This is a genomic window from Arsenophonus nasoniae DSM 15247 (assembly GCF_000429565.1).
Classification (GTDB): domain Bacteria; phylum Pseudomonadota; class Gammaproteobacteria; order Enterobacterales; family Enterobacteriaceae; genus Arsenophonus; species Arsenophonus nasoniae.
The window spans coordinates 1-42,974 of record NZ_AUCC01000021.1 but is presented as its reverse complement, the minus strand read 5'-3'; the positions used below and the strand labels follow the sequence as shown (position 1 = coordinate 42,974).

Genomic DNA, 42,974 nt, shown 5'->3' with positions numbered 1-42,974 from the left:
CGGACGCAGTGGCGTATGGCTTCTTTTAGGGTGTCATAAAAAAATTCAGGCGGTCTGTCATCATCATTTTCGGGTGGGAGAGAGATCATAAAACGTTTCGGATAAACAGGCGCTGTGGCACGTGAAGTGACGGGCAGCCTGCCTGATTTAACCGGTTTACGCTTTCTGGGAGATTTATTGCGAGCCATCGAGATGAATCCCTGAAAAAAATTAACCTACTGCAGAGTATAAAACAGTACTCAACTCATTAACATCCCCGAAGCAGCACCGCTGCGCCGCTCACGCGTAGCGTGCTACGTTCAACGTTTGGCTGAAGTTCTAAATGGTAATAAAATACAGAGGCGTTATATTGCTCACCTGGAAGAAGAGATCGATATGCTACATAGTAGTATTAAACTCTATTTGGCTCAAATTCAGCAAAATGAATTAGGGGACGCCGATTCTCGGCGCTGGGCAGAAATTATTGATACCGCTTTGAATTTACAGCAATCAGCCACCATCATTAATCGTATGGCAACTGAAGTGGTCAAAAAAATATTTGGCAAGCAATATTTTTTCTCACCTGAAGGTACTAAAGAGCTAAATACGCTAATGGAACGATTACAGAATAATTTGAGTTTAGCGATGTCGGTATTTGTATCTGGGGACATAGATAATGCGCGTCGATTGCGAAGAGCTAAACATCGATTTCGGTTATTAAATCAACGTTATGCTTATGCACATGTTGAGCGCCTACATAAACGAAATATGCAAAGTCTAGATACTAGTAACTTACATGTTAGTTTACTTGGTGATATGAAAAGATTGAATTCGCTTTTTTGTGCGATTGCTTATCATGTATTAGACGGCATAAGTGAAAGCCGAGCCGAACAAATTAATCAGGAAAGTGACAAAAATATATAATTAATAATTGGAAGCCAATGAGCTAGGGATAATTTAAACCGTTATCTTTATTGTATTTTGTCATCTTAACTGAATTATTTACTTATGCTATATAATGTTGTCGTTAAATATTGCTACCTACTTCCATTCCCATCTCTCATTCACTTAAAACGAAACTGATAGCAATATTATTCCGATAGTTAATTATTTTGCTAAAAATTCATTGTATTAGATTTAACGAAATTTACTGGCTTGATAAATTTTAAATTTACCTGTTTGGGCAAGTATTTCATGGCGACCAAAAGCTTTATCTAACCAATCTGGGTAAGGTAAGAAGGCATTGGCAACCATTCTAAATTTTCCCCCTGGTTTTAGATAATTTGGTGCCTGTTTGATAATGGTTTCAGCAGCAGTATAATCTGTTTTTAATCCATCATGGAACGGTGGGTTACAAATTATCCAGTCGTAACTATCTTCAATCGTCGAGTAGATATCACTTGGTAAGATATGCCCAGTTAAGCCATTTATTTTTAATGTTTCAATAGATGATCTTATCGCTGCGGCATGAGTATCACAGAGCGTTAATTTTATGTTAGGGTTTTTTTTGCCAATAACCGTGCTTAACACACCACAACCTGATGCCATATCCAATAACTTACCTTTTATTGGTGTTTGGAATGTAGAGAGAAGTAGTTGACTACCTGCATCCAGCGCTTGTTGACTAAATACACCAGGCAGGGTTTTGATAGTAATATCAGCGACCTTATAACTATTCCACCAATCGGCTAAATGAAATTGGGGTTGCTTTTCTAGCTGGCAATAATAGAGGCTACAGCGCCGCGCTGCATCAATTTTGCGTACACAACCTATTTCTTTTAGAATTTTATCGACGCTATTTACACCACTGCGATTTTCACCAACAATAAAAATTTCACTACCTATCGGTAGAACTGAACATATATTATGGAGTTGAAAATTGGCTTCTTGTTTGTTTTTGGGCCAAAAGTAGATCAGAATATTACATTGTGCTGCCACTGTTTTTTCTAATGTTAAGTCATAATGGGCATTTTCGCCTAGTGCTTTGTTAAATGATAACCAGTAGTGATATTGATTGGTTAAAATATGTAAAATTTCAGCGTTAATTTCTGAGCTAATATTATCTTGTAAGTTACCAGCGATTAAAATACGACGGCCAATAAAATATTCATCATGGCGTAAAATCACTTCACTAGCGGGCGTCAGTGAAGACATAAATGTTGGCTCCTATAGTAGATTAAGTTTCCTTTTATCAACTATAAAAGGAAAAAATTTGCCGCGTGGCGCAAAAAAAGATCGCTCATAAAATCGGTAATTTTGATAAATTTGTGCGATATGAACTTGTTATTACGATTGTATCACTATTATTGAATTTCAATCCAATGGTTACTTGTTGTCTAATATTTGGTGATCATGTTGTTCCTTAATAATTTAATAAGTTGTACATTCTCCCTATTTAATTACGGTCTAAATTTAGCAAATAAATTACCACTAGCGAGGAACAGTAATTGTGCTTATATTACTGTGTCTTGCAATGTTATTATTTTGATTTATCTAGCTCTGTTTGATAAGGTGCAAGCTATATTGTGTCGGGGAGTAGTTCGATGACGGTTAGAGATCAATTACTGAAACATATGGGAATTGTGCAATGGACATTACGCAATCCTACGGTATTGCGTGGTGAACATGCCGTGTCTATTCCTGATTCTACCCAATTAGTTATCATCGCTAATGAGCGCATTGATTTAGACAACCTTTTGGTCAAAGATATTTTACGAGCGATGCAGATAGACAGTTGTCAGGTATGTTGTCTATTAACGAAAGAGGTATCACTGTTACCGAAAGAAGTTTATTGGCCTTGTTGGATCCTAGGCAAGCAATTAGCTGTTAGTTCAAAAAAATGGGTCATCCATACTTTACCTTTGGAAGAGATTTATTTTAATCCTCAGTCAAAACGCGCTTTATGGGCGCAAATATGCCAGTATGAAAATAATTTCGAATTTAGAACAAATTGATTTAACCTCTGCTTTTGCGATTGAAAAAATGAGTCATGCTTTTCCCTGGAGTGAAAAAGTTTTTTACAGTAATCAAGGAAAGCAATATATTAATTTAAAAATCAGTGCGGAAAATCGACTAATTGGTTTCGCCATCACACAATATCTACTTGATGAAGCAACACTATTTAATATTGCTATTCATCCTGATTATCAAGGTCAAGGTTGTGGTAAGTATTTATTAAGCTATTTGATCGATCGTTTGGCAACTAAAAATATTCAAACTTTGTGGTTGGAAGTCAGGCAATCAAATTATGTGGCAATTCACCTATATGAAAAATTGGGTTTTCATATTGTCACAATAAGAAAAAATTATTATCCAGCGGCAAAAAAACGGGAAGATGCAGTGGTTATGGCGTTAACTATTTTGCCTGCTATATAAATTAGAAATACCTCAATTAAGTTAAAAAAATGGTTTATATTCGATAATAGTACCATTGATAGGCGCTATTAAGTGGTAATTTGCGTGTCAATATTAGCTTAATAGAGTCTATTTGTAATGAAACAACATAGAGAAATTATCCCACTTTTTTATAAAAAATTTAAATGCATTGGTGATCAGTGTCTATCTCATTGTTGCCGTGGCTGGACGATTAATGTTGATAAAAAGACGCATAAAAAATATAAAACCGTGCACCAAATTGAAATCAAAGAGATCACAGATAAACATCTAATTAAATATCCTAATAGTAGTGGTACTAACAATTATTCTTATATCTCAATGAATGAAGAAGGAAATTGTCCCTTTTTTGGGCATGATAAATTGTGTGGGATTTATAAAACATTAGGCCCTAGCGCATTAAGTCATACTTGCCAGACTTATCCACGATCAAAAACCCAACTGGATGGCTATACGCAACATTCCTTAAGTTTTTCTTGCCCTGAAGTGGTTCGTTTAGTGTTATTTCAACCAGATTCGATGAAATATGAAGAAAACACAGTGATTGAAAATGTTAAAATTACTGAAAAACGCGTGATTGATCAGAGTATAGCCGTCACGCAAGAACATCAGGTTATACAACTATTTTGTCGTCATTTGATTATGGCAGATAGCCCATTTATTGAGGATAATCTCTATGCACTTGCTCAATTTATGGTTTTTTTACAATCAATTGATTATCAAGTAGAGGCCAATTATAGCCAAGTAGAAAATATATTTATGTCGTTAGTGGAAAAATTAACTAACGGTGAAATATATCAACAAAGAAAACAAGTAACATCTACAGCCAGGCATCAATTAAAGTTTTCTTTATTACTCATTATGCTACGTTTTTTTACTACTACAGATCGCTCTAAACATTATTTATTACCGGCTTTTACCAATACCATGCACTTTTTTGGTTTAGAGTCAGAATCACTCAATGAGGATATGCTAGCTAATTGGAAAAAATTGGATGATGAATGGCAAAAGGTCTTATCAACCAGTTGTCTAGCTGAACCGCAGGTACTGAAAAACTATTTTCTTTATCGAATATATGACGAAAAATTTGGCTTATATAATTTGAAGCAGAGTTTACGATCACTTTATTATTGTTTTACTGATTATTTTTATATCAAAACATTACTGTCGGTTCAATCAGCTTATGATATTGAGGTATCGATGGAAAGTATTCAATTAATGTTTTGTCATTATTCGACCGTTACTCAACACTCCAATAATTTACGCCAGCAGCTGGATGAATTAATTGATAAACTTAATTTTGGTGATGATTTATCTTGTTTATTATTATTAAATTAGCGGATTTTTATTAGCAAAATTTTCCCATGCCATCTTTATTGATGGCATTTTTATATTATTCACTTTACTAAAGATAAATGATATTAATTTATTTATCAGAAAATTAATCAATTGAAATTGTTATATCAGTGAATTTAAGTTACTTGTTATATAATATTTTTTTGTTTACCTTTTATCAGTTTCAATTATCCCATTGTGAAAATCTCAACTTTATAATTAATGACTACTTATTAAAGTAGTCGGATTTGTTTTTAATATTTAATAAACTTACTAGGGAGAAATTATGCCGACAAAATATCCTATTATTTTAGTTCACGGATTATTTGGTTTTGATAAGATAGCTGGCTATCCATGTTTTTTTGCTATTGAAAATCGATTGAAAAAACAGGGCTATAATGTCTTTTCACCGATATTGTCTGGCGTTAATTCAAATGAAGTAAATGGAGAGCAATTATGGCTCTACATCGAGGAACTCAAGCGAAACATCGGTTGTGAGAAAGTGAACTTGATTGCTCATAGTCAAGGTGCTTTATTCGCACGCTATGTTGCTGCCAACTATTCAGCCAGTATTGCTTCAGTAACCTCGATGAATGGTGTTAATCATGGTTCTGAAATAGCGGATCTTGTTAGAAAAGTATTGATACCAGGTAAATTAACCGAAACAGTGGTTGTTACCGCTGCTGAAATATTTTTCACATTTATTTCTTTAATATCCTCAGGCACATTAAAACCGCAAGATGGTGTTGAAGCATTAAATTCATTGACAACAGAGGTCGTCAATGAATTTAATAAAAAATATCCACAAGGTTTGCCAAAAGAATGGCGAGGTGAAGGTGATGAAGTTGTTAATGGCGTGCATTATTATTCATTCGGTAGTTTTATTAAAAAATCATTAATTAATTCGGGAATAAATGCATTTGATGTTAGTCATACTTCATTGTTGCAATTAAGTAGTTTTTTTTCTAGAGAAAAAGAAAATGATGGGCTTGTTGGGCGTTATAGTATGCGATTAGGCAAATTAATCTGTGATGATTATGATATGGATCATCTGGATATCGTTAACCAAATTGCTGGCGTCGTTTCAAATCAATATGATATACCCAGTATTTATGTCAATCATGCACAGATGTTAGCAAAAAAAGGTTTATAATATTTTATGCAGTGAAAATAAAAAATAGTCAATTGTAATAAAATTATTAGTCGCTTATTTTATAAGTTATATTTTAAATATAAATCGTCTATCTTATAAGAATAATATGTTGATATTTAACCTATTTTGTAAAGCCAGTTTTTATTTATAGCTCTATTTATTCTAGTATGTATGGATATATACCTATATCGATCAAAATTTATAAGATAAGATGTATTTTAATTAAATAAATTATTTCTGGCTAAAAATAATTTTTTTGATCTTTTTTATATTTAATTTCGCTGACTAACTAAAAAATATTTTTTAGTTAGTCGGTAATTGTTTTCAAAATGGTTTTGTCAGTGTAGAATTTTTGCCAATTTTTATACATCACGATGTGTGTGCTGGGTAGTTATAATGAAAGAGAATAGTTTTTGTCAGAAAATAGCACAACGGAGAACCTTTGCTATTATTTCTCACCCTGATGCAGGGAAAACCACGATCACAGAAAAAGTGCTGTTGTTTGGTCAAGCTATTCAAAAAGCAGGCACAGTGAAAGGTCGTGGTTCGAATCAACATGCAAAATCTGACTGGATGGAAATGGAAAAGCAGCGGGGAATTTCGATTACCACTTCGGTAATGCAATTTCCTTATCAGGATTGTTTGATTAATTTGCTTGATACGCCAGGACATGAGGATTTTTCAGAAGATACCTATCGTACTTTAACGGCGGTCGATTGTTGTTTGATGGTCATTGATGCGGCTAAAGGTGTTGAAGATCGTACGCGTAAATTGATGGAAGTGACCCGGCTGCGTGATACGCCTATTTTAACCTTTATGAATAAATTAGATCGTGATATTCGCGATCCAATGGAATTAATGGATGAGGTTGAAAGTGAATTAAGTATTGCTTGTAGCCCGATTACATGGCCAGTTGGTTGTGGTAAGTTATTTAAAGGCGTTTATCATCTTTACCGTGATGAGACCATTTTATACCAAAGTGGACAAGGGCATACTATTCAAGAAGTCGTTATTATTAAAGGATTAAATAATACCGAATTGGACAAAATCATTGGTGATGACTTTGCTGCTCAGCTACGTGAAGAGCTTGAGTTAGTAAAAGGGGCTTCTCATGAATTTAATTTAGACGCTTTTTTGCAAGGCAAGTTAACACCGGTCTTTTTGGGTACCGCTTTGGGCAATTTTGGTGTTGATCATATGTTAGATGGTTTGGTCAATTGGGCTCCAACACCGATGCCGCGCCAGGCTGATAGTCGTATTGTTAATGCGCAAGAAGAGAAATTTTCGGGTTTTGTATTTAAAATACAAGCTAACATGGATCCAAAACATCGTGATCGGGTGGCTTTTTTACGCATTGTGTCTGGTAGCTATCAAAAAGGTATGAAACTTTATCAGGTACGAAACAAAAAAGAGGTAGTCATTTCAGACGCACTCACTTTTATGGCGGGAGATCGCTCCCATGTTGAAGAAGCGTTTCCAGGTGATATTATCGGCCTGCACAATCATGGCACTATTCAGATCGGTGATACCTTTACCCAGGGAGAAGCGTTAAAATTTACCGGTATTCCCAATTTTGCGCCCGAACTCTTCAAACGGATTCGTTTACGTGATCCGTTAAAACAAAAACAGTTACTTAAAGGGTTAGTTCAGTTATCCGAAGAGGGTGCTGTCCAGGTATTTCGTCCTTTAGCCAATAATGATCTTATTGTTGGTGCTGTAGGAGTGCTTCAGTTTGATGTGGTGGTGGCACGTTTGAAGAGTGAATACAACGTTGAAGCTATTTATGAGCCGGTAAATGTGTCAACCGCACGCTGGATCGAATGTGATGATGTGAAAAAATTAGAAGAATTCAAACGGAAAAATGAACAGAATCTAGCTTTAGATGGTGGTGACAACCTCAGTTATATTGCGCCAACGATGGTAAATCTTAATCTAACCAGCGAGCGATATCCTGAAATTCGGTTCTGTAAAACCCGTGAGCATTAATGAATTGCATATTGATTTTTTATTATATTACCCTCACTTGTTATTAGTGGGGGGTATGACTTTTTTAGTTGTTGTATTTATTTCTCCCAAACTTTTAAGGCGATAAAAATATCAGGATTAAACACAATAGTAGATATTGAATAGCAGATTGCATTTTAAGGGTCTACTATCAGTTTTAGGGGGAAAGCAATATGGGAAGATATATACCAATCACATTGGGGAATATTGAACCTTTAACCTTAGACGATAATGCATCTGCTCTTGGCAAAATAGCATTAGTCTGTGAGGGGGGTGGGCAGCGCGGTATTTTTACCGCAGGTGTATTGGATGAATTTCTCCGTGTTGGCTTCAATCCATTTGATATTATGGTAGGGACATCGGCCGGCGCGCAAAATTTATCGGCCTATCTTTGTCAACAACGCGGTTATGCCCGTAAAGTGATTACTGATTATACCACTAAATCTCAGTTTTTTAGTCCATTACGTTTTATTCGTGGTGGCCATATGATTGATTTAGATTGGCTAATTGATATCACTTCCCGTGAATTACCTCTTGATTTCTCTAAAGGATTGTCTTGCTTAAATAGCGGACGTCAATTTTTAATTAGTGCATGTTGCTATGAAGATTTTAGTCCGGTATATTTTCAACCCACGCAAGATAGCTGGTTAGATATTATTCGGGCGTCAAGTGCTATTCCCGGATTTTATCGCCAGGGGGCGGTATTTAATGGCCAGCTTTATCATGATGGTGGTATAACGGCTTCAATTCCTGTTGAGGAAGCTTATCGCCGTGGCGCAAAAACAATTGTAGTGATTAGAACAGTTCCTTCGGGAATTTATTATACCTCCGAATGGTTAAAAAGGATGACCCGCTGGTTGGAACACCGCAATATACGGCGGATGGCTAAGATGATCAAAGTACATATTAAAAGCTATCAACAGACCCAGAAATTTATTGCTGCGCCCCCGCCAGGTATCCAAATTTTTGAAATTTATCCACCGAAACCTTTAATGAGTTGTGCATTAGGTAGCCGTGCTGCAAATTTAAATAGTGATTATCATATTAGACGTCAATGTGGCCGCTATTTTTTAACTAGCTTAAGTGACTATTTTGCTGCTAATGATTTAGTATCTTACCCGTATTCTATTGAAAATAATCAAGTGGTTAATTCAGCATCTTTGTCAGCTGATGTGATTTCGAATCAACAAGATGAAGACCCTAAATCAGGTGATGAAGGATTAGTCATTGATGTTCGTTGACACTCATTGTCATTTTGATTTTCCTCCTTTTATCCATGATATTGAAGATAGCTTTTTGCATGCTGCAAAAGTTCGCGTGACCGATATCATTATCCCGTCAGTGGGTATTGAGAATTTAGAGCGAGTATATTTACTGGCACCGCAACATCCGCATTTATATGCTGCATTAGGCTTTCATCCTTTGTATATTGCCAATTATTTACCCGAGCATTTTACTGAATTAGTGGCATTACTGCAGGAAAACAGCAATAAATGTGTTGCTATTGGTGAAATAGGCTTAGATTATTTTGTTACTAATGCTGTGGTTAAGCAACAACAAACATTGCTGATCCAGCAATTAAAGTTGGCTAAACAATATGAGTTACCGGTTATTCTACATTCGCGTAAAAGCCATGATCAGCTAGCTGCTTTATTAAGACGATTTGATGTGCCAAAAAAGGGAGTTATTCATGGATTTTCGGGCAGTTTATCGCAAGCAAATGCTTTTATCCAGTTAGGTTATTTTATCGGTATTGGTGGTGTAATCACCTATGAGCTAGCTAAGAAAACGCGGGCCGTAGTTGCGCAATTGCCGCTAAGGTCATTAGTACTTGAAACTGATGCGCCTGATATGCCATTAGCCGGATTTCAGGGGCAGATTAATCGTCCGGAAAGAATACGTTTGGTTTTTGAAGCACTATGTAACCTTCGGCAAGAGTCAACAGAAGAAATTGCAGGGCAGCTTTATAATAATAGTTTGCAACTATTTAATATCAAAAAAGGCAGACATAATATGAGTTAATTAATCATACTAATAAATTATTTAATTATAATTATGTGTCTATTTAGATAATTTTTGCTGGCAATATCGCTTTTCGTAAGTGATATGTGTCGCAAAATTTATTTTTTCGTGATTTTTCGTTATGATTATTTGTGATACGGACTGCGAGTTATTAATGTGAAATCGTTATAATGTCTGCGCATTAAACTGACAGTTTATTCTTTAAACAATAGAAATTTTTCATTTGAAATAAAATACACAGGGATATTATTCATGCAACTCATTATGAGCCTGCTAGGGATGGTAGTATTGATTTTTATCGCTATCATTTTTTCCAGTAACCGTCGAGCAATTAAATTCCGTACCGTATTTGGTGCTTTTATTATTCAAATGACTATGGGAGCATTTGTTCTCTATGTTCCAGCTGGCCGCCGTACTTTGGAAACTGTATCTGATGCAGTCTCTAATGTGATTGGTTATGGACAAGTTGGCATGGATTTTATCTTTGGTGGTTTGGTCTCCAATAAAATGTTTGAACTGTTTGGCGGTAGTGGTTTTATTTTTGCCTTACGTGTTTTACCGGTCATTGTTTTCTTCTCCTCATTAATCGCCGTCCTTTATTATCTTGGTATTATGCAGTTTTTTATCAAAATATTAGGTGGACTTTTGCAATGGATATTAGGTACCTCACGCACCGAGTCGTTATCGGCAACCGCTAATATTTTTGTCGGCCATACAGAGGCGCCTTTAGTTGTCAGACCCTATATTGCCACAATGACTAACTCTGAACTATTTGCTGTTATGTGTGGTGGATTAGCTTCCGTTGCTGGCTCAGTATTGGCCGGCTATGCGCAAATGGGGGTGCCAATGGAATATCTGATCGCAGCATCTTTTATGGCGGCACCAGGGGGATTGTTATTTGCCAAATTGATGGTACCGGAAACAGAGAAAACCCATGATGCTGTTAATATGGTCAGTGTGGCGAGTGGCGAAGAGCGGCCAGTTAACATTATTGATGCCGCCGCCGCCGGTGCCTCTTCCGGTATGCAACTTGCTTTAAATGTCGGTGCGATGTTGCTGGCATTTGTTGCATTAATCGCTTTGCTTAATGGCATTTTGGCGGTGGTTGGAGGCTGGATCTATATACCAGGCTTATCATTAGAATTGATCTTAGGTTGGATCTTTGCGCCAATTGCCTATTTGATTGGTATACCCTGGCATGAAGCGACGATTGCCGGTTCGTTTATTGGACAAAAGTTAGTGGTCAATGAATTTGTTGCTTATATGCACTTTGGCGAATACTTAAAACCTGATAGCGAGGTGATTGCCGCAGGTAAGCAAGTACTTTCTGAGCACACTAAAGCCATAATCTCTTTTGCATTATGTGGGTTTGCTAATTTGGCTTCCGTAGCTATATTACTGGGTGGTTTAGGCGGGATTGCTCCAAATCGACGTAAAGATGTTGCTCGATTGGGTTTGAAAGCGGTATTAGCCGGTTCATTATCTAATTTGATGAGTGCCACTATTGCTGGCTTCTTTTTATCGTTAGCGGCAATGTAACCCAATAAGCTTGATATAATTAAACGGTTGTTTAAACACTGAAGCAATAATGTCATTAGTTTTAGAGAATTATATAATGGAATTAAAACTTGCTGCGCAACGCGCATTAAATTTGATGGATTTAACCCTATTAAATGATGACGATACTGATGAAAAAGTGAAGATATTATGCCATCAAGCAAAAACCGCCCGAGGAAATACCGCTGCGATATGTATTTATCCACGCTTTATTCCATTGGCACGTAAGATTTTAACTGAACAAAATACCCCGAATATTCGAATTGCAACCGTAACTAATTTTCCATTTGGCGGGCAGGATGTCGCGATGGCATTGACTGAAACACAAGCAGCTATTGCTTATGGAGCAGACGAAGTTGATGTTGTTTTTCCTTATCGAGCCTTAATAGCCGGTAATAAGCAAATTGGTTTTGAACAGGTTAAAGCGTGTAAAGAAATTTGCCGAACGAGTAGTGTTTTACTGAAAGTTATTATTGAAGCCGGTGAATTAAAGCAGGCTGATCTTATTCGTCAAGCGACAGAAATTGCCATTACTGCCGGCGCTGATTTTGTTAAAACTTCAACGGGTAAGGTAGCGATAAATGCCACCTTAGAGAATGTTGAAATTATGCTTAAGGTTATTCGAGATATAGGGGTTGCTAACCAGGTGGGTTGTAAGGTGGCAGGTGGCGTTCGCATAGTAGAGGATGCGGCGCAATATTTGGCATTAGCCGATCGCATCATGGGAAAGACGTGGGCGGATATTCGTCATTTTCGTTTTGGTGCATCAAGCTTATTGTCTAGTTTATTAAATACATTAGGATGCCAAATAGATAATTTTGCTGGCGACTATTAATTTTATTGATCTTTTTATTTCGTGTTTCAGTAATTATTGGTTGGCAAAAAAATGGAAATGTCTATTTTAATAATCTGTGTAAATCAACATTAATAAAGCAGTTTTTAAATAGTAGCATCGATGAATATTTTGTATTTATTGGCGCCAGTGAATAGTTATTGTGAACTCGGATTATTCTTTGTTTAATAATAAATTAATTGAATTTGAACTAACCAAGGGTAGTTATGAAACGTGTATTTATTATGGTTCTTGATTCTTTTGGTATCGGTGCTACACCTGACGCTGATAGATTTGGCGATGCTGGTGCGAATACGTTAGGGCATATTGCGGCCGCTTGTGCACAAGGGAAGGCGGATAAAGGTCGTAAAGGGAAACTCTATTTGCCTAATTTAACACGTTTAGGGTTAGGAAAAGCTGCTGAAGGATCATCAGGGACATTTCCAATCGGCCTGGATGAAGATGCTGAGATTATCGCTGCCTATGGTTATGCCAGTGAGTTATCTTCCGGCAAAGATACTCCATCAGGTCATTGGGAGATTGCCGGGGTACCAGTTTTATTTGAATGGGGATATTTTGCGCAGGAAAAAAATAGTTTTCCGCAACAATTATTGGATAAGCTAGTTGAAGCAGCCAATTTGCCCGGTTATCTGGGAAATTGCCACTCTTCTGGTACCGTGATCTTGGATCAATTAGGTGAAGAGCATATGAAAACAGGTAAGCCTATTTTCTATACTTCAGCCGATTCAGTGTTTCAGATAGCCTGCCATGAAGAGACTTTTGGGGTTAAAAATCTTTATCAGCTTTGTGAGATAGCGAGAAAGACGCTAGATGATGGCGCTTATAATATCGGGCGGGTTATTGCTCGACCTTTTATCGGCAATAAAGCGGGCTGTTTTCAGCGTACAGGTAATCGGCGGGATTATTCTGTTGAACCTCCGGCACCAACTGTCTTGAAAAAACTGGTTGAAGAAAAAGCTGGCGAGGTAGTTTCAATTGGCAAAATTGCTGATATTTATGCCAATGTAGGCATTACTAAGCAAGTAAAAGCGACCGGCATTGAAGCACTATTTGCAGCGAGCCTTGAAGAGATCAAAAAAGCCGCCGACAACACTATCGTATTTACTAATTTTGTTGATTTTGATTCTTCCTATGGACATCGGCGTGATGTTGCTGGTTATGCGGCTGGACTTGAGTTACTTGATCGCCGTTTACCTGAAATGTTGGAATTAATAAAAAATGATGATGTTTTAATTATTACCGCTGATCATGGTTGTGACCCGACCTGCCCAGGAACTGATCATACGCGAGAAAATATTCCTATTTTAATTTATGGTCCGAAAGTAAAACCGGGGGCATTAGGTCATCGACAAACCTTTGCTGATATTGGTCAAACCGTTGCGCAATATTTTGGTTTGTCGCCAATGGCATATGGCAAAACGCTATTTTAAGTATGATGGGGAATATTCATTTATATTCCCGATATTATTGATAAGAAATAAAAGGAAATTTATTTATGGCCACTGCACATATTAATGCTGAGATGGGCGATTTTGCTGATATTGTTTTGATGCCAGGTGATCCGCTACGTGCAAAACATATTGCAGAAAATTTTTTGACTGACAGCCATCAAGTAAATGATGTTCGTGGTATGTTAGGTTTTACTGGTAATTACCGAGGCCGAAGTATTTCTGTGATGGGACATGGAATGGGCATCCCCTCTTGTTCAATTTACATGACAGAGTTAATTACTGATTTTGGTGTTAAAACCATAATACGAGTTGGATCCTGTGGGGCGATTAGTCCTCAAGTAAAATTACGCGATATTATTATTGGCCTCGGCGCATGTACCGATTCTAAAGTTAATCGACTAAAGTTTGATGATAATGATTTTGCTGCTATTGCGGATTATAACTTGGTACATAATGCGGTTAGCGTGGCTAAAGCAAAGAACATTAATGTTCGGGTAGGTAATATTTTTTCTACTGATCTTTTTTATTCACCTCAAATGCAAGTTTTTGATACAATGGAAAAATATGGCATTTTGGGTGTAGAAATGGAAGCCGCTGGTATGTATAGCATAGCGGTTGAGTATGGTGTGAAAGCACTAACTATTTGTACCGTTTCTGATCATATTCGTCTTGGTGAAAAGACAACTTCAGCAGAACGGCAGACGACGTTTAATGAGATGGTTGAAATTGCGTTAGAATCAGTATTATTACTGGATTAAAAAATAGATCATTAAATTTAAATCAAGTAAAAAAGCAGATTTTAATCTGCTTTTTCTTTTTAGTAATTTTTATTTTTTTGCTGATTGCGACTATTGCTTGTTGATAAAAATGATAATTTTAGCCAACCTATTGGCATCGATCTTGATAAGATATTAGCCAGAATAAAACCGATAGCGAGTGCTAGCAATAACAAAATCTTTAATAAATTAGCCATATTATCTATTTGTTTAGATCCTATACTGAATTGATGAGTATCGATGGTTAAACGTAAAAAACCTTTTGGTTTTTCTGTATCAAAGATTGGAACAACCAATTGATAGTTTACATAGTTGTGGCATGAGGGTTGATTAAGAGATAACCGCTCTCGTAAAGCAACCTTTTCACCCGCATGCTGAATTTGGGTACCATCATTAAGATAAACGCTTGCATCAAGAATATGTTCATTAATTGTTAATTGATTAAGAATGGCAAGGATCTGTTCATTATTAAAACTCTTACCATTACTTTGAATATAATTGGATAAGCTAAAAGCGACTTGTTCAGCAAGGGTAACCACTAGTTCTTTAAACTGCTCAATTCTGATTTGCTGATGTGAACGACTAAAATAGGTAACTCCTTGGATTAGAATAACCAGTAAGGAGAAGCAAATTAAAATGATAACGGTTTTATGTAATCGAAACTTTAATTTCGTTTTAATCATAATCGGCTCTTTTAAACTTAGTTCATTATCATATTGCCAGAGGTTGAGATGATAGGGTAGTTTAAAAAGTTATTTTTTTGTTGGCTAATTGTCGCAATTGGATTACAGGAGTATGAATTAATGTCGACCAGTTTAACCTATTGTTATTTGCCTAATGAGATCCAAAAGTGGCCTGGATTACCACTTTCATTGAGTGGTGAAGAAATTATGCCATTGGATTATCGGGCTGGTGATAGTGGTTGGTTGCTTTATGGGCGAGGGCTTAATAAACAACGTATTAGTCACTTTCAACAGCGCTCTGGTAATGCTATTGTCATTGTTTCTTCTTGGCGAATTGATGATTATCAAGTCGTTCGTATTGCAGGTAGCTTAACTGCAAAAATAAAGAAAATAGCTGAAGAATGTAGTTTAGATGTTGTACCGCTGGGTAATATTCCTCGTTTACGTGCGCCAGGATTGTTGGTGATGGATATGGATTCAACAGCGATTCAAATTGAATGTATTGATGAAATTGCTCGTTTGGCCGGAGTTGGCAAGCAGGTTGCTGAAATTACTGAACGCGCCATGCTAGGGGAAATTGATTTTAGTGAAAGTCTAAAAGCCCGAGTAAAATTACTTGCTGGCACCGACATCCAAATTTTGCAAAATGTATTAGCGCATATGCCCCTGACACCAGGTTTAACGAGTCTTGTCCGTAAATTGCAGGCGTTTGATTGGCATGTTGTTATTGTTTCAGGTGGATTTAATTTTTTTACTCATTATTTAAAGGAAAAATTAAAATTAACCGCCGCGGTAGCCAACAAACTAGAAATTAAAGATAACAAATTGACCGGTAAAGTGAATGGCAATATCGTGGATGCAAAAGTTAAAGCACAAACCTTGATAAAATTAGCCAGACAATTCTCTATTCCAATCGAGCAAACCGTTGCTATTGGTGATGGCGCCAACGATGTAAAAATGATCCGTAAGGCGGGGCTGGGTATTGCTTATCATGCGAAACCTAAAGTACAGGCCAGAGCAAAAGTAGCGATTCAACATGCTGATTTGATGGGGGTACTTTGTGTGTTAAGTGGTGGTTTAAAGCATGAAGAACGTTAATTATTAGAACCATAAATAAGAGAGGCAATGGCGGTGGCAAAAGCAGTAAAAAGAGCATTTGTCTGTAATGAATGTGGTGCAGATTATCCACGTTGGCAAGGCCAGTGCATCGCTTGTCATACTTGGAATACAATCACAGAGGTAAGGTTAGCTGCCAGTTCTTCCTCACGAGCAGAACGCTTTAATGGTTATGCCGGCGGGGCTGGCGGTAATCAAGTACAGAAATTGTCTGCTATTAGTTTAGAAGCATTGCCACGTTTTTCTACCGATTTTAAAGAATTTGATCGCGTGCTGGGTGGTGGAGTAGTACCGGGTAGTGCAATCTTGATTGGTGGTAATCCAGGTGCAGGTAAAAGTACATTGCTGCTGCAAACTATGTGTCGGCTTTCATCACAAATGAAAACTTTATACGTTACCGGTGAGGAGTCTTTACAGCAGGTGGCGATGCGAGCTCACCGATTAGGGTTGCCGTCCGATAATCTCAATATGCTATCTGAGACCAGTATTGAGCAAATTTGTTTGCTAGCAGAGCAGGAACAGCCAAAATTGATGGTGATTGATTCTATTCAAGTCATGCATATGACGGATATACAATCATCACCGGGTAGTGTGGCACAAGTGCGAGAAACTGCCGCATATCTTACCCGATTTGCTAAAACACGAGGGATCGCCATTATCATGGTAGGGCATGTGACTAAAGATGGTTCTTTGGCCGGCCCAAAAGTGCTTGAACACTGTATTGACTGTTCAATAATGCTTGACGGTGAAGCAGACTCACGATTTCGTACTTTAAGAAGTCATAAAAACCGATTTGGTGCGGTTAATGAACTGGGTGTATTTGCCATGACGGAAAAAGGGTTAAAAGAAGTCAATAATCCTTCTGCTATTTTTCTTAGTCGGGCAGAAGAGATCACTTCGGGCAGTTCGGTGATGGTGGTTTGGGAAGGAACACGCCCATTGCTGGTGGAAATTCAGGCATTAGTGGATTATTCAATGTTAGCTAATCCACGGCGGGTTGCTGTCGGTTTAGAACAAAATAGATTAGCAATTTTGCTGGCTATTTTGCATCGGCATGGTGGATTACAGATGTCGGATCAAGATGTTTTTGTTAATGTTGTTGGTGGCGTTAAAGTAACGGAAACGAGTGCCGATCTTGCTTTGCTGTTTTCTTTAGTGTCAAGTTTCCGTAATCGTCCACTGCCGCGTGATGTTGTAGTTTTTGGTGAAGTCGGTTTGGCTGGTGAAATCCGTCCAGTACCGAGTGGCCAAGAGCGGATCATTGAGGCAGCAAAACATGGTTTTAAACGCGCGATTGTCCCTTATGCGAATGTACCCAAAAAACCATTACCTAATATGCAGTTATTTGGTGTGAAAAAACTGTCAGAGGCATTAACGGTTATGGAAGACTTTGATTAACCGGAGAGGCGATGAAACAGTTTGATTATTTGAAACAGGCAATTAAGCAAACGGGTTGTACTCTACAACAAATTGCTACAGCTTGCAGCATGACTAAAGGTTATTTAAGCCAATTAATTAATGGTAAAATTAACAATCCTAGCGCGCGAAAAATTGCCGCCTTACATCGTTTTTTAAATATTGAATATCCATTAAAGCCTAAACGGATTGGCGTAGTATTCGGTAAGTTTTACCCCTTACATACTGGCCATATTTATTTGATACAACGCGCATGCAGTCAAGTCGATGAATTATATGTCATTCTTTGTCATGATGAACCACGTGATCGAGCGCTTTTTATTGACAGTTCTATGTCACAGCAACCGACAGTAAGCGATCGGCTACGGTGGTTATTACAAACTTTCAAATACCAAAAAAATATTTATATCCATTCCTTTGATGAACAAGACATCGAGCCATACCCACATGGCTGGCAAGTATGGAGCGAAGGAATGAAGAAATTTTTAATGGCAAAAAATATTCAACCACAATTTATTTATTCAGGTGAAGTGGATGATATTGCGCATTATAAAAAATATCTTGGTGCAGAAGTGGTGCTGATTGATCCTGAGCGCACATTTATGAATATTAGTGGTCATCAAATTAGGCAAGCGCCATTTCGGTATTGGGAATATATTCCAACAGAAGTAAAACCTTTTTTTGTCCGTAAGGTAGCCATATTAGGAGGTGAGTCGAGTGGTAAATCGACTTTAGTTAACAAGCTGGCAAATATTTTTAATACCACCAGTGCCTGGGAATATGGTCGTGATTATGTTTTCTCTCATTTAGGGGGCGATGAGATGGCGTTACAATATTCTGACTATGACAAGATCGCATTGGGTCATGCAAAGTATATTGATTTTGCCGTTAAATATGCCAATAAAGTTGCGTTTATCGATACTGATTTCATTACCACCCAAGCTTTTTGTAAACGATATGAGGGGAAACCACATCCTTTTGTGCAAGCATTGATAGATGAATACCGTTTTGATCTGGTTATTTTACTAGAAAATAATATCCCATGGGTGGCTGATGGATTACGTAGTTTAGGGAGTGATGAGGAACGCAAAACATTTCAAAATTTATTGACTGAACTACTGGTTGAAAATCAAGTGCAGTTTGTGGTGGTTGATTCGCCTAATTATGATGAGCGTTTTTTACGTTGTATTGAGCTGGTTCAGCAATTACTTATGCTGGATGAAAAATCTCCGAGACTTTAAATGATAAGGCTCGCTTTAGCAAGCCTTATGCTATTAGGATTATTTATTTGCTCATCTTTTTATATTTGATGCGATGAGGTTCTAGCGCATCAGCGCCCAATGTCCGTTTTTTATAATCTTCATATTCGCTAAAATTACCTTCAAAGAAAGTGACTTTTCCTTCATCCTGATAATCAATAATATGAGTAGCAATCCGGTCAAGAAACCAGCGATCGTGGGAAATAACTAATGCACTGCCAGGAAATTCCAGTAATGCATTTTCTAACGCGCGTAATGTTTCGACATCCAAATCGTTGGTTGGCTCATCCAGTAGCAGCATATTTCCACCAACCTGGAGTAGTTTTGCCAAGTGTAAACGGCCACGTTCACCACCAGAAAGTTCGCCAACGCGCTTACCCTGGTCAACGCCTTTGAAATTAAAACGCCCGACGTAAGCTCTACTTGGAATTTCAAAATTACCGATGCGCATAATATCTTGCCCGCCGGATACCTCTTCCCATACTGTTTTATTATTGTCCATCGTGTCCCGGAATTGCTCAACCGAGGCTACTTTAACGGTTTCACCCAAAGTGATGGTGCCAGAGTCAGGCTGTTCTTGACCTGAAATCATCCGAAAAAGGGTTGATTTTCCTGCGCCATTTGGACCGATAATACCTACGATAGCCCCTTTAGGGATTGAGAAACTGAGGTTATCAATTAAAATTCGATCACCATAAGATTTACTGAGATTTTCAACCGTTAAAACTTTGTCACCAAGACGCGGTCCTGGCGGAATGAAGAGCTCACTAGTTTCATTACGCTTTTGATAGTCAACACTGTTTAACTCTTCAAAACGGGCTAAGCGGGCTTTTCCTTTTGCCTGACGACCTTTAGGATTTTGTCGGATCCACTCAAGTTCTTTTTCGATCGATTTGCGGCGAGCTGCTTCGCTGGAAGCCTCTTGTGCCAGGCGAGTCTCTTTTTGTTCCAACCAAGAAGAATAATTACCTTCCCATGGAATACCCTCTCCTCGATCAAGTTCCAGGATCCAACCGGCAACGTTATCTAGGAAGTAACGATCGTGAGTGATAGCAACAACGGTACCTTCGTAATCATGTAAAAACCGTTCTAACCAGGCAACGGATTCTGCATCCAAATGGTTAGTTGGCTCATCAAGTAATAGCATATCGGGTTTTTCCAGCAGTAGCCGACAAATCGCTACTCGACGTCGCTCTCCACCTGAAAGTTGTTCTATTTTTGTCTCCCAGGCTGGTAAGCGCAATGCATCGGCTGCACGCTCCAACTGGTTATCCAAATTATGACCGTCATGTGATTGCAAAATAGCTTCTAACTGACCCTGTTCTTTGGCCAATTTATCAAAGTCAGCATCAGGTTCAGCGTAGGCAGCATAAATTTCATCAAGGCGAGTAAGGGCATTTTTTATTTCACTAACTGCCTCTTCGACTGCTTCACGTACAGTATGATTAGGGTTAAGTTTTGGTTCCTGAGAAAGATAGCCAATTTTGATCCCTGGGTTAGGGCGTGCTTCACCTTCAATTTCAGTATCGATGCCAGCCATAATGCGAAGTAAGGTTGATTTACCCGCTCCATTAAGGCCTAGAACGCCAATTTTGGCACCTGGGAAGAAACTTAGAGAGATATTTTTTAAAATATGCCTTTTCGGTGGGACAATTTTTCCCACTCGATGCATGGAATAGACGAACTGTGCCAATTTATTCTACCTTTTTGCTTATTGAATAATTTTAGATATCAACGTGTTGCTTATCTCATTTGAAGAAATATATTCAGGCACTTAGTTAAATTCTGCCTAAATTGCGATTAATAATATTAATAAGATCTTAATCAAGATTTATTGCTGATTTTTAGCATAAAGTTTTGTTAAAATAAATGATTACCTTATCCATATTGTATTAAGCCATTTAATTGAGCGGGTAGATTGCTGAGTGCATATTATACACGATTCTATTTACTATCATTAGTAGTTTAGTTTTTAGCTAGGATATTAATTGTCAAGGGTACTGACAATCATTTTGCCATTCTATGGAATTGTATTTTTATGATCTATTTTTAATTATCTCAGTGATTATATCTGTTTTTGATAATAATATTTCTATATAGATATTGTTATCTTGAACAGGAGTCAACAGCGATGTCGAAAAAATGGTGGCAAGAGATAATATTGCTGATGATACTCTGGTTATCTTTCCATGCTCTGGGGGACTCATTAACTGCTCAACGTGAGCGTTATCAGGCAATTAAACAAGCCTGGGATGCTAATGATAACCAGCGAGTCTCAAGTTTGATGCCAACATTAACAGAATATCCGCTTTATCCCTATTTAGAATATCGGCGATTGACACAAGATCTTAATACAATCTCGATAGCGCAAGTTAAGAATTTTATTAATCGATATCCTTATTTTCCTCTCAATCAAAAATTATCTACCCTTTTTATCAATCAGCTTGCCGAGCGCAGCGAATGGCATAGCCTGCTAACTTTTAGCCCTACACCACCGAGCCCAGTTATGGCTCGTTGTAATTATTACTATGCCAAATGGCAAACGGGTAATAAGCAAGCGGCGTGGCAGGGAGCAAAACAGATTTGGTTACACGGTTATTCACTACCTAAAGCGTGCGATCAACTTTTTACCCTTTGGCAACAAGCGGGTCAATTAACGACTGAATTGATTTTGCAACGTATTTTTTTAGCTATAAAAAACAATGATGCTGCTCTGATCACCCGCTTAGTCAATCGTTTACCCGCTAAGGATCAAATTATCGGTCAACGCTTGGCTAAATTACAGCAAGATCCCACTTTAGTCCTGGAATTTGCTAGCAAGGTCAAGCCATCAGAGTTTAATCGACAAGTGATATTAGTGATCTTTAGCCGTTTTGCGCGTCAATCGGTAGAAAAAGCCAAGCTAGCGATCCCAATGATAACGCAAGCCCAGAAAATGAGCCATTTACAACAACAGCAATTAAAGGAGGATATCGCCTGGCAATTATTCGGTGATGTGACGCTAACACAAGCAAAGTGGCGCGATAGTGTTATTCAACATTCATCTTCCATTTCTTTGCGTGAACGGAGGGTACGTTTAGCGTTAGCAAGCAATGACATGCATTCGCTTGCGCAATGGTTAAAACGATTACCGAAAGAGAGCAGAAATAAGGAAGAGTGGCAATATTGGCAGGCGATCACCTTAATCGCTCAAGGCAAACATAGCCAAGGTAAAAAGATATTATTCAATTTGGTCAAGCGACGCGGATTTTATCCCATGGTTGCGGCACAAAAATTAAACATTCCGTATCCTATTAATATTGCGCTTGCCACTAAACCTGAAGAAGATATCGATTCATTGCCTGAAGTGCAGCGAATTGGCGAATTATTGTTTTGGCAAAAGGAAAATTTAGCTCGGACTGAATGGATCAATCTGCTTATCAGGCAGAAAAAAAACCACCAACAGCAACTAGCACGCTATGCATTTGAACATCGGTGGGCTGATTTGAGTGTACAGGCGACAATTATTGCCAAACTATGGGATCATTTAACAGAACGTTTTCCTATTGCCTGGTAACAGGAATTTGAGCGCTACACAAAAGATAAAAAAATTGATAAAAGTTTTGCTATGGCGATTGCCAGGCAAGAAAGTGGTTGGAATCCACAAGTGCGTTCCGCGGCGGGTGCGATTGGTTTGATGCAATTAATGCCACAGACAGCACAACAAGTGGCAAAATCTAATGGCATTTTAGATTATACCGATAGTCGTAAATTGATTGATCCAGCAAAAAATATTGAGCTTGGAACCGCATATTTAGAGAGCGTTTTTCAGCAATTTGGTTTTAATCGCGTATTAGCTTGTGCAGCTTATAATGCAGGTCCTGCCAGAGTGACACGTTGGTTGGCCGTAAGCGACGGAAAACTAAATGCTATCGCTTTTATTGAAAGTATTCCATTTTCTGAAACCCGACGTTATGTTAAAAATGTACTAGTCTACAATCTTTTTTATCAACATTTACTCGGCAAATCAATTAAACTATTGACAGAAAGTGAATGGCTGATGAACTATTAATGCTCTTTGTATCCATCACCGAGCCATTTATGTTATGCTATTGTACTAGTTAAATAGTATGGCGGTATATATTATGGAAAACTATCTTATTGATCCAGCCCTTCAACCTGAAGAAAATAGTGATTGGCAACGTTTTGTCGAATTATTACATAGTGCTTTTCAACATGAGTTACAACAACCCATTTTACAATTATTTTTAACCCCAGATGAACGTTTGGCGCTCGGGACAAGAGTGCGGATTATCCAGGCATTAATGGAAGGAGAAATGAGTCAGCGGGAGCTTAAAAGTGAGTTAGGAGTCGGGATTGCAACCATCACACGAGGTTCTAATAGTTTGAAGAGTGCGACTAAAGAAGTGAAAGTTTGGTTGGAACAGCAGTTACTCAAGCCATAAAAATGTTTTATTAATTGTCTAAATATACATCTTTAGCCAATCTTTATACGATTTGGTATAGATGACATGACTTAGTCGTCATGCATCATATTAAGTTCTTTATAAATTTCATGTTGGATAGGTGCTAATGCTAAAATAAGCGCTTGCTGGTAGACACTGGCACGGCTGAGTAAACCATTGGTAAAAAAACCAATTGCCCCTTCGTTATGTTTAATATTAGCCATACCAGTGATATTCGCCATTACATCGCCTAACTCGCTGCCTTGCTGGATGCTAAGCAGAATTTGCTCGGGCAACATAATACTGGCAGAACGCGATTCACCTCGAATTTGTTTATGCTCAATGCTAATCCAGGCAAAAGTCATTTCATCTTCGATGCCAGCTTCTATACCGACCCAAAAATCTGCTTCAGGTCGAACTTGGCGTAAGGCCATAACGCGCTGGCGTGCACCTGTGCGAGTTTCTATATTACCAATTGGTTGCTTGGCTACGTTACTACTCACATTGATGCTCTCGATTTTATAATTGTTTGTACCAAAAACCGCTTCGAATGCTAAGTGAATAGCGTTTATTTTGGCCGGATTTGCGGTTGCTGCGATTACTTTATACATTAATTAGTATCCTCTAGAATATTATTATGTGCAGTATAATGGAAAATTATTATGTTACAGGTCTATCTTGTTCGCCACGGAGAAACTGAATGGAACGTGGCTCGGCGTATTCAAGGACAATCTGACAGCCCACTCACTGAAGTTGGTATTAGACAAGCTAATTTGGTTGCTGAAAAAGTTAAATCAATAGGCATCACTCATATTGTATCCAGCGACTTAGGGCGCACACAGAAAACGGCAGAAATTATCGCGCAAGCTTGCCATTGTAACATTATTCTTGAGCCACGGTTAAGGGAATTGAACATGGGAATACTAGAAGGGAGGGCAATTAGTTCGTTAAGTGATGAAGAAGAGCGTTGGCGTCGTAGTTTGGTTAATGGATCTCCCGGGGCACGTATTCCCGATGGAGAATCTATGGGAGAGATAACTAAACGCATGTTTACTGCTCTAGAGGAGTGTCGTTCTTTGCCAGCGGGGAGTTTACCTTTATTGGTTAGTCATGGGATAGGGTTAGGTGCGCTTCTTAATCGCATACTGGGTGTACCGACTTACGCTGAAAGACGTTTACGTTTACGTTTACGTTTACGTAACTGCTCTATTTCAAAGGTAGATTTTCAGGAAACGCCTTGGTTGGCGAATGGTTGGGTAGTAGAAACCGCGGGGGATATATCTCATTTAATTGAACCTGCATTAGATGAACAGCAAATTTAACGTTAATAATTAAATAATGTAAGAATAATTTTGCCAAGGGAAAAATTCCCTTGGATTTGATCAACTAGCAACTATTATAATCAATTAGTTTTCAGTGGAGGGAGAAGTGTTCTTTTAATCGGCACAAAATAATCAAATGCGACCATATGGTTTTCCGGATTATCGTAGTTACATTCAGGGTTATTAGGATCTTTGAGGTGATAATGTTCTATATCATGTCCCGCGCGGCGGGTTAGATTGAGATTAGGCATATAAACACCATAAATCATATACAAAAACTGTTGTAGATCGCTTTTTGTTGGTTTTCCTTCAAAAGTAAACCGGGCATAATCACCGCCTTCGATGATAATTGAATGATATAAATTATTTTTATTATCAGCATATTGTGGTTCGACTGCAGTGATATATAAAACAGTTTGTTCCTCGTCCTTTTCTGAACTATGTACGACCCGATGTAATCCATAAACTTCATTAGGTATATTTTTTGCTTTATCTTGATAATATTGCCAGAAATGTTTGCGCATTTCGGCACATGCAGTAGACCACTCTTCTAATATATATGAACAAGTTTGTTCTATTCCCATTAAATGTTTGGGTGTCAGTGTGACAAAGGATACATTAGGTAATTTTTGTTCTTCTAAAGTAATGGGTGGTTGCATACCTGTAGCACACCAATCTTCACTACGACGATAGAGAGCCGGTGTAATGCCAAATTGTTTTTTAAACGCACGGGTAAAAGTTTGCTGTGAATCAAAACGGTATTGCAGTGCAATATCAAGAATTGGTCGACTAGTCAGCCTAAGAGCAACAGCTGCACGGGAAAGTCGGCGAGCACGGATATAAGAGCCAATTGCTTGCTGAGTAATGTTTTTAAACATCCGCTGTAAATGCCATTTTGAATAACCCGCTTTAGCCGCGACGTTATCAAGAAATAGTGGTTGATCTAGATGCGTGTCGATCCAATATAGTAAATCGCGGATAATATTGTTTTGATCCATAGAAGTACCTAGTTTAAATAATCATCTATAAATAGTATAAAGACTTTATAATAAACATCCATTTAATACTAAGTTGATTTATATTGCTATTTTATTATTTTTATAGATATTAATAATGTAAAAATAATTTTATTATTAAATGTGTATTAAGGAAAATTAATATCATGCGAGATTTATCAAAATTACTATCTATTTTAATAATATTTTTTCTACCAATTACCATATATGCAGAAGAAATCGGTTCTGTTGATACTGTATTTAAGCTCTTTGGTCCTGATAATAAAATTGTTATTGAAGCATTTGACGATCCGGATATTAACAATATAACTTGTTATCTAAGTCGAGCAAAAACAGGCGGTATTAAAGGGGGTCTTGGCCTGGCAGAAGATACTGCTGATTCGGCAATTTCTTGTCAGCAAGTTGGGCCAATAATTATAGATGACAAAATTAAATTAAATAATAAAAAGGGACAAGTTGTTTTCCAAAAACGTACTTCATTGATTTTCAAAAAACTACAGGTAGTACGTTTTTACGATAAGCAACGGAATGCACTTATTTATTTAACTTATTCAGACAAAATAATTGATGGCTCGCCTAAAAATGCGATTAGTGCCGTGCCAATTATGCCATGGCATTAAAATATATTAAAACCCCAATCTAAATAAAAGGGGTTTAATATTCTATATTTATTCTTCAATATCACCACAGAAACGATAACCTTCACCATGGATGGTGGCAATAATTTCGGGTGTGTCAGCTATCGATTCAAAGTGTTTACGAATACGGCGGATAGTCACATCAACCGTTCTATCATGTGGCTTTAATTCACGTCCGGTCATTTTTTTCAATAGTTCTGCACGTGTTTGAATTTTACTTGGATTTTCACAAAAATGTAACATAGCTCTGAATTCACTACGTGGTAATTTATATTGATCACCGATCGGGCTGATTAAAGAGCGACTATTAATATCCAGTTCCCAGCCGTTAAATTTATAACTTTCAACCTGACGGCGTTCGCCACTGATTTGGCAAAGATTCATGGTGCGCGAAAGCAAATTTCGGGCACGAATTGTTAATTCACGAGGATTGAAAGGCTTAGTTATATAATCATCAGCCCCAATTTCTAATCCTAATATCTTATCAACTTCATTATCACGCCCAGTAAGAAACATCAGCGCGACATGAGCTTGTTCACGTAATTCGCGTGCAAGTAGCAGACCATTTTTGCCTGGCAAATTAATATCCATAATGACCAGGTTAATATCATTATCAGATAAAATATTGTGCATTTCGGCACCATCAGTAGCTTCATGTACAATATAGCCTTCTGCTTCGAAAATGCTTTTTAAGGTATTGCGTGTGACAATCTCGTCTTCAACAATCAAAATATGTGGGGTTTGCATATGTGCTACCTAACTCTCTACAATATAAATTACCAGATTTACACACTAATGTTTCAAGAGCATGCTTTCTCTAATTTCGTTTTATAATACTAATGAAAGCTTAGCGAATATCATTAAAGTTCATATAAATTTTTTGTAACAAAAAAACAATTATGCCGAACCTAAAAGAAATTTACTAAACAATTCTTTTCTCATTTTATGTTAACAGCAATATAACAGCTAAAAGGTTATTTACCACCTAAAAAAATGACTTTTGTTGATACACGTCAAAATCGAAATAAAGCTATTATAAAGATTATTTCTTAAATTATATGATTTTTTGTGTCATAAAATATTGTATTTATATTAAATTAGGCGCTAATGTAATTTATTTGAAAAATATAAACGCAAAGCCTCGTATTATTATTTATCTGTTTACATACTAGCATTCGTGACGGCAAATAGATAAAAATTCTTATTTATTCGGTTATGGATGTTTTTTTATCTACTTAAAGTGAAATGTATTCTGTACGTGAAGTTACTTAACAAAGATATAAATATGTTTAATAGGTTTTAGTAATTAAAGAACAGATTATTTGACTTTGCATTAAAATTGCTTTAACCAGTATATAGCTAAACATTTTTTATAAAAAGTTAGGACTGTGATGCGTAAGACCAGCTTCAATACTACCACCATTACCACTACCGTAACCATTGGTTATGGGGCGGGCTGACGCATAACTAAAATCGAAATCGAACAGAAAGCCCGCATCCAAGCAAATGATGCGGGTTTTTTTTTAACCCAATTCCAGGAGGAAAAATCAATGCGTGTGCTCAAATTTGGTGGAACGTCGGTTGCCAATGATAATAAAATGCTTAACGTTGCTAATATTGTTGCGGATAAATTTACAGCAGGGCCGGTGGCGTTAGTTTTGTCAGCACCTGCTAAGATCACGGATTATCTTATTGCTATGATCGATGCAGCGACGTCGGGCGCTGATATTACTCCACATATCAAAGGGGCTAATGAAATTTTTTCTGCGTTGATCTCCGGTTTGCAAGAAAAGCAATCTGATTTTGCCTATGAAAAAGTCAGGCAAATGATTGAAAATGAGTTTATTCAAATTCAGCAAATATTGCAGGGTATTGAGCTATTAGGTTTGGGGCAATGTCCAGCAAGTCTCTATGCTGGATTAATATGCCGTGGTGAAAAAATGTCAATTACGATTATGGCATCGATACTGCGTGCACGTGGTTACCTAGTAACGATTATTGATCCAGTAAAAAATTTATTCGCTGAAGGTCCTTATCTTGGTGCGACAGTCGATATACGTGAATCTAGCCAGCGCATTAGTGCTTTGAATATACCTAAAGATCATCTTATTTTATTGGCGGGATTTACTGCCGGTAATGGGCAAAATGAACCGGTAATATTGGGGCGTAATGGCTCTGATTACTCAGCGGATGTTCTAGCCGCTTGCTTACGGGCAGATTATTGTGAAATTTGGACCGATGTCGCTGGGGTTTATACTTGTGATCCTCGTATCGTGCCAGAAGCTCAGTTGCTAACAGAAATATCTTATCAAGAAGCGATGGAACTCTCCTATTTTGGAGCTAAAGTCCTGCATCCTCGAACAATTGCTCCGATTGCCCAATTTCAGATCCCTTGTTTAATTAAAAATTCCTCCGCGCCTGAGGGTAAGGGTACTTTAATTGGTAATATTGAAAATAGTGAATGTATGCCAATTAAAGGGATCACTAGCCTAAATAATATGGCGATGATTAATGTCTCAGGACCTGGCATGAAGGGTATGGTAGGTATGGCTGCTCGCGTCTTTTCCGCGCTGTCCCAAAAAGGGATTTCAATTATATTAATCACGCAATCTTCTTCTGAGTACAGCATTAGTTTTTGTGTATATCAGGAACAGTTATCACAGTCATATCAGGCACTGAATGAAGAGTTTTATTTGGAATTAAAAGAAGGTTTACTTGGTTCATTAGATATCATCGAGCAGTTAGCGATTATCTCAGTAGTTGGTGATGGTATGCGGACTTGCAAGGGAATATCGGCCCGTTTTTTTGCTGCCTTAACGCGTGGTAATATTAACATTGTCGCTATTGCACAAGGCTCTTCAGAGCGCTCAATCTCTGCCGTGATTGATAATAATATGAGCACCATTGCGGTGCAGTTATGTCACCAAATGTTGTTTAATACCGATCAAATTATCAATGTTTTTGTTGTTGGTGTTGTTGGCAATGCTTTACTTGAACAAATTTATCGGCAACAAAATTGGTTGAAAAAGCAACAGATTGATCTGCGAGTTTGTGCAATTGCTAATTCGCGGGTGATGTTAACGGATATTACAGGATTAACGTTGGATAATTGGCAAATAGCGTTATCACAATCTAAACGATCTTTTAGTTTACGTGATGTGTGCCAATTACAAGATAAACATTGTTTTCTAAATCCCGTTATCGTTGATTGTACCGCTGATCAGCAAATAGCGAAGCACTATGTTTTTTTGCTCAAGGCAGGATTTAATATTGTTACGCCAAATAAAAAAGCTAATACCGATAGTATGCATTATTATCGCCAGATCCGATTAGTTGCTGAGCAATCAAAGCGTAAATTTCTGTATGAAGCGAATGTCGGTGCTGGTTTGCCTGTCATTGAAAATTTACAGAATTTACTCAATGCAGGTGATGAACTGCTAGCGTTTAGCGGGATTTTATCTGGCTCACTTTCCTATATTTTTGGTTTACTTGATGAAGGAATGTCTTTATCGCAAGCAACACAGTTAGCGAAAGAAAAAGGTTTTACTGAACCGGATCCTCGTGATGATCTTTCTGGTATGGATGTTGCACGTAAGTTGCTGATTCTGGCGCGTGAAGTAGGTTACTGTCTTGAGCTTAGTGATATTGAAATTGAACCGATCTTGCCTATCTCTTTTGATACCAGTGGTAACGTTAACCATTTTCTTCAACGATTAACCCAATTAGATCAAGATTTTAAGATAAGAGTTGCCCAAGCAGCGGCACAGGGAAAAGTCCTTCGATATGTCGGGTTAATTAAAGACGGTCGTTGTCAGGTAAAAGTGGTAGCCGTCGATGAACATAATCCTCTTTATAAAGTTAAGGATGGTGAAAATGCTTTAGCATTTTATACCCGCTATTATCAACCAATTCCATTAGTATTAAGAGGTTACGGTGCAGGTAATGAAGTTACTGCCGCAGGGGTATTTGCCGATATATTACGGGCACTAACAAGGAAAATAGGAGCATAAAATGGTTAAAGTTTATGCACCCGCATCGATAGGCAATGTCAGTGTTGGGTTTGATGTATTAGGTGCGGCTATCTCTCCAATAGATAATCAGCAATTAGGCGATTGTGTCTCGGTCGTAAAGGCGGATAAATTTAATTTGAAAAATAGTGGCTTTTTTGTTGCTAAATTGCCCCAGCTGCCACAGCAAAATATCGTTTACCAGGCCTGGCAACTGTTTTGTCAAAAATTGGGCGAATCTCTCAATGTTGAAATGACATTGGAAAAGAATATGCCAATAGGTTCTGGATTAGGCTCGAGTGCCTGCTCAGTGGTAGCCGCACTGATGGCATTAAATGAGTATGCCGGTTGTCCTTTTGATAAAAACAGCTTGTTATTAATGATGGGGCAATTAGAAGGCCGTGTGGCTGGTAGTATTCATTATGATAATGTTGCGCCTTGCTATTTGGGCGGTATGCAGCTTATCGTCGAACAAAATAATATGATTAGTCAAGCAATCCCTACTTTCGCTGATTGGATTTGGGTGATGGCTTACCCTGGTATCAAGGTTGCGACAGCAGAAGCGAGGGCTATTCTGCCAACGCATTATCAACGGCAGGATACGATTAATCATGGTCGATTATTAGCTAGTTTTATTCATGCTTGTCACACACAACAAACTGATTTAGCGATCGATATGTTGCAGGATGTGATTGCTGAGCCCTATCGTGCTCAAATATTGCCCGGTTTTATATCCGCCCGCGAAAAAGTAAAAAATCTCGGTGCAGTCGCTTGTGGCATCTCTGGCTCAGGACCGACATTATTTGCAATTTGTTATGAAAGAGAGACGGCAGAAAAAGTAATGCAATGGCTGACACAACATTACCTACAAAATAGTGAAGGTTTTGTACATATGTGTCGTTTAGATCAAGTTGGAGCAAGAGTGATAGGCTAAAAATGAGATTATATAATTTAAAAAATCAAAACCAGCAGGTCAGTTTTGTGCAGGCAGTAAAACAGGGGCTTGGTCTGCAGCAGGGTCTTTTTTTCCCGCTTAATTTACCAAAACTAAATGATGAGCAGCTAACTAAATGGTTACAGTACGATTTTATCACCCGTAGTAGCCATATCTTATCCACCTATATTGGCGATGAAATGCCGTTTGAACAAGTGACAGAAAGCGTCAAAAAGGCATTTAATTTTCCGTTAGTTGTTAGGCCAATAGAAGAAAATATCGCCAGCCTGGAGTTGTATCATGGTCCAACCTTAGCATTCAAAGATTTTGGTGGGCGGTTTATGGCACAAATATTGGCACAAATTGCCAGCAATGAACCTATTACTATTTTAACTGCGACTTCAGGTGATACTGGCGCAGCCGTTGCCCATGCTTTTTATGGTCTCAATAATGTTCAGGTAATTATTCTCTATCCGGAAAATAAGATCACCTCTTTGCAGGAGAAGTTATTTTGTACACTCGGGGAAAATATCCATACTATTGCTATCAACGGTGACTTTGATGATTGCCAAACACTGGTAAAACAGGCATTTGATGATGAAGAATTAAAACGGATATTATGCTTGACCTCCGCTAATTCGATTAATATTAGCCGCTTATTGGCACAGATTTGTTATTATTTTGAGGCTGTTGCCCAGCTACCGGTTGAAAAACGTCAGCAGTTAGTTATTTCGGTACCCAGTGGTAATTTTGGTAATTTAACTGCCGGCTTATTTGCCAAAGCTATGGGGCTACCGGTGAAACGTTTTATTGCCGCCACTAATGTTAATGATACCGTTCCACGTTATCTGTCCGAGGGGCAATGGTTACCACATCAGACAATAGCGACCCTGTCAAATGCGATGGATGTTAGTCAGCCAAATAATTGGCCACGGATAGAGGCGCTATTCCTGTACCAAAAATGGGCGCTTGATGAGCTTGGTTATGGCGTTGTTGATGATAAAATGACCGCAAAAACCATGCAAGAACTGGCGAGTAAAGGTTATATTTCTGAGCCACATGGCGCAGTTGCTTATCGTATTTTACGTGATCAGCTGCAAGATGATGAATACGGACTGTTTTTAAGTACCGCACATCCAGCTAAATTTAAACAAAGTGTAGATTCTATTCTCGCTAAATCATTACCATTACCAACTGCTTTAGCAAAACGGGCTAAATTGCCGCTATTTTCCCATCAGCTACCCGCTGATTTTGTTTTATTACGTAAATTTTTGCTCAAGCATGTGACTAGATAACAAAGTACTGCAATGGAAGCATTAGCTTCCATTGTTAACCCTGTTGAGATCGTTTAAAAACTAGCTCATTATCTTTGGAAGCAGCGTCATCAAATTGATAACCGGCTAAATTAAATTCAGTCAGTTGCTGAATATTTTTTAGTTGATTTTGAATAATAAAGCGACTCATTAGCCCACGGGCTTTTTTAGCATAGAAACTAATAACTTTATATTTGCCCTGTTTTTCATCTAGAAAAATAGGTTTAACAATATAAGCATCCAGTTTTTTGCTATTAATGGCTTTAAAATATTCATCTGATGCTAAGTTAATTAGAATATTATCACCTTGACTATTTAGGGCTTGATTAAGATTTTCAGTAATAATATCACCCCAAAAAGCATAAAGATCTTTTCCTTGTTTATTATTTAGTTTAGTTCCCATTTCTAATCGGTAAGGTTGCATCAGATCAAGTGGACGTAATACACCATATAAACCGGATAGAATCCGAAGATGTTTTTGGGCAAAAGTAAAATCTTTTGGCGTAAAACTGTCCGCTTGCAGGCCGGTATAGACATCACCTTTAAAGGCTAAGATCGCCGCTCGGGCATTCTCTAGCGTAAAAGTAGCATGCCACTGTCCAAAACGAGCGGCATTTAAACCAGCCAATTTGTCACTAATATGCATTAGACTAGCAATTTCCGCTGGTGTAAGTTTACGGCAGATCTGAATCAATTGCTCTGCCTGTGTTAATAGGGTTGGCTGGCTATATTCAGTTGTAGCCAACGGACTTTCATAATCAAGTGTTTTGGCTGGTGAAATCGTGATAAGCATAATTACTACCCAGTAAAATTCAAAAATAAGCGACTTCATTAAAATGATGTATTGCTATCATTGAGGTTATTTGTAGCATTTATCGTTAATTATTGCTATTCAAACGACAGTAGGTTATGAAAAAAGGCAGGCTAAATATGTTATCGATAACAATGGTTGCTGCACTTATTTGTTGTAATATCAATGCATGATATTATCACAGCAAGATAGGATTGTGAGCCTCGGCTTCATCTCAATAACGACAGGATTAAAAAATGAGCGATAAATTAACCTCTTTACGTAAAATAACGACGGTTGTGGCAGATACAGGGGATATTAGCGCAATAAAGCTTTATAAACCTGAAGATGCAACCACTAACCCCTCTTTGATCCTTAATGCGGCTCAGATCCAAGAATATCAGCCACTCATTGATGAAGCGATCAAATGGGCACGTGAGCAAAGTAATTCACGCGCGCAACAAATTATTGATGCATGCGATAAGTTGGCAGTTAATATTGGGTTAGAAATCTTACAATTAATTCCAGGAAGAATTTCAACAGAAGTTGATGCGCGTCTTTCCTATGATAGCGATGCATGCATTAAAAAAGCGCGCCGTATTATTAAACTTTATAATAGTGCCGGCGTTAAAAATGATCGTATTTTGATAAAATTAGCTTCAACTTGGCAAGGTATTCGCGCAGCAGAACAGTTGGAAAAAGAGGGTATTAACTGTAACTTAACCCTATTATTTTCTTTTGCTCAGGCACGTGCTTGTGCTGAAGCCGGTGTTTATCTGATCTCACCCTTTGTCGGTCGTATTCTTGATTGGTATAAAGCGAATACCGATACAAAAGAGTATGCTCCACAAGAAGATCCTGGTGTTATTTCTGTTACACAAATTTACAATTATTATAAACAACATGACTACCAAACGGTGGTAATGGGAGCCAGTTTCCGCAATAGTGGTGAAATTTTGCAACTGGCAGGTTGTGATCGTTTAACGATTGCGCCGGCATTACTTAAAGAACTTTCTGAGTCTCAAGGTGAAGTTGTTCGCCAATTGGCATTTGATGGTCAAATACAGTCACCACCTAAACCGATGACGGAAGCCGAATTCTATTGGCAACATCATGCTGATGCTATGGCGACCGACAAACTGGCTGAGGGTATTCGTAAATTTGCTATCGATCAGGAAAAGTTAGAAAAAATGGTTGCACAACAACTGTAATTAATATTTCTCTGTTATAAATAAAAGCCTAGTGGACTATCTTACTAGGCTTTTGAGTTTTATTTGTTGGGCTAAGGGTGCTTAAGGGAATAATATTATTTATCTTTGGGTTGCTACAGCAAAAGTTGAATAGATTTAGTATTAAACATCTTGTTTTCAATATCAAATTTGAGGATCTCATGGATAAATTGCGGATAGGTTTGGTTTCTGTTTCTGATCGGGCAGCGAAGGGAATTTATCAAGATCTGGGCATCCCTACACTTAAAAATTGGCTTTCCACAGCACTTAAAACCGCTTTTACCATTGAGTCACGTTTAATCCCTGATGAGCAAAAAATTATTGAACTCACACTTTGTGAGCTAGTTGATGATCTAGCTTGTCATTTAATTTTAACTACCGGTGGTACTGGGCCAGCGCTGCGTGACGTAACACCGGATGCGACACTAGCGATTGCCGATCGGGAAATGCCGGGTTTTGGTGAACAAATGCGGCAAATCAGTTTGCATTTTGTCCCAACGGCGATCCTATCACGTCAAGTTGGCGTCATCCGCAAGCAAACATTGATTTTGAATTTACCCGGACAACCAAAATCAATTACAGAAACATTAGCCGGTTTAAAAGATCAGCAGGGAAGCGAAATTGTTGCTGGAATTTTTGCTAGCGTACCTTACTGTATCCAGTTATTAGAAGGCCCCTATGTTGAAACCGATCCCAGCGTTATTAAAGCATTTAGACCTAAATCAGCGATGCGTTAGCATTGATCAACCGGAGGACTTTTGCATTACAGAATAATGTTAGTCATGATTACAACAACAGTTAATTGCGTTGCCATCAAATAGTGGCAATTGTTAAATACAAAATTTCTTCATTACTGTGATAGTGATGGCTGCTGTTGCCCAGGCGTTATTTTCGGCTTTATTCACACTATCGAAAGGCAAAAGATCCTGCCATATCAACATCAATTCAGGCTAGCTAAATTTTTCCGATATTTATAGCTTCACTGCCAGTTTGGCAGTCATAAGAACTAATATAAGCCATGGTGCGCAGTTTTTGTGCCACACTGGCGAGTGCTATTGCAACTGCTTTATTATTCAGCCCCGCTATGCCTAAAATATAGGTTTAACAAGCCACACTATTTTGTGCGGCTGGCAAGGATTGAATACCCGTTTTACGACCATGCTGGATAATAATATCAGCAGTCGTTTCGTCTTCGGTTTCGCCTTGTTTAACTCTTACTACAACTGTTATCAGGTTTTGCTTGATCGGCAATTACTTGCAATGCGGGTGCCAGTATGCCCGTTTTCCAGGCTTGACTTATCGCACCTTGCACATCAGTAATCAGCACCGGTTTATTCAGTGGAAAGGCTTTTTCATCGGTTTCTCTCGTGGTACAAACCATACCAATAATCGCGGCGCGAATGTTACCGATTGGGCGGTTGCCATCATTGAGTTCAATCATGCGCACGCTGTGGCGATAATCCTGCGCTATACAATAACTTCTTTTTGATCTCTTTTTATGCTGTTATTTGACGCGATAAGTTGCATGAGATTGTATTTGTTTGAAGGTTGATACAAAAAATGAAAGTGAAAAAGCATCATTAATTAAGAATAACATCGATAGGGTTACATTATTTGTCAATAATATGTTTATAGTGAAGTTGTTTATCATTGTGAGGTGTTGTTGAAATTTAATTAATAATAATTGACACCAGAGTTATAGATTTTTTTTATTATAAACTGTATAAAATCTATTTTCAGATATCATTAAATAATGAAAAATAATTGAGAGCTTTTATCTATAAATGATTTCAAGCTTGAGTAATTAATGTTTACTTTTTTACTGAAAACAACAAAATAATATTGCATTAAAAAGATTAGTTATAATTAATTACATTATTTTCACTTTCCGCAAGTTAACTTTAAATATAATTAAAGTTAAGCCATTTAAATAATTAAATCATTAAACAATCAAACAATCAAACAATCAAACAATCAAACAATAACTATTTTTAATGTAACTTAAGTCAATTAATTTAGTTAGCCATATTTTATTAATTCAAATTTCTTTCCAATATTAACTTCAAAAATTAAAAATAATGAAATATAAATACCAGAAGTTATTTATCTTAATTTATTAATTTCTAAAACTATTACTTATTAATACATATTTAGCATGATTAATTTTCTTAAATTAAATTAAATTAAATTAAATTAAAATATATTAATTTTTTTTGTGGTATTTTTGATTGAGTAATAATTTATTTAATAGCTTTTAGTGTTAAATGTCATTAATAAATAATTACATAATAATGTTATTTTATTTAACCAAATGTTACACCTAATAAAACAAATATAAATAATAATTTGTTTTTCATTAAACCTAAAAATGACTAGTTAGAATGCAACAAATATTTTTTGCCATCTATTTAGATATATATGAATAATTTATTCGTAATTAAATTAACACAAATAAAGGGGTATAGAATGATAATCTGAGATAATTTTAAGCATTTGTAAAAATTCAAGCTTTTGTTATCACACGTTCTGAAGATAGCATTTTTTGGTAAATAAATGCTTAAGAGGAAATGTTTATGAAAAAAATAATTTATACAGCAACTATCATTTCGATTCTAATTAATGCTGAATTTGCTTTAGCAAATGATAATATTGTTAAAGCTTTTAATGGAGCAGAATTCCATTTGACAGGTAATTATTATCATGCAAACACAACAGATATTATGCAAAAAAACACACCAGTTATCTCATTTGAAGGTCTAACTAAAGAAGGCGGAAAACAAATAGTTAACGGTTACAAGCAATTTTTTAAAAGTGATGTAATGGGCGATTACATCAAGCTGCAACTCGGTTTAGTAAAAAAACAAATATTAGAAAGTGACCAACGTACTATTCTTAAAAATATTGATGTTATAAAAAAACAATTTCCTGAATTAATTAGTTTTTGGCAAGGACTGGCTGCAGCAACCAATCATACTTTAGACGAAATTTATTTGGTTGCCTGGGCTGAAGAGGGATTATTTGCTAAGGAAATTCAAAAAGAGACGGATAATGCGCTAAAAAAAATGGCTGAGCTGAAGAAAAATGGTTCCGCATGTACCGCGATAGGATGGTCAAATGGTATTTTAGGTCAAACCCAAGATATGAATGTAGCATATTCTGGTTGGGGCGCTATTTGGCAAAGCCCAGACTTAATTGTGCATGCACCAACACCCTTCTTTACCTCAATTGTAATGGGGAAAAAATTAGCTACCACAACAAATATTATTGAAGGCTTACGTCAAGGTAGTGGTAAAAATGGTGTGCCTATAAGTGCGGTGCTGATGGCAATCGTTGCCAAAAATGATAATGTCTATAAAATCCCTGCTATTTTCACTGATTTGAAAACCAATGGCGCATATTCACCAAGCTTTGTCGATTTAAATAACCAAATTATTACCATAGAAATAACAGATAAAGGTAATAAAGTGATTGATGGTACACAGAAAGGCTATATTGTTCATACCAATCATCCCATTGGTGAAGAAAAATGGATGGTGCAAAAATATGCTCAAGGTAATTGGCGGTTGTTTGATAATTTATTTGCCAATACATTATGGCGGCTCAATACGGCTAAATTACGTGCTATATATAGCCCAGAAAAAAGTATTGATGCATTAAAAGATTTATTTCGTTCTAAACCTGTCTTAATGCAGGGCTATAAGGGAAACGCTTTTGTTACTACAAATGCCATAATACATGATCTAAGAGCGGGATGTACCTATGGCACTACTTGGTCGCCAAAACTGCAAGAGTTTACTAAAGTTTGCTTTGAAGTAAATAGTAAATAAAAATTTAATTTAACTATCTTAGTATATTAATTTTACCATTCATTATTCCTGAATATCTTAAAAATACTCAGGAATCTTTTTAATTTAATAAAATATACTAGTGTCCGCTCATATTTTTAATTGCCGATGCTGTCCTCGCCAGAGAAAACGTAACGCGCGCAATACGGTTACAAAAAAATCGACTTATAAAGCCTGTCGCAGTGAAGAAGCCAGCCACTCTGATCTGGCCTGGGCCACCATGCATGCGCTGTATAACGAACCGATCACCGGCGACAGTGCCACGCACCGTAATATTATTGAGGTTTTTTAAATGGCAACTAATGCTAAACAAGGTAAGCAGATTGAAGCGTTTATTTTTGGTGAGCCGATCTCCGCCCTTGAGCGACGGGAAATATTTGATTATCTGGAATGTGTGTTAATCGATAACTACTATAAGCCGCCGATTAGCTTTGAGGGCTTGTCCCGCCTTTTCGCGCCGCGCCGCATCACAGCAATGCGATTTATGTCAAACGTAATATTCTCACCAGTACCTTTATCCCACATCCGTTATTAAGCCGGCAGGACTTCGACAGTTTTGTACTGGATTTTTTACTGTTTGGTAATGGTTATTTAGAGCGCCGCACCAATGGCTTGAAACGGCCATTACGGCTTAAACATATTCCGGCCAAATTTACCCGACGCGGGGAGGATTTAGTCACTTACTGGTTGGTGAAATATGGCTATGACTGTGAGCTGTATGATTTTCCGGCTGGACAGGTTTTTCATCTGATTGAAGCCGATATCAACCAGGAAATCTACGGCTTGCTGGAATATTTAGCTGCGCTGACGTCGGTATTACTTAATGAAGCGTCGACGCTTTTTCGGCGCAAATATTATCTTAACGGCTCCCACGCTGGCTATATCCTCTATATCAGTAATCCCTCACAAAGCCCGCAGGATATTGACAATATTCGTGAGGCATTCAAAAGCAGTAAAGGACCGGGAAATTTTCGCAATCTGTTTTTGTATTCGCCGGACGGTAAAAAAGATGGTATCCAAACCATCCCGTTGTCGGAGGCGGCCGCCAAAGATGAATTTTTAAATATTAAAAATGTGAGCCGGGACGATATGTTAGCCGCTCACCGCGTGCCGCCGCAGATTATGGGCATTATCCCCGGTAATGTTGGTGGCTTTGGCGATGTGGAAAAAGCGGCCAAAGTGTTTGTGCGCAATGAATTAATACCGCTACAAAGCAAGCTAAAACAGCTCAATAGCTGGCTCGGTGACGAAGTGATCCGGTTTGCTGAATATTCGTTAAATGATAAAAATTGACAGATCCAATTCTATTTACTGTATAACAAAAAATAGATTGGATAATCTATTTGAGGCATTGCTGTTATTTCCAACAATGCCATTTTATTTATTTCTAAGCGATTCTATTTGAAGTGTTTATCGCCAGGCTGGTGGGATAATTTTTTGTAATATGGGCTTGCAGCGCTGGTTAGCATAAACAGTCATCTCATCAGCCAGCAGGGCGCTACAAGTGAAGGCGCCATTTTGACCAAGTAAACGATTTTTCCAATCATTAAATGTATTTTGACCAATTAAGCTGGGATCAAGTTTATGCGCTTTTTCTAGTAAAGCATAGGCATAATATCGCAGCATCACAGGAGAATCCTCTTCGATGCCAAAGATAGCGCTGGAAGAATAACGGGTAAAAACTGTCGATAACGAGAAGAGATGTTCGGCTTTTTTTCTATTTGAACTTGATGTTAGATTGTATAGATTAATAATCTGGTTATAATTTTCATTTTTCAATATGTGGCCCTGTTCAAAATCAAGCACACGAGAAAAGATTGTGCTTAACTCTTGGTGATCAACATCATCTACCAGTTTTATGGCAAAGGTGTTAGATTTTTGGGCATTTAAGAATAGAGGTTTTAATCGGCTTCCTAAATCTAAACTTTCAATCAAGTTATCAAATAAATACTGATGCAAATTATAAGAGAAAGGTGAGGCAAAAAGAGGAAACTCTTGCATGTAACACTGTTGCAAATTATATTCTGCTGGACTTAAATTCTTGCCATCCTGAAAAAGGAAAATGTTATTCCATTTTGTTTCATCATTAGGATGCAACATTTGATAGAGGTCATTTTCAGCAACCAGTAATACTCTGCCGGGTTTAGTTGGCGACAATAGTAGATAATTTGTTGCTTGATTATCTGCCCAGTCTGCATGGCCAGCATAGTCACCAAAGATCCCCTCAATTTCTGCATGTTGTAGTTGTTGCTGAATAGCAGGTAAATCCAGATACTTTTGATATAATTGCTGCGCTGCGGTTTTCACTCCCTCAGTTCCTTTTATTCGGGCTGCTAGTATGGTTTGAATAAAGGCGCTATTAAATTCTGCTGAAACCATCAGTTCGGGTTGTTGGTCAAAATATTTGATAAAAGTATGGGTTATTTGCGGGTTAGTTTCTAGTTTACTGAGTAGCTGCAATGCATTATTTTCTAAAAAGTTACGCATAAGTTTGTTAACAAACTGATTAATTACTTGATTTTTTACAAAGGGTTCTTTCGCTAAAATATCTAACAACGGTAACCTGACATGGGTAAGGTTAATTGCAGGACGGTCAAGAGAGTCAATTAATTGCAGTGCTAACTTGGTTTTTAACGCACTATATTGATTATCAATACTATCAATCGCAGTTAGAATACTGTTTCTGCTATTATTAAAATGATTCAAATCATGATCCAGGTTAGCCTCGTTCCATTTAGGGAGATTAAGCGTAAAAGTATCAACTGTATTGTCCAGATTGGCGCCCGAGAAGTTAGCTCCCAAAATAGATACCTGTTTCAAATTGGCATGACTTAAATTAGCTTTAGTGAAATCAGTATTAATCAAAATAACATTTTCCATAGTGACCCCAGTCAGATCTGCTTCACGCAACTTAGCATACTTCAGATTAATATTTTTAAGGCTGGCATCAGTTAGATTAGCTCGATCTAAAAAACCCCATTCGAGATTAACTGTATCTAAAACAGCTTTATTCAAATTGGCTTCAGCCAAGTTAGTATGTACTAAACTAACCCTAGAAAGATTAGCTTCCATAAGATTAGCTTTATTTAGGTCACTATCAGTTAGGCTAACTCTATGTAAATTAGCATTTTTAGGTTAACTTCAGACAGCTTACAGTCATCAAACGCGATTGAGGAGATTTCGATTTTTTCATTAAAAATACGGCTGACATCCAGGTTACTCAAATCTTTTCTGTATATATAAATATCTTTGCCATTTTGTGATTGTGCTAATTTTTTTCTTAGCTGATTAAGCGTCATTTTCTTTAATGGCTTTAGTACGTCTTCTTGTTCTACCCAAAGTCTATCGGCCATTTTAGATCCCAATCCGCCCAACCCCTGCGTTTTGAGATGGTAAAGACGCTCACCGATTGGCACTGGCGCTAACTCAAGATTACCAGCAGCATCCCGCAGATATTTGCGGCCATATGGCTCGCCAGTTGCCGGATTTACCTGCACATAAATCGCATTGCCCCGTTCATAACCGATGTTAATGACCGAAACCTCTTTTGCCAGATCAGCACGATAAGCGGTTTCTATATCAATTTTTTCAGTTGGCACAACCGGAAAATCAGCCGCCTTTTTTTCTAGTGCCTTTATTAGCTTGTTTAATCCACTGATTTCTATTTTTGACTGACTTGCGGCTTTTTTTAACGCATTAATACTTTTTATTCCCCCGGATGCCAGTAATTCAAATCCTGGATCAGCACTGCGCAAAAAAGCGGTGCCTAATTTAGCTACCACATTGGGCGGTAGGCTATTTGCTATATGAGGAATACCCGATTTGAGTAATTGTTTGCCTCCTTGGCTTAATGCCTGGCGGAATGTAGCCTGCTTTAATGCGGTTTGTAGTCCGTTAAGGGCAGCTTCTCCCGCGGCTATACTAAATCGCCCGCCAATTTGTATGGTTAAGGAGATAAAAGACAAAAAACCGGCCATATCCCACAGTCCTGCTTGAACGGCTTTGCCGGTATTCCCTTGTTGTGCTTCAGTAATTACCGTGTAGAAAGGAATAAGACTCAAGAAAAAAGCATCGACTTTTTGGCGGGTGGTTTCCTGATAACCTTCTTGATGTGTCAACGATCACCGAAAACTGATCCACTTTTTATCTAAATCCGATCAATCAAAATTGATCCACTGTTTTACTCAGTTATTGCTCCTGAGCGCCGCTTATCTTTCAATCGGTAGCTTTCACCGCTTAATTGCAGTACATGCGAATGATGAAGTAAACGATCAAGCATAGCGGCAGTTAATGTTGCGTCATCAGCAAAAGCACTTGGCCATTGCCCAAATGATAGGTTACTCGTCAATATGACACTGCCATGCTCATAACGCTTGGCAATCACATTGAAAAACAGGTTTGCTTCTTCTCGCCCAAACGGCAGGTATCCAATCTCATC

The 42,974-nt window shown here is 37.6% G+C and carries 35 protein-coding genes, 5 pseudogenes and 1 other annotated feature; of the genes and pseudogenes, 28 read left to right on the top strand and 12 right to left on the bottom strand.

Going from position 1 to position 42,974, the window contains the following annotated elements:
* Positions 1-188: pseudogene (locus G468_RS0106885) on the bottom strand (hypothetical protein); the annotation flags it as partial.
* 115 nt (positions 189-303) lie between these two features.
* On the opposite strand from G468_RS0106885, the pseudogene G468_RS0106880 reads away from it, so the two are divergent.
* A pseudogene (locus G468_RS0106880) lies at positions 304-903 on the top strand (Na/Pi cotransporter family protein); the annotation flags it as partial.
* Positions 904-1,116: 213 nt separating this feature from the next.
* On the opposite strand, the gene rsmC reads toward G468_RS0106880, so the two are convergent.
* A complete protein-coding gene (gene rsmC / locus G468_RS0106875) occupies positions 1,117-2,133 on the bottom strand; it encodes a 16S rRNA (guanine(1207)-N(2))-methyltransferase RsmC (RefSeq protein ID WP_026822501.1) in 1,017 nt (338 codons plus the stop codon).
* Positions 2,134-2,522: 389 nt separating this feature from the next.
* Between rsmC and G468_RS0106865 the strand changes: the two genes are divergently transcribed.
* From G468_RS0106865 to deoD, 11 genes are all read left to right on the top strand, one after another.
* Positions 2,523-2,933: a DNA polymerase III subunit psi gene (locus tag G468_RS0106865; protein WP_026822500.1), complete on the top strand. Its 411-nt coding sequence runs from the start codon at positions 2,523-2,525 to the stop codon at positions 2,931-2,933.
* Positions 2,902-3,354 (top strand): ribosomal protein S18-alanine N-acetyltransferase, encoded by a 453-nt coding sequence (rimI, locus tag G468_RS0106860; protein WP_026822499.1) that lies wholly within the window; start codon positions 2,902-2,904, stop codon positions 3,352-3,354. Before G468_RS0106865 ends, rimI begins: the two co-directional genes overlap by 32 nt.
* A gap of 117 nt (positions 3,355-3,471) precedes the next feature.
* Positions 3,472-4,710, top strand: a complete 1,239-nt coding sequence (fliB, locus tag G468_RS0106855) for a flagellin lysine-N-methylase (protein ID WP_026822498.1) — start codon at positions 3,472-3,474, stop codon at positions 4,708-4,710.
* Between the two features lie 283 nt (positions 4,711-4,993).
* A complete protein-coding gene (locus tag G468_RS0106850) occupies positions 4,994-5,860 on the top strand; it encodes a lipase family alpha/beta hydrolase (protein ID WP_026822497.1) in 867 nt (288 codons plus the stop codon).
* A gap of 396 nt (positions 5,861-6,256) precedes the next feature.
* The gene (prfC, locus tag G468_RS0106845) at positions 6,257-7,846 is read left to right on the top strand and encodes a peptide chain release factor 3 (protein WP_034249462.1); all 1,590 of its coding nucleotides are present in this window, start codon (positions 6,257-6,259) and stop codon (positions 7,844-7,846) included.
* A gap of 191 nt (positions 7,847-8,037) precedes the next feature.
* Positions 8,038-9,105, top strand: a complete 1,068-nt coding sequence (locus G468_RS19995) for a patatin-like phospholipase family protein (protein WP_051296985.1) — start codon at positions 8,038-8,040, stop codon at positions 9,103-9,105.
* A complete protein-coding gene (locus G468_RS0106835) occupies positions 9,095-9,886 on the top strand; it encodes a TatD family hydrolase (RefSeq protein ID WP_034249461.1) in 792 nt (263 codons plus the stop codon). The genes G468_RS19995 and G468_RS0106835 overlap by 11 nt, the downstream gene beginning before the upstream one ends.
* A gap of 252 nt (positions 9,887-10,138) precedes the next feature.
* A complete protein-coding gene (locus G468_RS0106830) occupies positions 10,139-11,425 on the top strand; it encodes a NupC/NupG family nucleoside CNT transporter (protein WP_026822494.1) in 1,287 nt (428 codons plus the stop codon).
* Positions 11,426-11,501: 76 nt separating this feature from the next.
* The gene (gene deoC, locus G468_RS0106825; RefSeq protein WP_407061993.1) at positions 11,502-12,278 is read left to right on the top strand and encodes a deoxyribose-phosphate aldolase; all 777 of its coding nucleotides are present in this window, start codon (positions 11,502-11,504) and stop codon (positions 12,276-12,278) included.
* Between the two features lie 224 nt (positions 12,279-12,502).
* Positions 12,503-13,726 (top strand): phosphopentomutase, encoded by a 1,224-nt coding sequence (gene deoB, locus G468_RS0106815; protein ID WP_026822492.1) that lies wholly within the window; start codon positions 12,503-12,505, stop codon positions 13,724-13,726.
* Between the two features lie 65 nt (positions 13,727-13,791).
* Positions 13,792-14,505, top strand: a complete 714-nt coding sequence (gene deoD, locus G468_RS0106810; RefSeq protein WP_026822491.1) for a purine-nucleoside phosphorylase — start codon at positions 13,792-13,794, stop codon at positions 14,503-14,505.
* Positions 14,506-14,564: 59 nt separating this feature from the next.
* Here the strand turns inward: deoD and G468_RS0106805 are convergent, their stop codons facing one another.
* A complete protein-coding gene (locus tag G468_RS0106805; RefSeq protein WP_026822490.1) occupies positions 14,565-15,206 on the bottom strand; it encodes an AhpA/YtjB family protein in 642 nt (213 codons plus the stop codon).
* A gap of 120 nt (positions 15,207-15,326) precedes the next feature.
* On the opposite strand from G468_RS0106805, the gene serB reads away from it, so the two are divergent.
* From serB to nadR, 3 genes are read left to right on the top strand one after another with little or no spacing between them, the layout of a single operon-like run.
* Positions 15,327-16,304: a phosphoserine phosphatase gene (serB, locus tag G468_RS0106800; protein ID WP_026822489.1), complete on the top strand. Its 978-nt coding sequence runs from the start codon at positions 15,327-15,329 to the stop codon at positions 16,302-16,304.
* Between the two features lie 33 nt (positions 16,305-16,337).
* Entirely contained in the window at positions 16,338-17,720 is a 1,383-nt protein-coding gene (radA, locus tag G468_RS0106795; protein ID WP_026822488.1) for a DNA repair protein RadA, read from the top strand.
* Between the two features lie 11 nt (positions 17,721-17,731).
* Positions 17,732-18,979 (top strand): multifunctional transcriptional regulator/nicotinamide-nucleotide adenylyltransferase/ribosylnicotinamide kinase NadR, encoded by a 1,248-nt coding sequence (nadR, locus tag G468_RS0106790; RefSeq protein ID WP_026822487.1) that lies wholly within the window; start codon positions 17,732-17,734, stop codon positions 18,977-18,979.
* A gap of 43 nt (positions 18,980-19,022) precedes the next feature.
* On the opposite strand, the gene ettA is transcribed toward nadR, so the two are convergent.
* Positions 19,023-20,690 carry an energy-dependent translational throttle protein EttA gene (gene ettA, locus G468_RS0106785; RefSeq protein ID WP_034249459.1) on the bottom strand — a complete coding sequence of 556 codons (1,668 nt, stop codon included), beginning with the start codon at positions 20,688-20,690 and terminating at the stop codon, positions 19,023-19,025.
* Between the two features lie 438 nt (positions 20,691-21,128).
* On the opposite strand from ettA, the pseudogene sltY reads away from it, so the two are divergent.
* Positions 21,129-23,048, top strand: a pseudogene (gene sltY, locus G468_RS19990) (murein transglycosylase).
* Between the two features lie 73 nt (positions 23,049-23,121).
* Entirely contained in the window at positions 23,122-23,442 is a 321-nt protein-coding gene (trpR, locus tag G468_RS0106775) for a trp operon repressor (RefSeq protein WP_034249457.1), read from the top strand.
* Between the two features lie 71 nt (positions 23,443-23,513).
* Here the strand turns inward: trpR and yjjX are convergent, their stop codons facing one another.
* Complete coding sequence (yjjX, locus tag G468_RS0106770; RefSeq protein WP_026822484.1) at positions 23,514-24,053, bottom strand: inosine/xanthosine triphosphatase; 540 nt, start codon at positions 24,051-24,053, stop codon at positions 23,514-23,516.
* Between the two features lie 51 nt (positions 24,054-24,104).
* Here yjjX and gpmB point away from each other — a divergent pair, with 51 nt between their 5' ends.
* Complete coding sequence (gpmB, locus tag G468_RS0106765; protein WP_026822483.1) at positions 24,105-24,764, top strand: 2,3-diphosphoglycerate-dependent phosphoglycerate mutase GpmB; 660 nt, start codon at positions 24,105-24,107, stop codon at positions 24,762-24,764.
* A gap of 80 nt (positions 24,765-24,844) precedes the next feature.
* On the opposite strand, the gene robA is transcribed toward gpmB, so the two are convergent.
* Positions 24,845-25,762: an MDR efflux pump AcrAB transcriptional activator RobA gene (robA, locus tag G468_RS0106760; RefSeq protein ID WP_026822482.1), complete on the bottom strand. Its 918-nt coding sequence runs from the start codon at positions 25,760-25,762 to the stop codon at positions 24,845-24,847.
* A gap of 164 nt (positions 25,763-25,926) precedes the next feature.
* On the opposite strand from robA, the gene creA reads away from it, so the two are divergent.
* Positions 25,927-26,400 (top strand): protein CreA, encoded by a 474-nt coding sequence (gene creA, locus G468_RS0106755; protein WP_026822481.1) that lies wholly within the window; start codon positions 25,927-25,929, stop codon positions 26,398-26,400.
* Between the two features lie 48 nt (positions 26,401-26,448).
* Here creA and arcA read toward each other — a convergent pair whose 3' ends face one another.
* Positions 26,449-27,165, bottom strand: coding sequence for a two-component system response regulator ArcA (gene arcA / locus G468_RS0106750; protein WP_026822480.1), 717 nt, complete (start codon positions 27,163-27,165; stop codon positions 26,449-26,451).
* A 644-nt stretch (positions 27,166-27,809) separates the two neighbouring features.
* Between arcA and thrL the strand changes: the two genes are divergently transcribed.
* The 4 genes from thrL (at position 27,810) to thrC (ending at position 32,654) form a co-directional block, all read left to right on the top strand.
* On the top strand, positions 27,810-27,878 hold the full coding sequence (gene thrL, locus G468_RS25290; protein ID WP_135678238.1) for a thr operon leader peptide: 69 nt from the start codon (positions 27,810-27,812) through the stop codon (positions 27,876-27,878).
* Positions 27,817-27,944, top strand: a sequence feature (Thr leader region). (Overlaps the previous gene by 62 nt.)
* Positions 27,945-27,968: 24 nt before the next feature.
* Positions 27,969-30,428: a bifunctional aspartate kinase/homoserine dehydrogenase I gene (gene thrA, locus G468_RS0106745; RefSeq protein WP_026822479.1), complete on the top strand. Its 2,460-nt coding sequence runs from the start codon at positions 27,969-27,971 to the stop codon at positions 30,426-30,428.
* Between the two features lies 1 nt (position 30,429).
* Entirely contained in the window at positions 30,430-31,359 is a 930-nt protein-coding gene (thrB, locus tag G468_RS0106740) for a homoserine kinase (protein WP_026822478.1), read from the top strand.
* Between the two features lie 2 nt (positions 31,360-31,361).
* Entirely contained in the window at positions 31,362-32,654 is a 1,293-nt protein-coding gene (gene thrC, locus G468_RS0106735; protein WP_026822477.1) for a threonine synthase, read from the top strand.
* A 34-nt stretch (positions 32,655-32,688) separates the two neighbouring features.
* Here thrC and yaaA read toward each other — a convergent pair whose 3' ends face one another.
* The gene (gene yaaA / locus G468_RS0106730) at positions 32,689-33,465 is read right to left on the bottom strand and encodes a peroxide stress protein YaaA (RefSeq protein WP_026822476.1); all 777 of its coding nucleotides are present in this window, start codon (positions 33,463-33,465) and stop codon (positions 32,689-32,691) included.
* 254 nt (positions 33,466-33,719) lie between these two features.
* Between yaaA and tal the strand changes: the two genes are divergently transcribed.
* Both tal and mog read left to right on the top strand, forming a co-directional pair.
* Positions 33,720-34,673, top strand: coding sequence for a transaldolase (gene tal, locus G468_RS0106725; RefSeq protein ID WP_026822475.1), 954 nt, complete (start codon positions 33,720-33,722; stop codon positions 34,671-34,673).
* A 179-nt stretch (positions 34,674-34,852) separates the two neighbouring features.
* Complete coding sequence (mog, locus tag G468_RS0106720; RefSeq protein ID WP_026822474.1) at positions 34,853-35,428, top strand: molybdopterin adenylyltransferase; 576 nt, start codon at positions 34,853-34,855, stop codon at positions 35,426-35,428.
* Between the two features lie 470 nt (positions 35,429-35,898).
* Here the strand turns inward: mog and G468_RS22355 are convergent, their stop codons facing one another.
* Complete coding sequence (locus G468_RS22355; RefSeq protein WP_135678010.1) at positions 35,899-36,132, bottom strand: hypothetical protein; 234 nt, start codon at positions 36,130-36,132, stop codon at positions 35,899-35,901.
* A gap of 1,132 nt (positions 36,133-37,264) precedes the next feature.
* On the opposite strand from G468_RS22355, the gene G468_RS0106710 reads away from it, so the two are divergent.
* From G468_RS0106710 to G468_RS19980, 3 genes and pseudogenes are all read left to right on the top strand, one after another.
* Complete coding sequence (locus tag G468_RS0106710; protein WP_026822473.1) at positions 37,265-38,518, top strand: C45 family peptidase; 1,254 nt, start codon at positions 37,265-37,267, stop codon at positions 38,516-38,518.
* A 181-nt stretch (positions 38,519-38,699) separates the two neighbouring features.
* Positions 38,700-38,828, top strand: a pseudogene (locus G468_RS24645) (hypothetical protein); the annotation flags it as partial.
* Positions 38,829-39,829 (top strand): annotated as a pseudogene (locus G468_RS19980) (phage portal protein).
* Between the two features lie 117 nt (positions 39,830-39,946).
* Here G468_RS19980 and G468_RS22350 read toward each other — a convergent pair.
* The 3 genes from G468_RS22350 to G468_RS0106685 all read right to left on the bottom strand — a co-directional run.
* Positions 39,947-41,608 (bottom strand): pentapeptide repeat-containing protein, encoded by a 1,662-nt coding sequence (locus G468_RS22350; RefSeq protein ID WP_026822471.1) that lies wholly within the window; start codon positions 41,606-41,608, stop codon positions 39,947-39,949.
* A 29-nt stretch (positions 41,609-41,637) separates the two neighbouring features.
* On the bottom strand, positions 41,638-42,654 hold the full coding sequence (locus G468_RS0106690) for a hypothetical protein (RefSeq protein ID WP_026822470.1): 1,017 nt from the start codon (positions 42,652-42,654) through the stop codon (positions 41,638-41,640).
* A gap of 62 nt (positions 42,655-42,716) precedes the next feature.
* A partial coding sequence (locus G468_RS0106685) for an ATP-binding protein (RefSeq protein ID WP_026822469.1) occupies positions 42,717-42,974 on the bottom strand: 258 nt, incomplete at its 5' end.

Excerpts from the sequence above, each read along its gene's own strand:
- prfC (WP_034249462.1), top strand. The coding sequence starts at position 6,257 with ATGAAAGAGAATAGTTTTTGTCAGAAAATAGCACAACGGAGAACCTTT.
- rsmC (WP_026822501.1), bottom strand. The coding sequence starts at position 2,133 with ATGTCTTCACTGACGCCCGCTAGTGAAGTGATTTTACGCCATGATGAA.
- trpR (WP_034249457.1), top strand. The coding sequence starts at position 23,122 with ATGGAAAACTATCTTATTGATCCAGCCCTTCAACCTGAAGAAAATAGT.
- thrB (WP_026822478.1), top strand. The coding sequence starts at position 30,430 with ATGGTTAAAGTTTATGCACCCGCATCGATAGGCAATGTCAGTGTTGGG.
- G468_RS0106835 (WP_034249461.1), top strand. The coding sequence starts at position 9,095 with ATGTTCGTTGACACTCATTGTCATTTTGATTTTCCTCCTTTTATCCAT.
- serB (WP_026822489.1), top strand. The coding sequence starts at position 15,327 with ATGTCGACCAGTTTAACCTATTGTTATTTGCCTAATGAGATCCAAAAG.
- yaaA (WP_026822476.1), bottom strand. The coding sequence starts at position 33,465 with ATGCTTATCACGATTTCACCAGCCAAAACACTTGATTATGAAAGTCCG.
- robA (WP_026822482.1), bottom strand. The coding sequence starts at position 25,762 with ATGGATCAAAACAATATTATCCGCGATTTACTATATTGGATCGACACG.
- yjjX (WP_026822484.1), bottom strand. The coding sequence starts at position 24,053 with ATGTATAAAGTAATCGCAGCAACCGCAAATCCGGCCAAAATAAACGCT.
- creA (WP_026822481.1), top strand. The coding sequence starts at position 25,927 with ATGCGAGATTTATCAAAATTACTATCTATTTTAATAATATTTTTTCTA.
- G468_RS0106865 (WP_026822500.1), top strand. The coding sequence starts at position 2,523 with ATGACGGTTAGAGATCAATTACTGAAACATATGGGAATTGTGCAATGG.
- G468_RS22350 (WP_026822471.1), bottom strand. The coding sequence starts at position 41,608 with ATGGAAGCTAATCTTTCTAGGGTTAGTTTAGTACATACTAACTTGGCT.
- deoC (WP_407061993.1), top strand. The coding sequence starts at position 11,502 with ATGGAATTAAAACTTGCTGCGCAACGCGCATTAAATTTGATGGATTTA.
- nadR (WP_026822487.1), top strand. The coding sequence starts at position 17,732 with ATGAAACAGTTTGATTATTTGAAACAGGCAATTAAGCAAACGGGTTGT.
- rimI (WP_026822499.1), top strand. The coding sequence starts at position 2,902 with ATGAAAATAATTTCGAATTTAGAACAAATTGATTTAACCTCTGCTTTT.
- deoD (WP_026822491.1), top strand. The coding sequence starts at position 13,792 with ATGGCCACTGCACATATTAATGCTGAGATGGGCGATTTTGCTGATATT.
- mog (WP_026822474.1), top strand. The coding sequence starts at position 34,853 with ATGGATAAATTGCGGATAGGTTTGGTTTCTGTTTCTGATCGGGCAGCG.
- G468_RS0106850 (WP_026822497.1), top strand. The coding sequence starts at position 4,994 with ATGCCGACAAAATATCCTATTATTTTAGTTCACGGATTATTTGGTTTT.
- G468_RS19995 (WP_051296985.1), top strand. The coding sequence starts at position 8,038 with ATGGGAAGATATATACCAATCACATTGGGGAATATTGAACCTTTAACC.
- G468_RS22355 (WP_135678010.1), bottom strand. The coding sequence starts at position 36,132 with ATGATTGAACTCAATGATGGCAACCGCCCAATCGGTAACATTCGCGCC.
- G468_RS0106805 (WP_026822490.1), bottom strand. The coding sequence starts at position 15,206 with ATGATTAAAACGAAATTAAAGTTTCGATTACATAAAACCGTTATCATT.
- fliB (WP_026822498.1), top strand. The coding sequence starts at position 3,472 with ATGAAACAACATAGAGAAATTATCCCACTTTTTTATAAAAAATTTAAA.
- thrA (WP_026822479.1), top strand. The coding sequence starts at position 27,969 with ATGCGTGTGCTCAAATTTGGTGGAACGTCGGTTGCCAATGATAATAAA.
- tal (WP_026822475.1), top strand. The coding sequence starts at position 33,720 with ATGAGCGATAAATTAACCTCTTTACGTAAAATAACGACGGTTGTGGCA.
- G468_RS0106830 (WP_026822494.1), top strand. The coding sequence starts at position 10,139 with ATGCAACTCATTATGAGCCTGCTAGGGATGGTAGTATTGATTTTTATC.
- G468_RS0106710 (WP_026822473.1), top strand. The coding sequence starts at position 37,265 with ATGAAAAAAATAATTTATACAGCAACTATCATTTCGATTCTAATTAAT.
- gpmB (WP_026822483.1), top strand. The coding sequence starts at position 24,105 with ATGTTACAGGTCTATCTTGTTCGCCACGGAGAAACTGAATGGAACGTG.
- thrC (WP_026822477.1), top strand. The coding sequence starts at position 31,362 with ATGAGATTATATAATTTAAAAAATCAAAACCAGCAGGTCAGTTTTGTG.
- deoB (WP_026822492.1), top strand. The coding sequence starts at position 12,503 with ATGAAACGTGTATTTATTATGGTTCTTGATTCTTTTGGTATCGGTGCT.
- arcA (WP_026822480.1), bottom strand. The coding sequence starts at position 27,165 with ATGCAAACCCCACATATTTTGATTGTTGAAGACGAGATTGTCACACGC.